The following is a 57,671-nucleotide window of genomic DNA, read 5'->3' as shown; positions in this document are numbered from 1 at the left end:
GTATCTGAAATGGTTACATCGCTGTCTATCGCAATCGAAGTTCCATTTTCAGTAAAGGTATTACCACCATTTAAATTACTAAAGGTAGGCTCATCATTCGCAGCTTCAAAGGTGATCACTGTATCACTGCCAGAGTCAGCGACCGTAAACGCAAGATCGTTCCCTGCGGCATTCGTGAGCGAAATACTTATTTCTGGGTTAACAAAAGTAGTAGCGTTGGTGTCCACCTCCAGCGTACTAGTACCATTAAAGCGAATATTGCTGGTTGATAATCCTGTTATACCTGTAATTGTTATCTTATCTCCGATGCTAAGATCGGCTATTGTGTCACCATTTAAGTCACTTTGCGCTCCGATAAAATTATCGTTACCATCGTTACCTGTCATGGTATCTGTACCGCCGCCAGGACGTATAGTGTCTGCACCACTACCACCTGTGATCGTATCAGAACCATCCAAATCTGTTGCCGTTATTTCTAGCACATCACTAGAAAAGGCAGAAGCGTCTATGACTAAGTCTGACGTGATTGCACTGCCGCTGGCATTTGCAACCGATACAGTTTGACCGTCGGCATTAAAGTTATCAGTAAGGGTGATCGTTGCTGCGCTATTGGTGCCAATTGAAATGCCTTCAACAGCAGAAACCGAGGTGGTCGAGAAGTCAAATTCTCCACCATCCATAAGTTTTAATGTCTCACTGCCCGCCGCCCCTGAAATCGCTGTTGCAAAATCACTCAGATTGGCCGTATCAATCGCAACAGTTGCACCACTTGATAGACTAAGGTTTCCTATATTGAAGAATCCACCTCCAGTTACATCCGCACCATCTGACGCTAAAACAAGATCTGCTACGTTCGTGTCACCAGTTAAATCGCCAGTGTAGGTGCTACCACCGATATTAAACGTTACAGCATCATCGCTCGACGTTGCAGAAACATCAGTGGTACCGTTACTGATGGTAATAGTCCTAGTATTGCTAGAATCGTCACCAACACTATAAACTTCAACCGAAGAGAAGGTTGTGATATCCCCATCACCAGAAATATTGATAGTTTCTGATCCAGCTGCTGAAATATTACCAGTAAAACTTTCATGTTGAGCTACTGTCATGGAAACAGACGCGCCGGAGGCTATCGTTAAATTACTGACCGCGTTTATACTTGCTGCCGTAATATCAGCACCAGAACTTAAAGACAAAGTATCGGCAGTGGTATTTTCGCCAGTAATTGTTCCAGTATAGGTAAGCGAACCTAAATCGAAGGTAATTGCATCTGAAGTTGAAGTACCAGTAACAGAATGACCCGCACTGCTCACGGTCACCGTTCTTGAATTGGTTGAATCATCGGATAAAGTATAATTTTCAAGCGCTGAGACCGTTGTAATATCACCATTGCCAGAGACAGTTAGAGAATTAGTGCCGTCGCCAGAAACCGAACCAGTAAACGATGACAACTGAGATACTGAAACTGTTGCAGAGCCACCAGTTGCTACAGAAAGGTTTTCAAAACCGCTTACTGACGCGCCTGCGATATTTCCGCCATCACTAATTGAAAGCGTATCTGTACCACTGCCTCCTGCTAGAGTACCAGTAGCTGTGAATGTACCAACATTTACGGTGTCGTCACCACTGCTGCCTGTCACACTTTGCCCAGCAGCGCCAAGCGTAAAGGTATTAGCCGCTGAAAGTATGTAAGTTTCAATTGCACTGTTACCTGTTAAGCCATCACTCACATCACTGATTGTAATCGTCTCGGTTGCCGCTGCTGTGATTGTTGAGAAGCTGTCATGCTGAGCTTCCGTCATAGTGACTGACGCATTATCACTTAAGGTCAGTGATTCGAAACCGCTGAGCGTAGCACCACTGATGTTTGCACCATTATCTGCTTGTAGAGTATCTGTGCCTGCGCCAGCTGCGAGCATACCTGATGGCGTAAACCCGGTTACATTAACCGTGTCATCCCCGCTGCTACCCGTCACATTTTGTGCTGCTGCTCCCATGGTAAAGTTCATTGCAGCGCCTAACACATAGGTTTCAATATCGCTATCACCGGTTAGGGTTTGATCTCCATCAGCGCTAGATATTGTAAATTGGTTTGTACCTGAACCATTGATGGTAGTAAACGCATCATGCTGCGCTTCGGTCAGCGTTAAAGAACCGTCATTGTCTGGGGTTAATGTTTCAAAATTAGCTAGCGACGTAAAGTTAGCTAGATTAGAGCCAGTTACTACAAATAGTGTATCGGTACCTCCGTCCCCATCCGCAGTTGAGCCAGCAATATGGCTAGTATCAGCAATCGTCAGTGTTTCATCGTCGCCAGTAAAGGTGATTGCTGGAGATAAGTTTGCGCCGTTTGTTGTATTAAAACCGGCTGCGACACTGCTCGCAGCAGTAACATTACTTACGGAAATAGTAGCTGTACGAGAAGTGCTATTATCTGTGCCATCATTTATAACAACAGTTACGGTTCTTGCGGTTTCGTTGGGAGTACCGGAGGTATTGTTGTAAGTGATCGCCTGTAGGAACGTTTGCACTTCTGACGCTGAAGCAGTTGCACCAGTTATAGAAATTGTATCTTGTAGCGAAATATCAGAAGAACCCGAAATTCCCGTCAATGCATCTTGAGCGGATGCACTGACATTCAGGCCTTCAGATGCACCGTCTTGATCGTTGGTAAGACTTACTGTTATGGTGGTAATTGTGTCGCCATCAGCTTCCGTCACAGCAGCATTCGCGGCGATATTTACCGCACCACCACCTTCAGAAAATGAAGCACTACTATTATCGCTACCACTCGTTGAATCTAAATCAACTGCAGGAGCGGTGTTAACCGTCGAGAAATTAAAGGTAGTATCGTCACTGATCCCCGCAAAACTGTTTCCCGCAGAGTCATCAACAGCAGTTGCATCAATACGAATGGCGTAGTTGCGATTACCGGTTAGGTCATTAGTAGGGTTTATATAAATTTTATCATTTGTAATGCCAATACGACCTGCACTTGGGCTAGTCGTCGTACCGTCGCTTTCTGTCGCGACATCAAACACTTCAAAATCACTACTACCACTGACGTCACGAATAGTAATGTTACCAGTTCCAAGGGCTATATTTTCGTTGAAGTCAATAGTAATATTACTACTTCCTGAGACCCCTGTCGCATTGTCATTCGGTGTTGAGTTTCCACCATCGAACGTAGGTGCAACCTCATCGATATCTGTAACCGTAATGGTAATATTTTGTGCAGCCGTGTTGTTGCTACTTCCACCGTCATTGGCAGTAACCGTAATATTGTAAATATTGTCGCCGCCATTGTCTCCCGGCGATTCATAGTCCGGTGCAGTCTTAAACGTGATGACACCAGAGCTTGAGTTAATATTGAACTGCGAAGCGTCTGTACCGGATAAGGAGTAAGTGATCCCTGAGTCATTGCTACCGCCATCACCATTGTCAGCATTAACATCAAGCACTGTGCCCGTGTCATTTTCTGCAAAGTTAGTCGATGCGCTGCTGTTAAAGGATGGAGGATTATTACTAGGTGTTCCAGGATCCCAACTACAAAGCGGAGCGTTGGCATTACAACTGGCCTCGTCTGGAAAGCTGGAACACCCTCCGACACCCGTACATTGTAAAAACTCAAGCCGTCCCCAATTTGGATCGCGCGTGACCGTAATGGCTTTGCTAGTTAATCTTGACTGTACATAATCGAACGCTTGCTGATTGACCGTTGTATCAGCCACTACGCCTTGTAGCGCCTCTGCATTTGCTAGCGTTGATGAAGCCACTGCCACAGGCAACTGAATAGCAGCACTGCATAGCAATGCGGCCTTAATATGGGTTTGTAGTTTATTGTGCGTAAATACCATTGCGCTGTTATATTCTGTATCCATAGTTTTATCCACATTTTATACCCAGAAGCTCACTTCCAAGGTAGGAACGACCTTTATCCAACTTGTTGTGTTATCAGTAGCTAACACAGCCGTTTAATTACTTTGCTTACTCTGGTTGTCCAACGCTAAACCAGACACTTGAGCCAGCTTTTGTTTGACTTTACTTGCCGTTAGTCTGGGTTCAGCGGCCAACAGCAGTGCAATCATGCCCGTGCAATATGCCGCTGCGTAAGAAGTACCACCAAAACCACTGTATGCATTATTTCTTGCAATACCCCTAGCACTATAACCTGGCATCCAAGCACTAACCGATTTACCAAAGTTGCTAAAACTTGCCGGCATACCGCTGCTATTCATTGCGCCCACCACCACCGCAGATGCAATACTCGCCTCTGTGCTGTTTGCTTTAATCATCTTCCCGCTGTTTCCAGCGGCTATAACTACCAGCGCACCTTTACCGCCTCGGCCGGTTTGTGCTAGGCCATCAATGGCATCTTTTATTGGTTCCAGTAGTAACTGTGTTCGCCAACTCATGTTAACAACATCGGCTTGCGCCAGTTGCGCAATATGTAACGACTCCAATGTATGGCTTGTCCAGCTTTTTGTTTGCCTTATTGCAATAAGCCCTGCGTCGATTGCAAGGCCCGCCATTTCAGCTGGCAAAGCGTCATTTGCTCTGGCAAAGATCACTCCGACTACCTTAGTACCATGTTTATCAAAGCGGTTTTGCGGCTGTACGTCCTTGACTCTTCTTTCAATATCGTAGGTGAGTAATACCTTAGTTTTACTTAAGGCCTCATGTTTTAAATCAAAGCCATCATCGATAACAACTATTTTTACTCCCTCACCTTGAGTCAATTGTTGTAGTTGTTTTTGCCATTTCTCTAACTGAAATAAACGAAAGGGTAAGCTTTTCATAGAACCTGATTGCGACAAGGTTTTTGTTAACCATTGCGCAGCGTTATGATTTTCAACTTCGAGCTTACTTTTTATTTGTAAAATATCTGGTTGGGCATATATTACCCCCTCTAAACCACTGGCAATCGCTAGTGCAGCAGTTAAGCGCTTTGCGGACGCGTCTTTTAGCGATACCACCATAAACTCGTGCTCTGCAAATGGCCCAAAGGTGGCTAACTGACCCACCTCTATTTTTTGTTTTAAGGCGTTTGTAACGCCACCGCCCATCCCAGCCTTTATTTTTATGATTATTCTGTTATTCAGCTCTAACAATTGTTCTGAATTAGCAAACTTATACACACTCTTAGGTTCAGCGCTGCTCTGTTCAAGCTTTATCTTGTTGCCAAAATTAACAAGCTCAATTCCCTGTGCATTCGTCGTACCAATAGATAAAACAACAAATATAAAGCACAGCACCAGCTTAAATCTTGTTAGATAAAAAAGCTGACAAACCTCTTTTTTACACATTGGTTACCACTCTTACAAACACCACAGTAAGTTACTAATTTAAAAGCTATAATAACACCCAATTACCGCCGTAAAATATAAGTATTAGTAAGGATCAGCACCAAACCAATCTCTTACCAATACTTTGCGCCTTACTAAGCTAGTTCCTTGGTGGAAATGTACCATCTAGTGCCAATGCAAACTGAATCGCCAAAAATGGCTGACGGTTTTCATGTCCAGCATTTGCCATACCATTGGCACCAAGCGCAGTATAGTCCATCTCTACCTGCTCTTGCGCATTAGGAGCGTTATCATAAATAGCACCAACTGTAGACTGAGCGAGTAGATTTCCCTGCCCCGTATCAACGGTTCCAGCTAGCGAAGTCGTACCATTAAAAGTGTGGGTATGAGCAGGTAAGTTCGACTCATATAGCACGACTTCATTTTCGCCTTGCTTTTCAGTTAACATATTTGGTGTCAGGCCTGGGCCTGTCCCCGTCCCCATCGGTACTCTACATTGTAAATTTGGCACCCCCATGGTGGTGCGACAATCACCACCAAAGTTACAGCCTATTACCGCAAAAAGTGCTGAATTTTGCGATATAGGTAGTAGCTGTCCTCCACAACTGGTCCACCACTCTGGTGTAAAATTGCAAACAAACATTCGAACTTCACCTAAAAAACAATCAGCCATTATTCTTCTCCTTAATTTCTAGGTGGATATATGCCATTTAGGCATATGATAAAATTAACCCCAAGGCTAGGCATTTTGTTTTCATGAGCCTGATTGCTTCCCGTGGAGGCAATGATGCCATCATACATAGCTGAAGGGCCATCATTGTGCTGGGCCGTTGCTGGTTCACAGTAAATATCAGCTTTACCCAACACTTGCCCACCAGGGTTTGTACCCGTCGCGGTATTGTTACTTACCTGAAAATTATGGCTATGCGATGGTATTTGACTGATATCTAAGGAGACCGTTTCTACCCCTTTCATTGTTCCTATCTGTGTTGGCGTTAACCCGGGACCATTGCCAAATCCCATAGGTAATCGACCTCGCATATCAGGAAACCCAAAACTACTTCTTCCATCACCACCATAAATATTCCCAAGCAAAGAGAATAATGCTTCATTCCCTGTAATTGCAGTGATCTGCCCATAACAAAACGCCCATTTAAACGGCGAGTAATTGCCGGCAAACATCGTTATCTGTCCAATAAACCCTTCCATTTACGGCCTCCTTAGTTTCGGCTTGGATAAATGCCAGTTAGTGCGATGGCAAAATTAAGAGATAAGCTGGGTTGCATATTATTGTGGCTCTGACCGCCGCCAATGCTTGATACCGTAGAGCCAGAGGCATTTACCAAATTCGATGCTGCAGCATATATAGGCTCTGCCGTCTGCGTCGCCATTTGGTTTGGTGTGGGAAAATTTGCGAATGGAAAGTTAGCCGTTTTCGTACTTGCTTGCACGCTGTGGGTGTGTGCAATATTTGCTAAGGTTAAGGTTACGTTTTCAGCGCCACCAGCATTGCCTCTATCGTAACTAGCGTTTCCTAAGTCACCAAGCCCCACCGGTACTCTGCCACGAAAGTCTGGTAGACCAAAGGTTGTTCTACCATCACCACCATACGCGGTGCCGGTAAGAGAATAAAGCGCTGGATTTTGGCTAATTTGAATTAGCTGACCATTACATAAAGACCAATTTTTAGGTGCCCAATTGTAGCCATAGAGGGTAACCTGTCCAATATAGGGTTCTGACATTATTAAACTCCTTTATGCTTCTTTTTTTATACTGATAATTATTTGATACTTGTCTTTTTCGTATGCAGATAAAAACAGTGGCATTTCACCCAACTTTTGATGCTTTAATGTATACGTATCATCCGTAAGCGGAAAATTTGATTTGGCGGTTAACGTTACAGAAAATCCTTCAAATTCATTACTGTTTAGCTTGCACTCATCAATAGCATCAACTTGCAACTCGTTTAGCTTATGCTTGCCATCGGCCGTAAAAACTTCAACATCCTGACCGATTAAGTCTTCAAATAAACTACTAGTTAGTTTCACAACACTTGCTCCTTTGCTCATTAAGTTAGACTCGCTCTTGTTAACTAAAAAACAGTTATTAATACCAATGATCAAGCGAGGCGCTTTATTACCTTTCGTTCATTACCCCTCTTTTTAAATTAACCTAAAACTATATTCCTCAACGCTGGCGGATACCAAATTAGTAACTCATAAGGAGCCTTAATTGATTCAATTTTAAAGCCTAGCTTCTGATATAAACGCTTTGCATCGTAATTATTTTGCAATACCGACAGAGTCATCGGCACGCCGGATTGAGCAGCAGCTTGCTGGAAAGATTGAACAACTGCTGCACCGAGCCCTAATCCACGAGCTTGAGGTATTAAAGCAATTTCTATTAATCTCACTTCATTATTACCAAAGTCAATTGTCGCCTTGCCTATTCGCTCATGGTGTTTTTCAATAATGAAATACATAGCGTTTGGAAATTGATCTCCATAGCCATTACTTTGCGCTTTAAACTGCATTTCAATAATTGACTCTATAAAATCCTTATCTCCATCAATCAACTGCAAATCTTGCCGAGTGCTATGGTGTAAGCTTTCCAGAAAGCCTTTATCTTCTGGTTTTGACGGTCTAACATATAAACCATCTGGAGGCGTAAACTTCATCACTCTTACCTTTATATTTTAACTATAAAAACCAACTACTTTTCGATTAATAGCACCAACTAATTTATCATCAAGTCGATTACCAATTTTATCAAGCAGCCAAAACTCAAATTCCTCAAACAACCTAAACCGATACAAGGCTTCTAAAACCAATTCTAAACTTAACTCAAGTTCACCCCATATTTGTGTATCCAAAGACCACTCACATTCATGGTTGTTAATATCAAGCTTATTTACTTTATTTAATTGGCATTTAACGAAGATACGTTTAATTTGGAAAATTCCAGACTCACCCACCTCATGATAAGCGGGAAGATTTGGTAAACTTTCATCAGGGAAGCTAAAGATGAACTCAGGTATTGGATCGTTAATATACTCAAAAGTAATCCGATCACCGGCCTTTAGATTTTTATCTTGGTACTTAATTGGTAAATTCAAGCTGCATTGGTTTTCGGTGAGTCTATGCTCCCTATAGACTTTGATTTCCGTTTTCAATTCCAGTGTATGATAAACTTTCCCGCAATCCGGTACCTCAAACGAACCAGATAAAACATCTAGGTTATTCTCATTGAGTGCGCTTGCTGTGTTTTTATCGAGACGGAAAAACGAACCAAGCTCAGCTGGGTTGACTCTTTGCTCACTTTTCGTCAGAGAACTTGGATTGCATAGCCAAGCAGTAAGCTCAATTTCTTGAGGTATGAGCTCTCCATCTGGCTTTAAAAACTGTTGAAGGTGACTAAAAATCCATACTTGAGGCTCTCTGCGTAATAAGGTATTCATGGTCTCGGAAATAATGAGATCAAACTCTATTGGTTCTTCAGGTAGCCAAGTCGTTGCATCTGCGTGCACTATACGTTTCACCATATGAGCGATATCAAGTTTAGTTACCAGCTCATGTATTGCTTGCGTATTTTCTGGATGAATATCTAAAAGTGTTACTGAGACTGGACTCGTTTTGTGGAGCGCGAGAAAAGGTAATAGTAATACACCATATGGCCCGGTCCCTGCGTAGAGGATATTTATATTATCTTGCTGATTGATTTTGTCTCGTATCGCGCTCGCAACGCCCTGCATAAGTATCTGACTACGTAGCGTTTCTAGTAAACATTTAGCTGCCTGAACAGGTGAAATCGCGACCCCTTTGTCAGTGTTTATATCAGACCAATCATTCATATCGAAGTCAGTGGATACGCCTGTTAGCTCAGCTAGAGCCTCAGACATAGATAGTGCGTGAGGTCTATTTAGCCCAGCATCAATATCATTTAGGAGCAAAGCTTGAGAGTGCTCTAGCAATTTTTTTACTTGGTACACGCTGCCAGACGTCATTACAGATCCTTCAACCTATTATTTTTAAATCGCTTGCTAACGAAACACACTGCATTTTTTAGCTTGTATACTCTTCACAAGGAACGCCCATTGACCCTGACTGGCAATCTAATAACCAATCATTTACTTTGCAATCAATAACGATATTGACTCTATCAAGGTTTCCTCGGTTAGCGACACTGTGTATTTTGTCCGCATTTATGTACCACACCTCTCCTTCTTTCATTGGTACTTGCATACCATCAACGACAAACTCAAGAGCAGTGTCGATGACCAAAGGTATATGAAGTCTTGCTTCACCATTTTCGATACAAAGGCCGCCATCTCTGTGAGGTTTTATAAAAGCACCTGCTTTCAATCGCATGATTCTTACAGAGAGAACTTCACAGGGGAAATTATCAACGAATGATTTAAGTAGCGGCTTTTCTTCTAATATAGGTAAGTTTTGCCAGTGAGTGCCTGACTCAATCGCAAAGTTTTGTAAGATCGGGTGAGCAGATAAATGCTCTGACAAACAACGCAACGCAACTACGTCCCACCCGCCGTCGTAATTTGCTTTATTTACATGGTCAGTCCAGGCCAGCTCATTCAGCGTCCCAAGCTCGTCGAGTACTTGTTGATGTTCAAGAAAAATTGGAAGCTTAAAATAAGCTAACCGTTCCTTACTATATGGCATAACCATCCTTAAGTTCACAGATAACTAACCTAACGTAACTCAAGCTCCAAACTGCTTAAGTGGCAAAAAAGTAAAATCCGATCAAGCCCTTCCTCAGCTTAGTCCACCTCGATAAAATTGCGAATATTTTGATCTAATTTCCATTGGCGATCTGAAAACTTCCCACCATTGATAATAATCTGATTAGCGCCATCGATACTTGTAACTGTGCGTTTTTGCTTTTGACTCAATGTATAGTTTTTTAAAAATACTCCATTGCTTTCAAAAACTTTGATACTAGAACTGCCAGAATTCAAAACAAATAACTGATTAGACTTACCAATGGTGATGCTCTTTGGACCATTAAGTTGATAGTCTTGCTCAATTCCGAACTCACCAAAAGTGCCCAATATTTCACCGCTAAAGTCGGCTAACACTATGTGGTGCTTTCCAGGTTGCAATAAATAAAGCTGTTGTTGTGTCGGATCTACAGCAAAATCTTTAAGATCGCTAATGTATTTAGGTAAAGGCAATTCATTGGAAGCAGGGTTACCCTGGGTATCAAAAACCCTGATCACCCTCTCATGTTCGAAGTAAACGTAGAGAGAATCTCCGTAACGCCTAATTATATTGGCTCTTTTTTTAAAAGAAACTCGTTCCCCTGAAGGGCTTAGAACATCCCTGATAGGTACTTGAATACCGAGTTCATTCAATAGATTTTCAGGAAGCCTTTCCGTTGTATCTTTTGATACTCCAGAAGCAGTGAAGCTTTGTCTAGCAAAACTAACAGGAGGCAAGACTGATGCAACCGTGAGTGCTGCACCAGCAAACATAAACGTTCGGCGTTTCATTCATTTTTCCTTTTTATTCTTATAGGTAAAGTATGCCAACTTTTTCGAGCAGAAGGAATTACACTCCATTACAAGCAATATTCCAAAAAAACCACCCAAATAAAAATAGAATATTTTCAAATACTTACGAAATCCCACAGTCAACCCAGACTGTTAATTATCCAATTTTAAAAAACAATTAAAATTCTCATGCTAGACAAGTATTTACATTCCAATTACCCTATACCATTAACAAAAAATAAGAATTAGTAATCATATGTCTCTGACACAGTTTTCGGATAGCCATATTGTCGATGTATTCCAGTCTGACAAATACCAACTACTTGAAAAAATTGGAGAAGGTGGATTCGGTAAAGTTTTTAAGGCGCGCCAAATAAACACAGGGCAAATCGTTGCACTAAAATTTTTGGCGTTAGAACCACAACTAGAAGCGACGAAAAAACAAAGATATGCAGAACGTTTCAATCGTGAAACCTTACTTTGTAGTCAATTAAACCACCCAAATATCGTACGATTATTAGATAAAGGACAATTAAATGAAAATTTAATGTTTGGAGTCTTCGAGTATGTGGAAGGACAAACATTAAGGGACTATCTAAGTCAAAATGGCGCGATTGATTCTGTGTATGCAACCGACATCATGTTGCAGGTGCTAGATGCACTTATTCATGCCCATCAACAAGGCATTATTCACAGAGACATAAAACCAACCAATATTATGCTAAGCCAATCTGGTGCTAAGACTTACGCCAAAATACTTGATTTTGGTATCGGTACACTTGCGCAAGAAAGCCGCCAACATGACTTTGAAACAATCACGCTTACGCAAGAAACATTGGGCACGCCTTCTTACAGCGCACCAGAACAATTACGTGGCGAGCCAGCTTCTGCCAAATCAGATCTTTATGTATGGGGTCTAGTATTCTTAGAATGTTTAACAGGCGTGCCTGCGGTGACGGGCACTAGCGTCGCATCGATTTATCACAAACAATTAAGCGATGTACACATTCCAATTCCCAGCGCCCTACTTGGCCACCCCCTTGCGGGACTGCTTAGGCGTGTACTCAATAAAAGTGCGTTGGAACGTGTGATCACCGCAACCGAGGCATTTTCTGAACTTGCTCGGATGAACGTATCGAACCTTGTTGGTGTGCTAAATGATGTTAAAGCCCAGCATGGTTACGACGAAACCACAGTAATGATCCGTGATGACGATCCTAATCATCGCGCCATTCAAGAATATACTGCGCTTACTGAGCGCAAGCAGCTAACCGTTCTTGCTGTAAGGTTAAGTGTCAAAGCACTCGACAACAATGAAAAAGACTTCGATGTCATAGACACGGTTTATAAATCTCAACGCAATCACTTTATTGATATCGCGACTCGTTACGGCGCTTATCATGTGGGTAATCTCGCCGATACCAGTTTGTTTTATTTTGGCTACCCCGTTAGCAGCGATAATGATGCGCGATTATCTGCCCGTACCGCACTTGAAATGATAAGCGAGCTTGCGAAGCGTAACGCGCTAATGCAAGAAGCTCACAGAGTCGCGCTTAACGCCCATATAGGAATTCACACTGGGATATTTATTACCTATGCTAATGCCGTACCTGAAGGACATCACGCGAATATTGCAGCAGCACTCTCCCGTGAAGCTGGCGAGCGCCAAGTCTTATGTAGTGCAGAGTCACGCTCACTCCTTGATGCTTTTTCTGAATTCAATCTGTACGGCCAAGTACAAATAGGCCCGTTATTTGAACTAACGCCGGTTTATAACTTGCAAGGAGAACGTCGCATCGAAGCATTTGGCTTTATGCGTGGTACAAAGAACCATCACGAACTTGTTGGTCGTCACCTTGAGCTTGAACAGACACTTTCACTCATTAATAACGAGGTCGAAGGTGCAACCCGCATCGCTCACATTCATGGTGAGGCTGGCATAGGTAAATCTCGGCTGCTGCAAGAAATTCGTGCTAATGCACCGCAATATCAACATTTAGTCGCCCAGTGTTTACCAGAGCATCAAAATAATGCTTTGTATCCAATTTTAACGCTGGTCAAGTATCTATTTAACACCGAGCAGCTAGATGCTCATTCAGCCAATACCGTTTTTAGTTATGTATTATCCAACATGGATAGTAAGCTCGATTTAGCACAAGCTATCCCTGTGTTGCTAGTTTGGCTCAATATCTCACTTGATGATGAAATCACGCCTTCTACACTTTCTCCCGATGAGCAAAAGCAAGTGTTGTTTAAAGGGCTTTGTGCATTGTTATTGTCAAATCGCCATGGACTCAGCAAGTTTAAGCTTTACATTATCGAGGACATTCACTGGGCAGATAGCACCACCTTAGAGTTTTTACATCACTTTGTCGGTGCGCTCGCTTCAGGTGATGTTTTACTAAGCACTTCAAGACAAGCGGTACCAACTCAGTTAAAAGACCTCACCTTAGTGGATGTTTGTCTGAAAAAACTAACCGAAAAAGCCACAGAAGATTTTATCATTAATTTGTTTGATGGCCGCCGAGTGTCAGAGCAAGTTCTCAAATTACTTACCAGCCGCACCGACGGGATCCCGCTATTTATTGAAGAACTCGTCAACATGCTTAAACAAAAGGCATTAGTTGGAGATAAAGGCGGAGAGATTGACTTCCTCGCACCAGATAAACTTGACCATGTACCTACGAGTTTAAGAGAGTCATTACAACAAAAACTAGATAGCCTCAGTCACGCCAAAGAAACAGCCCAACTAGCAGCCACAATTGGCCGAGAGTTTGAATATGATTTACTCGTTGCGGCATCTTCTTTAAGCGAAAACCAGATCCAAAACGATTTAAATGAGTTGATAGCAAACGACCTTATTGTGCAGCAACGTCGTGTTGATAACGATAGCTATATTTTTAAACACGCTTTGGTACGTGATGCTGCCTATGAAAGTATGGGTAAGCATGAATCGCATGCACACCACATGAGTATAATTGAGGTACTCAACAATACAGGAATGAGCCAAAAGCAACCACTGCTTACAACCCACCATTTAGCAAAAGTGGGAGAGCATGATGCGGCTGTTGAATTATTACTAACATCAGCAAAAAGCGCCGCTGCGATTTATTCTGTCGCAGAGGCCAGTATTTACTATGCAGAGGCATTGAATTTCTTCCAAAATGGTTTAATCGATAACCAGCCTTTACTCCATAAGATTAAAAATGCACTTGCCTCATCTAGGATTGCATACAATGGTTGGCTAGATACGTTGGCAAAAAAGCACGTGCTTCAAAATATCAGTGAACTCGCCACAATTTTAGACCCTAAAGAGCGCTTCATTACGATGAGAGGCGAATGGCTGCACGCCTACGCTACCGGTGATATTTTAAAAGCTCATAATATAGGATTACAGCTGCACGAAAACAAAAGCGAATATCCACCTCACCAACACCCAGTGATCTTCGAGCTTTTATCGCAATCCTACTTTTCACTGGGGGAGTTTGACAAAGTAATAGCGCTTGTCGATACGTTACCAAAAGAAGGCTTTTTCGATAATAGCTCTCAAGCCATAACTGATAATTACGGCTTTTGCTCTGAACTCACTTGTATTGCTTTTAAAGCTCTATCACAGTTGCTCACTGGTAAGGTTGATTTGGCACACAGCGCTATGAATAATTTAGCTGAACTTTCCAAAGATATAAATATAAATGATATTAGCTCAGCAACAAATGGAATATGGGCGTGGTTTAAGCTAATACATGCTTCAATACAAAACGATTCCATTAATTTTAAAAAATATAAAGATGAAGCAAAATATTACTCATCAACAGGGGTAAGCCTTGCAAAAAACTCTAATAACGCTGGCTGGTTGGGTTATAATAATATGCTCAACTACTTGGCAAATTTAGATGATATAGGTAGTTTACAAGAATTCGAAGAAAAAATATCAAGCTTTGCTGGGTATCGTTCACATCGAACTTTTTATTATTACTTTTTATATAAAGTATTACTATTTAATAAAAACACAATGAAAGATGATGCTTATAATGAATACTTAAATGATAAGGCTAGCACTAAAACCTTATACCTCCAAAACTATGAAAATTAGGAAATGAAAAATGAGTGATAATACAAAACTACCAACCGGTTTAATCTCTTATATCTATAATGTAACTAACGATGAAGCTTTGAAACAACGAGCGACCGATAACTTGGCTGAAGTGATGGCTGAGTTTGATTTAACAGCAGATCAAAAACGCATTATTACTGAAATTTCTTTAGAGACTGGATTGACAGATGATCTGTGGGATCAACTATCTGCAGAACTAAGACCTGAAGTTCAACACACTATCAAAACAATTTGGTAATACATAGGAGCAGCGGGTGATTTTTAGCTTAATCAAGCGTGTATTTTTTTGTAGTGAAACTCTGTCAACGGTACAGGAACGATTTAGTTGTTTTACTTTGTAAAATTCTAATGTTATTAACATCAGAAACAGAACAAAAAATAGACCAAAAATTAAGTTAAATTGGTATTTCACCCGCATTCATCATGAAATATAGTAAAAGTGAGCTTTATAGCATTGCACTTGATAGTGAGGTTCAACATCTCAATCGCACAATAACGGAAAAGCTTCAGCCAATTGTAAATGGCATTCCTGAAAATATACATGCAATATGTTTTGAAAAGAGAATTGAACAGTTTGAAGAAGCAGTTGATTTCCTAGTATGCTATTACTGCTCTCCTCATAATTTAGATAGCGTTTTATCTTATATAAACCAAAAACTTCCAAATGAATACGCCCACAGAATAAACAAGTTTATAAAGAGGAGGAAGCTTTCTTCTACTTACAAACCTGTAAACTTAATATGGTTTAGCTTTGACTGGGAAGATGGTCGTTATAGCACAGTCCCAACATTTTGTATAAGTACACAACATTGTCAGTTTGCTGACTTCAGCCTATTAAGCGCATTTATAATTAACGCATCTGAGTTTTTAGCTCCTGAATTTTTAAATAAAACAAAAGAGTTACTTCCTAGTTTAGAGAATACTAGGATAAACCACTTCAGCTTTACATTTGGACGAAAGGAATTTAGAGCTAAATTCGTTTTTAAATTAGAAACATTGAAACTTCCCGGTTTACTCAAAGATCTAGACTGGAAAGGAAACTTATATCTACTGGAACAGTTATTAAATGCTATTGTTCATGTATCAGATGAAATACAAGTTGGGCTTTCCTATTCAACGGAGTTGTCAGAAAAAATTGAAATTGAACTGCCTTGGATCACAAACCTTGACGAAAATTACCTACATGACAGCTTTTTGAGCGCACTAAGAAAAATAACAGACAAAAAATTAAGCACTAACTTAACTCCTTGGCTCAACCTGAAAGTACAAACTGGTTACTATATAAAAATAACCCTCACATCAACATCTGAATTTAATATCAAATCATATTTATATTCTTCACCTTATAAGAAAAGGAAATAACCATGAAAAGTGTAATAGCGAAGCTCTCTTTACTATTAGTAAGTACTGGTACTTTTGCTACTGAATACAGCATTTTTCCAGATTGGCTAGTCAAAGACGAATGCACATTAACTGAGCCCTTTCCTTTTCCTAGCGACTTGACTCAGCTAAAACCTTACCCTCTTGACGCATACAATAAGTTAGTGAAGTCATGTGAAAAGTTAAAACCCGTAAAACCCTCTGAATCGAAGAAGCTTGACTATTTGGATCATCGTTACGCACTATTTTCATGGTTGAGCTTTATTGCACTAAACAGGCAATTGGACGAAAATTATAAGCTCACACAAAATAATCTAAAAGTGTGTACTGCCGACTCAGGCGCCAACTGCCCGCTTCCACTTTGGATAAACTGGCGTGAAACCGAGACCATTTTCACAGTAGATGCAACGCCTCCGGTAAACTGGGATATATCCAAAAACTTTGCCATGATGCAGCCTTTATCTGCTGTGGAACAAGTTGCGCCTAAAAATGAACCGAAAAAACATGCTATTTTAACCGATCAAAAAAACAATCCTGTTTATTATCAAAAGTTCGTCAGTCCATATGTTTTCAATTTTATTACTAAAAACAAACTATATAGCATAGATGGCCAAATTGAATTCGCGAATAACCCGACTTATAGTTGGGCGTGCAAAAGTCAGCAGGCAAGTAATATGTGTATCAACATGAATACTATTGGCTTTTTAGCTTGTTCCGACAAATCTTCACTACCAACTTGTAACTTGCCACAAAACTTGACAAGTTTTGACCCTAAGCCGCCAGGCCTTGCTATAGAGATAAAGGTAGCTTGGAAATTGCTAGATGAGTCAGATGACCCTAGTAAATATATTCGAGCCAAACTACCCGTAAAGCGCTACAACCAGATACAAAATGGCGAAGCTGGTTCATTTAAAATCGAAGAAAAAGAAGTTGGCGTTGTTGGATTTCATATAATGCAGAAAACTGGCACGTCTAGTAACTGGATTTACGCAACCTTTTCACATCAGAATAATGTTTGGGGCAACTCACCAACATTTTTCAACAAGCAATGCCCAACATGCGCAATCAATCATCCAGTAGGAGGCACTAAGCCTACTCAGGTGGTGCGATTAGAGCAAATATCACCTGTTGTTGAGCAAGTGAACCAGCATATTTCTAAGTTGTTTAAACAAGAAAACGCTGTCCTTCAATATTACAAACTGATTGGTACCCAATACTCAACTAATAACCGAAGTAAGCCAATGACTGATATTAACGGCCAAGCAAGTGATACGATTGAAACCAAACTCATTAATTATTCGGGAGGAATGCCTCACCCAGTTTATTTGACCAATGAAGTGATTGAGACATTTTTACAACTAGGAAACCAACCTCAAGGTAAAGAAGAAGCGCTTTATTATAAAAGCTCCTCTTGTATGAATTGTCATGCGGCAGGCGGGATCGCAACTGAATGCGATAAGAGTACTGGCAAACCAATATTTACACCACGTACAGCAGATTTCTCTTTTATATATCACGATGCAAAGACACAGTTTAAAAACCAAAACTGTATCAAAGAGGAAAAATCAAATTAAGGTTTTTAACCTGAGGTTCGGGGCTTAGCTACTACAGTTAATGTGTAACCACTAAATACACACCAGTCTATCAAACAGTAAAAGCAAGATAAGCAGTCATGCTATCTTGCTTTTACTTAGAAACATAAAGCTTAGCGCTGCGCTAATTTCCCTCTTGCTGCATGAAGCTTCTTATAACTTTCAATAAGACGCAGGTGCTTATCTAAACCTTCCAACTTCATGTTAGTTGGCGTTAAGCCATAGAATTTCACATCGCCATTAATTGAACCAATAACCGCATCCATCACGTCTTTAGAGAACATGCGAGTGAAGTTATGAATGTAATCTTCTATTTCTAGCTCTTCATCCAACGCAATTTCAAGCGTGGCATGCATTGCTTGGTAGAATAAGCCACGCTCAACCGTGTTGTCATTAAACTGCAAGAAGGTTTCAACTAATTCAATGGCCGCTTCGATATCGCCAAGCGCTAGATAGATTAAAATCTTAAGCTCAAGAATTGTAAGCTGACCCCACACCGTATTTTCGTCAAACTCAACGCCAATTAGGGTGATAATATCAATATAGTTATCAAGCTGGCTGTCTTCTAAGCGCTCAACCAAGTTAGCTAATGCTTCGTCATCTAGAGAATGGATGTTGAGAATATCTTCGCGATATTGCAGTGCTTTATTGGTGTTGTCCCAAATCAGATCTTCGGCAGGGTAGACTTCAGAAAAGCCCGGAACCAAAATACGACAAGCGATCCCTAAGTCTGTAAATTCCGCAATATAGGCTTCTTTACCTAACCCTTCCAAAATGCCAAATAACTTATCGCATTCTTCTTCATTAGTGCCTGTAAAATCCCACTCAACAAAATCGTAGTCATGCTTCGCACTAAAGAAGCGCCAAGAGATCACCCCCGTTGAATCGATAAAGTGTTCAACAAAGTTCTCCGGCTCAGATACCGCCATACTGTTAAACGTAGGTTTTGGTACATCGTTTAAGCCTTCAAAGCTACGCCCTTGTAACAACTCGGTTAAACTGCGCTCAAGTGCCACTTCGAAGCTAGGATGCGCCCCAAAAGAAGCAAACACACCGCCTGTTTTAGGATTCATCAGGGTTACGCACATTACGGGGAATTGACCGCCAAGAGATGCATCTTTCACCACCACAGGGAACCCCTGCTCTTCAAGCCCTTTGATCCCTTCAACAATACCTGGATATTTAGCAAGTACAGACTCTGGCACGTCAGGGAGCACGATTTCCTGCTCGATGATTTGCTTTTTCACCGCGCGTTCAAAGATCTCAGATAAACACTGCACCTTCGCTTCAAACAGGTTATTACCGGCACTCATACCGTTACTTAGGAATAAGTTTTCTATTAGATTTGACGGAAAATACACAGTTTCACCATCAGAATGGCGAGTATACGGAATAGAACAAATACCGCGCGCTACATTACCTGAATTTGTGTCGATTAGATGTGAACCGCGTAGTTCACCTTCAGGGTCGTAAATTTCACGAGTGTAGTCGTCTAAAATCTCAGTAGGAAGCGCATCATCAGCTTCAGGCTTAAACCACTTTTCGTTCGGGTAGTGAACAAATTCAGCATTTGCGATTTCTTCACCAAAAAACTGATCATTATAAAAGAAGTTGCAATTTAAACGCTCAATAAACTCACCAAGTGCTGAGCATAGCGCGCTTTCTTTGGTTGCCCCTTTACCATTGGTGAAACACATTGGTGAAGCAGCATCACGAATATGCAAAGACCAGACGTGTGGCACGATATTACGCCATGATGCAACCTCAATCTTCATGCCTAAATCCGACAGGATCTTGGTCATATTTGCGATAGTCTGTTCCAGCGGAAGATCTTTACCTAGGATAAAAGTGCTGTCGCTTTCGCTGGTATCAACCATCAGCATAGCCTGCGAGTCATCTTCAAGGCTTTCAACCGCTTCCACTTGGAATTCAGGTCCTGTTTGGATCACTTTTTTAACAGTACAGCGATCAATTGAGCGCAGGATACCTTGGCGGTCTTTTTCAGAAATGCTTTCCGGAAGCTCCACCTGAATTTTAAAAATTTGGTTATAACGATTTTCAGGATCAACGATGTTGTTTTGCGCCACACGAATTCCATCCGTTGGAATGTCACGCGCATTACAATACACCTTCACAAAGTAAGCTGCACAAAGCGCTGAAGAAGCTAAAAAGTAGTCAAATGGACTTGGTGCTGAGCCATCGCCTTTATAGCGAATTGGCTGATCTGCAATGACAGAAAAGTCGTCAAATTTGGCATCAATTCTGAGATTGTCGAGGTAATTTACTTTGATTTCCATTGGAAGGTTCCGGTGTGTTGCAATCGAAAACGCCAATTGTACTTGAGGATGCAAAGTGGTGCCAATGGAAGTTTCTGTTTATTCGAGTTGAGTTAATATAAACAAAATCCACAATGTAACCCACCGTAATTGCGCTAACTGGCATTTTACGACACTATAGTCAGTGCTGTAGCTGAGACAGACTCTATTGGCAGGCGAGTGAATATACTCGACAAACAACACTTAAGTCTCACAAGCAACAAAATAACTAGGAAGTACACGCATGACGATTGTGAGCAAAAGCAAACTCGATTTTTACGAAAACAACGGCTTCGTTTTATTTGAACAAACTTTACCCGACACACTGCTGGAACAACTGAAGCGACTATCTAATGCGCTCGAGAGTAAAGCAAAACAAGCACAGCAAGATGGAAAAGTCGCGACTCAATACCATTTATCAAATGAATCAGGTGAGCCAAAACTCTTTCGTTATAATGATTTGCTTTTTGAAGCGCCCGAGTTAATTATCGAACTACTCGCAACACCAGCAATGTTAGCGATCAGTGAACACCTTTGTGGTGTAGGCAGTGTTCCATTGCAATGTGACTTAGTCTGCAAATATCCACATCCCCACCCTCACATAGCTTGGCATCAAGATGCTCCTCATTCTCGTCATTTTGCATATTTAAATGTCGGTATCTATCTTGATGATGCGAATATAGATGACGGGTGCTTACGCTATTTGCCAAATTCCCAACACCAAATTTTGGATATTTATTCTCTCTCGAGCGAATATGGCTGGAACATTCCAGGGGTTGTACAGCAACCAGCTAAAGCCGGAGATATCTTAGTTCAAGACATGATGGTTTTACATGGCTCTGAGCCGAAACGCAGTGAAGGTCCGAGAAGGACAATATATGTAGAGCTTCGACCACTTGCAGGTGTCAATGAGAATCAAAGTAGTGAATGGGCTGAGCTTAGAAAGCAGTGGATGGCACACGTTATTCAGGCTGCAGACCCAGAAGACGTGCCTGAGAATTGGCTAGCCGTTTATGGTGAACCCAATTATGATTTGAATACGCTAGTAGAGCGTATCAAACAGAAACGAGAGGCCGTTATCCCAGCTGTTTGGGCACCGAAAATTGTTGAGCACCCAGACTATCCTACACCCGCCGACCTACGTTAGTCTGCATGAAGTAATTGTCACCGCTTATCGATGACAATTACCTCTGACCATACGGTGTTTGAAATTTCCTCTCACTTCACCTTAGCTAAAATCAAAAACACGATTTACTTCAATGCCATAGCACACTTCTTCAAACCTAAATCGTTTCATTGTTATCCCTTGGGCTTGGTCGAGGTTTACCGCCCCATGCTTTTCGTAAAAGCGTCTTGCTTGTTGGTTTTGTTCATAGATCCAGGTGTAAGCGCTTTGACAACCCAGCTCGTAAAGCTTTAACAAGCGTGCTTTCAACAGCGCCCTACCGAGCCCGCGGTTTTGGTGACTTGGTAAAATGTAACCACGATAAAGCTCGCCAGCATTCGTTCTCGATACTTTTTGGCTAACCGGGTTATACATTCGGCGATAAATCCCAGCTGCGCCGCAGCCTAATATTTTCCTGCCATCAGTCACAAGCAATGCTGTTTGGGTTGTCGAATTTTTGATAATCTCAGACCAAATAGTTGCAAAAAATTCGACGTTTCCCCTTTTTAGCACGTGCTCTGGTAAAAACCCGCTAAAGGCCGCTTGCCAACTCACCTTGGTGACTAAAGCCATTTCCTCTATATCTGCGGTGCTAGCAGTCTTTATGGTGATTTTTTCTGGCAGGTTAAATACGTCAACAAATGCCTTTTCATCTAACTCAGTGATATCCATATAAACACTCAGAAGCTCTTTTAAGTAACAATTAACACATTATTGTTACAACTTGTGATTTATACAAATATTTATTCCAATTTCCTTCTTGCTTGGATATTTACCGTTTTTCACAAGGCCGACCACTATCAAAATTTATACCCAAATTGATAAATATCATCTAGGAAAAGCTCCTCAGCCAATTTTAACGCTAAATCAGAGTAGTAATGACGGTAGTGCCTACTTGATGCTTGATTATAATAAGGTAAATAATAATCTTTGCTCCCCAACTTCCTTAAAATTCGCTTACTGTCTTTTTGATAGTTTTCAAAGCGGCAAATTTCATTAACGAGTGAATTTCCCAAATGGTCAGATAACTGGGACCATTGACTCCACGCTATTCCGCCGTGCTGCTCTGCAACCATCTCTTGTACAAATAGTTCAAACCTCTCTTTCTCTGCATAATGATGCTTCTCAGATACCGCTTCTGAGTGTAGACTTTTACCTTTCTCTAATAGTGAATACCAAGAAACGAGTCTTTCCCATGGGTTACGTACAAAAGCAAATTTAAACGTACTCTCAAACGCTTCCGGCAATGCCGCTCTAGCCTCTAGAAGCGATGCATGCTGGCTGCATATCATCCTTAGGTCTGGCGCCGTTTGCCTGAGGACACTACATAACGACGTACCGCCAGTGCGGCTAATATGGCAGAACAAAAAATTGTACTTTTTAGAATAAAACATAAGCCTCAATCATTTCAGACTACAAAATGCATTTTCTTCACTTTGTTAAAGCATCCTTGGTCAAGAATAACTACAAAGTCGAAATCAGGTCTCGCTGACTCACCTTACCAAGTTTAAGCTGTTCGTAAGAATGATAGATAGCCTTTTTGCTATCTTGCAGTCGCTGGGTAATGTCTTCACCTTCAAGTAGCGCCGCTTGCGCGGCTTCTAGCCTATCTTGCGTATCAGTAATAATTGCTGTTAATTTTGCTTTATCTGATCTAATTAGCGTACTGTCCTGCTCGACTTTTTGCTCAAGCATAGTTAACAACTCTGAGCGTACAGTTACCGTTTTATACTCTTTAAAGTCCAATCCCAGATGATTAAATAACAGTGCTTGGTTCATCTCTTCTGGTGCAATTTCTACTTCAATTGGCATCTCTACAATGTTCGTCATCATTTCACGATACATCTCGATGTTATATTCGCGGCTGCCTATTTTGTGATTCGAACTCACCAGAGCTTCATGGGCTAGCTTTTCAGCTTGCTCAAAATGCTTGGTAAGGTAGGTCGATTGGGTGTTGTTCGGGGCTTTTTCTTGAACGGCCTTTGCGGCTTCCATAAACGAAGGTGTTCCTGAATTTTTTGCCACTGAATTAGAAATGTCTTGATCGCTCACAGCATTATTGTTCTTTCGACTATAAAGATCGTTCGAACCATACATTTGTGAATAAGGTGAATTTTGAATGTACATACTCGCTCCTTGGTGCATTGGCTGTTCTAGTACAGCAATAAGTGCGCCAAGGAAGCGTTATTAACCTGATCTCGGGTTAGTTAGAGTCCTAGGAGTCTTTTATCCAATTTTTCGATGTAATCGGGTTTTACCAAACCAAAGTTTGCCGTTCAAGCGCTTAATATTACTGCGCTTGAGGCAAACTTTTTCCGCTATCGATTAACTAACCTGAGCTTCGGATAATTAATGCCTTTCTAGCAGCCAATTTTAGCGCTAACTGCGTTGAATTCACTTCCAATAGCCAGCTATTGGTGCGTAAATTCGTCTAGTTATCCCTAAAACTCTCTGGCTAGATAAGGGAATAATTTAATGTGTGTTTAAAAACAATTAGTTAGTTCATTCCTTATCCAAACCTCAGGTTAATCATTAACTTTCTCACGCCAACGGATCATCAACATATACACTACAGGTAACACCACTAAGGTAAGTAATAGTGCGCTTGCCATGCCGCCTACCATAGGCGCGGCGATGCGGCTCATTACCTCAGAACCTGTGCCCGAACCGTAAAGGATTGGCAATAACCCGATAATAATTGTTGCCACCGTCATCATGACTGGACGAATGCGTTTGCCCGCACCTTCTAAAATGGCATTATTAATGGCTTCAAGGGTTATGATCGGTTGTTTCTCCTTAAGCTCGCTGATGGCTTGGTTGAGATACACGAGCATGATAACGCCTATTTCAACGGCAACACCAGCAAGCGCTATAAAACCAACGCCAACTGCGACCGAAAAGTTAAACCCCTCAAGGTATAGTAACCACAGTCCACCAATCATCGCCATAGGTAACGTCGCCATGATAATTGCCACTTCGCTAAAGCTTCTAAAGTTCAAATAGAGTAAAACGATAATGATCCCAAGCGTGAGCGGTACCACATAAGTCAATTTAGCTTTAGCACGCTCCATATATTCGTATTGACCAGCCCAACTGATGGAATAACCTGCAGGTAACTCCACCTGCTCGCTCAGTACTTGTTTAGCGGCTGCCACATAGCTGCCAACATCGACACCATCTAAATCAATAAACGTCCAGCCATTAATGCGAGCGTTCTCGCTTTTAATGCCCGGTGGCCCGTTTTCAATATAGATAGTTGCCACATCACCTAGGGCAATATTTAATCCCTCGGCGGTGACTATAGGAAGCTTCCGCAGTGCTTCTGGAGAATCGCGTAAGTCTTGCGGGTAGCGCAAACTAACCGGATAGCGCTCTTGTCCTTCAATGGTTTGCGTGACGTCCATTCCACCAATTGCAGTTGCGACCACTTGCTGTACATCAGCAATATTGAGCCCAAATCGCGCGGCTTTATCACGTTGAATATCGACCTTAATATAACGACCCCCAGCTACCCGCTCTGAATAGACCGAAGCGGTGCCCTCTACCTGACTCAAAATACGTTCAAGATCTTGACCAATCTTTTGGATAGTATCTAGATCTGGACCCGCGACTTTAATTCCAACAGGCGTTTTAATCCCCGTCGCGAGCATATCAATACGCGTTTTGATGGGCATCACCCAAGCATTGGTTAAGCCCGGAAACTGCACTAGCTTATCGAGCTCTGCTTTGAGCTTTTCAGTGGTCATTCCCGCACGCCACTGATCTTTAGGTTTTAATTGAATAAAGGTCTCGATCATCGTCAACGGGGCAGGATCGGTTGCGGTTTCCGCGCGACCAATTTTACCAAAGACATTTTTTACCTCAGGCACCGTCGCTATCAACTTGTCGGTTTGCTGTAAAATTTCTCTGGCTTTACCAATCGAAATACTTGGATATGTAGTCGGCATGTACATTAAATCCCCTTCATCCAAAGGAGGGATAAACTCGCTGCCGATTTTATCCATTGGATAAAAACCAACGACAGTAATAGCAGCAGCAGCCAACAACGTCAGCTTAGGAAAGCGTAAAACTTGTTTCAACAAGGGCATATACGCGCCAACCAACATTCGATTGATTGGATTTTTATGCTCGGGCACAACTTTACCGCGAATAAAGTATCCCATCAGCACAGGAATAAGCGTAATGGCAAGCCCTGCCGATGCGGCCATCGCATACGTTTTAGTGTATGCCAGAGGGGCAAACATACGCCCTTCTTGCGCCTCAAGAATAAACACAGGTAAGAAGCTTACGGTAATAATCAGCAAACTAAAGAACAGCGCAGGACCAACCTCAGAAGCCGACTTTGCGACGATTTCCCAGCGATTTTCATCATTGAGTGGCGTTTTTTCCATGTGTTTGTGCATGTTTTCAATCATCACGATTGCACCGTCGGTCATCGCCCCGATAGCAATGGCTATACCACCAAGGGACATGATATTTGCGTTCACCCCTTGAAAATACATCACGATAAAAGCCACCAGAATGCCAAGTGGCAAAGTGATCACGGCAACCACGGAAGAGCGAATATGAAATAAGAACACCACACACACTAAGGCCACCACCACCAGCTCTTCGAGCAGTTTAGACCAAAGATTATCAATGGCTTTGGTGATAAGCTCGGAGCGATCGTAAACCGTCACCACTTCCACCCCTTCAGGTAAGCCTTGTTGTAGCTCAGCAAGTTTTTGCTTTACGCCGTCGATGGTTTTTTGCGCGTTTTCTCCAAAGCGCATGACTACAACACCGCCAACAACTTCTCCTTCGCCGTTAAGCTCAGCAATGCCACGACGCATTTGCGGTCCAATATTGACAGACGCAACATCTGCTATCGTTAATGGCGTGCCTTTGACAGCTTGCCCAAGTGGGATAGCTTCAATATCTTTAACGCTTTGAATGTATCCCGTACTGGTCACCATATATTCGGCTTCAGCCATCTCAATCACGGAAGCGCCCGATTCTTGGTTACCCCGCTGCAGCGCCTGCTGTACATGCGTAAGCGGAATACCGTAAGCGCGCAATTTGTTGGGATCAACCTGTACTTGATACTGTTTCACCATACCGCCAATCGGCGCTACTTCTGACACGCCAGCAACCGATTGCAACTCAAACTTTAAAAACCAATCTTGTAGGCTGCGTAGTTGGCTAATATCGTGTTTACCGGTTTTATCAACTAATGCATAAAGATATACCCAACCCACCCCAGTGGCATCTGGGCCCAACTGCGGCTTAGCCGCATCGGGTAATTGTGGTGCGACTTGACTTAGATACTCGAGCACCCGACTGCGCGCCCAGTAAAGATCCGTTTTATCGTCAAAAATAACGTAAACATAGGAATCCCCAAAGAAGGAATAACCACGTACGGTTTTTGCGCCCGGCACAGAGAGCATGGCAGTGGTCAGCGGAAATGTCACCTGATCTTGCACCACTTGTGGTGCCTGTCCTGGATAAGGTGTTTTGACAATAACTTGTACATCAGACAAATCCGGAATGGCGTCGACAGGTGTGTTTTTAAGGGTAAATAGCCCAGCCCCCACCAGCATCAGTGTCAGCAGTACCACAAAAAAACGGTTGTATACTGACCAGTGAATTATTGCTTGGATCATTGTAAATGCTCCTTAGTGGCCAGAGTGCATATTCATCGACATCTCGCCTGCAGGTTTGATATCAGTCACCACAAATTCGTCACCCACTTCAAAGGTGAAAGTCACCTTCATTCCTGTCATAAGCTGGCTTAAATCAATGTGCTCAGCTGCAACAAAGTCCATCGTTGTTGCGGGACGGTCCCATTTTTCAATGGCATCGCGAGAAATATTAAGCACTCGGGTGTCAGGGGTGATGGTGTTTATCACGCCACCCACGGTTGCTGTTGGTAAGGTATTTTTGGTCGTACTTCCTTCGGACATAATGTGAATGCCTGTCAGTAATACGCTACCGTCATCCTGTTTCGTGGCTTCAAAATGCAAAGTCTGTCCAGCGTTTAATTCGTCAACATCGACACTTTCAGCCACGGTAAAATCCATCACCATTTCAGGCCATTCCCACTCGGGTACGGGTTGATGATCGATATTCACTACTCGACTTTGGTAGTTCACGCTTTGAATTTCTCCTTCAATCCAAACTGACTTAGTCTCAGCAACTGGCGCCATACGCATAAAATCAGAAGTAATGCTCGATTGAGAATCAATCAGGAATTGGGCTGACGTAACAATCTTGTCTCCTTCGTTAAGGCCTTTGAGGATTTCAATGTTTTCATCACCAATTTGACCCAGTTCAACGGCAACCGATTTAAAGCTACCGGGTGCAACTTCAACGACAACACGATTTTGTTTGGCAGTGCGGATCACAGCTTCACTCGGCACTTGCAATACATCGTCACGAGAATCGGCATGAATGTTCACTTGCGCAAACATATTTGGCTTTAATAGCGCATCACTGTTGTCAAACCTGAGCCTTACTCTAAGTGTCCGTGTTTTTTCATTGAGTGAGGGGTAGACGTAATCGACTTGCCCTCGCCACGTTCTGCCGGGTAAAAAGTCTAACCTCATGGAAACCGCTTGCCCCTGAGCGACCAACATAGCATCACGTTCAAATACATCAGCTTCGACCCAAATTTCGTCAAGTTTGGCGATACTCATGAGCGTTGTGCCTGGTTTTACGTAAAACCCTTCTCGGATCTGGAGTCCATCCAACACCCCAGATTGACGCGCATAAAAGGTAATGCTTTGATGCACTTCACCCGTTTTTTTAAGCGTATTGATAAAGTCATCACTCAGGTGCAATGCCTTGAGCCTTTCATGCGCTGCGTTTATCAGCGCCTGATTATTACGCTTTCTAGCAATAAGGTATTCTTCTTGCGCATTAACCAGTTGCGGCGAGTACAAGGTATACAGTGGTTCACCTTGCTTCACCGGATCTCCTGCTGCTTTCACGTAGAGCTTTTCAACCCAGCCCTCAACTCGAGGATGAATGTGAACTAAGCTATCTTCGTTGTACTGAACATACCCAACCGTACGGATTTGGTGAGACATCGCTTGACGCATGGCCACCGCAGTACGAACGCCCAAGTTGTTTTCAACGTGAGGCGCTATCTCCACAACCCCCTCACCAAATTTTGCATTCGCAGACTCTTCTTCGTACACAGGTACGAGATCCATTCCCATCGGAGACTTACCTGGCTTATCACGACGATAGTTCGGATCCATAGGTGCAACCCAATAAAGTGGCGCTTTCTCAGCGTTTTGCGCTACCGCAGACTCGTTACTTGAAGAGAGATTTATCCCAACTAGCACGCCTGCCGTTAATGTCGTGACGGCAACCAGCGTCATTTTTAAGTTGTTATTCATGGCTTGCACCCTCTTCAATTTGAGCCAAATAGTAGTTACTGCGTACCACCGCTTTTAACAGTGCAATATCAATGGAAAGTGCTGATAACTGCGCATTCAGTTTCGCGATACGCGCCCTCACTACCTCGGAAAAGTCGCCATCATCATTGGTATAAGCAGTCAACGCAGCTTCGGCCTGTTCAGCGCTTTGTGCCACAATTGATTTTGCGTATAGCGATTGCCTCTCTTGCAATCGTTGGATAGTTTGAATTTCTCCATTTAAGTTTGAAAACAGCTGCTTTAGCACCAGCAACCGGTCGGTTTTACTCGCCTCAACTTGTGCAGTCGCTGCCGCTTTTTGCTGATCTTGTTTTCCATCTGTGAATAACGGAACGTCGAATGACACACCAACGCTAAAAAAGTCGGTGCGAGACATCTGATCTGGTGCATCATCCCGATACGCGTAACTCCCATTGACTGAAAACTGTGGTTTATATGCCTGCTCAGCTAACTTTACCCCTTGAATAGCACGGAATGTATCAACGTCGGCTGCAACCACCAACGGGTGATGAGTCAAATGTTGTACTACAGCTTGGCTATCAACTGGGCGTTGCTGCATCAATTTTGGCGCAATTGAGCGGATCAACGGCAGTGTCACTTCGTTTTGGTCAAGGACACTCAGCGCATTTGAATTAGTGAATGCATCATTTAACAGCCATTGCGAAAGGTTTGCCTTAGCAGTGTTAAGCTGCTGATAAGCCGCGGAACGCTTGTCATCTAATTGCATCACCTCAAGCTGAGCACGGATCACATCTTGCTGGCGTGTTGCACCAAGCGCATTGGAGTAGCTAGCATTGGCAATTTCTACCATTTGGTCAAACAACACACTATCGCGTTCAATCAATTCTAACGTCTTTTTGGCTTGTACAATATCAAGCCACACCTGAGAAACATCGCGGCGCACTTGCGCTTTTCTATCCGCTTGTAAAATCGGTTGCTTTTTAGCGTCAAGTGCCAATTGTTGGCTCTTAATTTCGAGGCTATCTCCTCGCGGCAACATCTGCATCACACCAACTTTAAGCTGGGTCATCCCCTCTTGATTAAACTCCCAACTATCAACAGGCAGGTTCATCATGCCTATGGACACCTGAGGATCAGGATAGCTTAGTGCTTCTCGGCTCATCGACTGCATCGCAGATCGCTTGTATTGGCTAGATTGAAGCCAAGGATCGTTGCTGATGGCTGCATCTATCGCTTGCTCTAACGTTGCAATATTGGCCTGTGCTATCTGTGGCAGTATCAGAGTTGCAATAAACAGGGAAACTTTGATTGTCATTAGAATTGCTCCTCATAGCTGTCGATTTTAGCAAAAATCTCATAGCTCCCATCTTTTTTGAGTAGCAATACTTGATAAGGCATAAAACGCTCGCCAACTTCCATACCGGGCGAGCCAAGTGGCATCGCAGGCACACTCAAGCCGATGTTTTGTGTGTCTTGAGTTAACGTTTCGTTTTGCAAAAACAGTTTAATAAACTTGGCAGGAACATGCCCTTCAAAAATAAAGCCACTTTTAGAAACCCCGGTGTGGCAAGATTGATAATTTTGCTTAATACCAAACTTACTCTTAAGTGAGCCAAGATAATTTAAATCGGTGGCTTTGTGCGCGATACCTTGTGCAGTTAAATGGTTTAACCACAGCTCACAACAGCCGCAGGTTGGGGACTTAAAGACTTCCAATTCTATATTAGATTTACCATATGCCATGGCGCTCATAAGCCATAGCGTCATCACTAAATAAAGCTTTTTCATGCTAACCTCGCATGTAATACCTATTGCGTTACTGCAACTGGTATCAATCAATTCGTTGAAAATTACGCCAAAAAAGACGATTAATCGTACAAAACTTTGAAATTAAGGCAGATCTGCCCTGAGGTTAGGCAAGTATTGGGGGTTTATAAAGAGAGCGAGGGTAGTCGCTAAGCTGACCAGTTGTGAAACTTAATTTATCGTTTTTCAGTACAATAGGCGCTATCCACTCTCTTGGCGAAAACGCTGCAAGATTTGTAGAGCACATATGTGTAGGGCAAGTGCAATCGCTGCATTGTGCTGTGTTCTGAGGGTCACAGCAATCCATTTCAATCATCATTTCATGGTGATGAGGATCAGCCAATTGCACGTCACTTTGAAGCATTTGATGAGATGTTTTATGACTTGCAGTACCATGCATTTCACATGCTGCCATGGAGGCAGCCGCGTTTTGACCACTGAGTGTAGCCAACACGAGCAATGTGATAAGTAAACGTAAGAATACTCGCAAGGTACTTTTCCAAATCAAAAATCAGGTTAATAATAAAAACCTAACCAAAGAAATGCAAGTAAATCACCCAACCTCGTTATTATTTTCTTTCATCATTGATATACTAGCGCCCAAATCTAAAAAACTCCTCCAACTCAAGGAAATGAACTATATGAAATTAGTTACAGTAACAACTATTTTAGCTTTGGCAGCATCTTGCAACGTCAGTGCTACAGATTTCGGAGACTTTGGTATCTCTATATATGGTGGCAAAACTTATAGCAGTGATATCGAAACTTCTCGCCACCAAACATACGAATTAGAAGACGATTCGCATTTTGGAGTGAGCGTAGACAAATATGTGCCTGAAGGCCGTTATGGTTTCTACTACAGTAAAACCGAGACTCAGCTTACCGCATACCCTCTAAATAAAGTGGAAATGGAATACCTACTATTTCAAACTGCAGTACTACGCCCTATCAATGATGATTTAGATGTTTATCTAGGTTTACAAATTGGTGCTACCTTCATGGATCCAAACTTTATCGACTCTGACACTTTTTTTGCATCAGGGTTATACACGGGTTTTGAATACAACCTTGGTGCAGGTTTTCATCTCGGTGCTGAAGCACGATGGATTGCAACTATCCTTAACAACAACTCTAAAGTCAGTTGTGATGTCGACCCAGACACCAAAAATACTTGTAGCTGGCACTTCGACAGTGAGGTAATGAGCCAATATCAAGCGAGTGCAACATTAAGTTATCGCTTTTCACTGTAATTATTACGAGCGGGTTTTAATATACAGTAAAACTCAACAACCCCTGGTGAGTCTCTGTACAATAAAGTCAGCAAAAACACTTACTTTTGCAGGAATATGGCGAGTAGCTGGGTATAGCATCCACAGCTCGCCAGAATAATTCGTTTCAAATTGCCATTCAGGTAATACCTGTATCAACCCCCCTGACGCTAACGCATCTTTAGCTACAAACATAGGTAAGCTTGTGATCCCAAGCCCTTTCAACGCAGCATCTAACCTTACTCTAGTGTGATTTGCCTTATAGCGCCCGTTAACTGGGGTTGTGTGTTTTTGTGTGCCTTTTCTGAATCGCCACTTAGCATCGGCATCCGTTTCCCCCAAAGCAATGCAGCTGTGTTGTATTAGTTCTTTAGGGTGAGTAGGAATTGAGTGTGTTGCAAGATATTTTGGTGATGCCGCTACTATATGTTCTATCGTCATTACGCTTCTGCCTATTAAACCCTGCGGTGGTTCGTTAGTAATTTTAAATAGAATGTCTATTTCATCTCGGATCAGGTCCAGTGCGTTGTCATCCAACACCAAATGAACATCAATGTTTGGAAATTCGCCTAGAAACGCCATTACACTTGGATGAATTAGTGTGTGTGCGACCGCTTTTGGCGCTGCAATTTTAACTGTTCCTTGTGCCGTTTGATGATGGCTTTCACAAAGCGAGATGACGTCTTTGGCGGCTTGTTCCAACTGAGTACAGCGCTCATACACAGCTCGTCCTGTTTCGCTCAATCTTAAGCTGCGGGTGGTACGCTGAAGTAAACACACCCCCAATTGCTGCTCAAGTTGTTTTATGGCACGACTCACTGATGACGGCGAGACACCTAATTGCCGAGCGCTTTTGGAGAAGCTTCCAGTATTCACTACCGAAACAAAAATCGACATTTCTTGCAGTAGTTCAATATGTTTACTGGTCGTCATAACCTTCCCATTTGTGCGTTATACGCAAAAGTTATTTCTATTCTTAGATTATTATCTTCCTAGGAGAATGAAAATACAATGTTCTCAATTGTTCAATATTATATTGGGAGCTTATTATGGTGCAGTATTGGCCAGAGTTTTTGTCATTAGCCATCATTCATTTTGTTGCAGTGATCTTGCCGGGCCCCGACTTTGTTATTACAGTCAGACAGAGCTTAAAATACGGCAGACTACATGGCGCAATGACAGCCTTGGGAATTGGCGCTGGACTTAGTGTTCATATCTTATATACCTTACTTGGTGTCGGCGCACTGATGCAGGCCTCACCTTGGGTTTTACAAGTAGCTAAATTAATCGGCGCTACGTATCTTATCTACATCGCTATTCATCTGCTCAAAAGTGCAGGAACGATTCAACTGGATACAGAAAATGCCCAAGCTGATGTAAGCTCACAGTCGCTCAAAAAAGCCTTTAGTCTTGGTTTTTTAACTAATGCAACCAACCCAAAAGCAACCCTGTTTTTCTTAGCCGTGGTAACCAATGTCGTCAGCCAAGGAACTCCGTTACATATTCAACTTTTTTACGGCGCTTGGATGTGCAGTGTTAACGCTTTATGGTTTATCTGTGTCAGCTTATTATTCTCAGCTCCATCTTCTCGCGCTTGGTTCTTGAACAAGATGAACTTGGTTGAAAAGGCACTTGCTGTGTTGCTTATGGCCTTCTCATTAAGGCTGTTGATTGCTTAACACAAGAATGCTGAATAAGGGTTTCAGCCTCATGCGTTAGCCCTTATTCAATTACTAAAATACGGATATTAGGGCATCAACGCTTCCCACCAGCTGCTACTTGATAGCGTTTCTGAAAGCGTCAATACTTCACCCACAACAGGTGTTACCAGTGCAACTTGATTTTGCTCAGCTGCGATTTTCACTCTTGCGAGCGGATCAAACCAAGAGTGAAAGGCCAAGTCAAAGGTACCATTATGAATGGGGATCATATGCGTTCCTCGCAAATCTATATGAGCCTGTACGCTTTGCTCTGGCGTCATGTGAATATCAGACCAATCTTTATCATAGGCACCAGTCTCTACTAAGGTTAGATCAAACGGACCAAGCCGTTCACCTATTTCCTTAAATCCAGCAAAATAACCAGAGTCTCCACTAAAAAAGATATTTTTGTCTGCTGTGCGAATAGCCCACGCTCCCCAAAGGGTTTTATTTGCATCTCCAAGTCCACGTCCAGAAAAATGTTGAGTAGGTGTAAAGGTGAGTGTTAACTCAGCGGTTTCTTCAAACTGCCACCAGTCAAACTGCTTTATTTTTTCAGCGGGAACTCCCCACTTTTGCAAATCCCCCTCTACACCCAAAGGTACATAAAATGCCCCCACTCTGTCTGCTAATCGCTTTACGCTTTCCTTGTCTAGGTGGTCGTAATGGTTATGTGAAATCAGCACCTTATCAATTTGAGGCAATGATTCAATTGTAATCGGTGGTTGATGAAAACGCTTTGGACCAATAAACGAAAATGGCGATGCTCGTTCAGCAAAAACGGGATCAATCAGAAGATACTGCCCTTGCGCTTTAATGAGTACTGATGAGTGTCCCAGTTTAATAACGTGAGTTTGCGTATCTGAAAGTGCCTTTAAATTCGCCTCTGTGAGCTCTTTTATTGGCATATCAACCTTCGGCACCGTATTGACTTTTTGTTCGGTAAAAAAGCGCCAAAAAATTTCCAGCGTCTTACCTAGGCTCGTTTTATTCGTTTCATGAGTATTATGAAATTTACCATCACTATATTGGGTTGATGAATACCCACCTTGATTTACCGCAGCATTTAAATTAGAAGCCATAATTCCTCCTACTCCTATCAGCAAGACCACAATCAATCCAAACCATGTTCGCTTTTTCATATAACCACCAAAAGTAAACTACACAGTGTAGTTTACATATGAAAAATAGAAAGTAAACTAAGCAGTGTAATTTATTTTAGTTTTGCTAAAATACGGAGTATCCACTTGTAGATATTCCCTTGCCTGTAATAGAGAAAATGAAACAATCAGAAAGAAAGCGACTGCAAATTCTAGAAGCTGCGCAGCAATTATTTGCTCAGCACGGTGCTCAAAATACCAGTATGGATCTCATCGCAAAGCACGCTGAAGTGTCTAAACGAACGATCTATAATCACTTTGAGACCAAAGAGCTACTACTGTATAACGTACTTGAACACATGATGCTTCAAGTTGACCAAGGTGATATTTATCAATATCGACCCGATGTCTCGATTGCAAAACAACTTCAAGAAATCGCTTTACGAGAAGTCAATCTGCTCACTTCTGAATCATTTATCAAAGTGGCTCGCGTGGCATTTATCGAGTTGTTGCAAAATCCTACATTGGCTGCGCATTTCAATAACAGTAAAGTAGGTTGTATGCGTTATTTAGAAACGTTTTTAGCAGATGCAGTTGCGAATAGTGCACTGTATATCGAACATCAGGCATTCGCAGCACAACAGTTCTTATATCAACTCAAGTCTTTTATCTTTTACCCACGGCTTTATGGATTTGATCTCACAAATATGGAGGAAATGGACTTTATTGTAGAGCAAAGCGTTGCGCTTTTTATGGCGAGATATGGGACTGAACAACGCGCCCAAGATTAATGATAAGGTATGCTAATACGAGGATTTAAATAAATTTCATACCAACTTGCATAAGGCTATATTTCAAACAAAAAGCTTCCCTGATATAGTTATCCACGCTAGCAAGAGTAAGGAAATCAGATGAGCGAATTAATTGCAATTGGTAAAAACATTTGGATCCACAACGGCCCCGCGGTACCATTCTTTGGCATGCCGTACACTACCCGAAGCACTATAGTAAAGCTTTCCTCTGGCGCATTATGGGTGCACTCTCCTGGAAAATTAACGGCAGGATTACTCCGTGAATTGACGCAACTTGGGCAAGTCAAATATCTAATTTCTCCAAATAAACTACACCACCTATTTATGGGAGATTGGCAGGAGAAGTTCCCATATGCAATTATGTTTGCTTCTCCAGGTGTCGACAAAAAACGTCCTGATCTTACTTTTCAGCGCCAACTGGGCAACATTGCAGAACCCGAGTGGCAAGAAGATATTGATCAACTCATTTTTAAAGGCAGCGCGGTTATGGAAGAAGTCGTATTCTTCCACAAAGAGAGTGACACATTAATTTTGACGGATCTTATCGAAAACTTTCACCCTAATCACTTCTCCGGTTTTAAAAAAGTATTAGCGAAAATCACCGGGATTATTAGCCCTAACGGTAAAACCCCCATAGACTGGCGAACTTCGTTTATGTTTGGGAAGCAGCAAGCCCGAGCCTGTTTTTCAAAAATGGCCGCATGGCAACCCCAATATATTGTTATTTCCCATGGTGAATGCATTACAACAGGCGCTGGGGCATTTTTACATCGCTCATTTTCTTGGCTGGGTATCAATAATACCAATTGTATTAAGTAAATGAGCTATTTTGAAGCGGGGAAATAGCTTTAGTAGCAAGGCAAAAATTTTGCTATTTAGTTGTTCTAAATGAGAAATTTTTAACGAAGCTAATATGATATTTCACTCTTCAAATTGATTGGAGAATTAATTCAATTGGTATAAGGCCGCGTAAGGCGCAGAACAAATAGCAGTATATAAAAAGCGCTGTCACTTTACTGAACAGCGCTTTTTTTACTTAACCTAAAATTACATACCAGCAGGGTATGTATAACTTGCTTGTAGACCTAGCGGAATACCAAGCATCCAATAGATCAATAAGAAGATGCTCCAACCAATCAAAAAGGCAATTGAGTAAGGCAACATCATCGCTATCAAAGTGCCTATCCCGGTCGACTTAACGTATTTCTGGCAGTAAACCACAACCAACGGGAAGTAAGGCATAAGCGGCGTGATTATATTTGAGCCGGAATCACCAACACGATAAGCCGCTTGTGTTAAATCTGGTGAAATCCCCAATTGCATTAACATCGGAACAAAAATCGGCCCCAACAACGCCCACTTCGCAGAGCTTGACCCTACAAATAGGTTTACAAATGCGGTGAGGAAGATAATACCAACCACGGTAACATAGCTTGGAAGCGCCAATGCCTTTAATATTTGTGCCCCTTCAATAGCAAGCAGTGCGCCCAAATTTGAATGGCTGAAGGCACTGATAAAAAGTGCACAGAAAAACGCCATAACAATATAGTAAGACATGCTATTCATGGCTTTAGTCATGGCATCAATCATGTCTTTTGAAGTTTTGAACGTACCAACAACGAAACCGTATACCGCACCTGGGATCCAAAACAGTAGGAAAATAAGTGGCACAATTGATTGCATTAACGGTGCACTAAAATCAGTTAAAGCACCCGACGGACTGCGTAGTGCTGAATCTTCACCGCTTGATGCATAAACCAATAACGCGATACCTGCTAACATCACCATAGACGCCACCACAAAGCCCTTCTTTTCTTTGCTTGTGATCTCATCAAACGAAGGCAAACTATCGGTATCGCCGTCAATTTCAGTCGCTTTTAGTCTTGGCTCTATGATTTTATCGGTGATATACCAACCTAATAAAATAATGAATAAACTCGATGCTGAAGTGAAAAACCAGTTATTTAGCGGGTTAATCGCGATTTCTGGATCGATGATCTGCGCTGCACTTTGGGTAAAGCTTTGTAGCAACGGATCGATACCAGAAGGAATAAAGTTCGCGCTAAATCCGCCGCTTACACCAGCAAATGCCGCAGCAATACCCGCAAGAGGATGTCTTCCCATCGCATAGAAAATAACACCAGCAAGCGGAATAACTAACACGTATCCAGCGTCTGTCGCCGTGTGGCTTACAATTGCGATAAGAATAATAGAAGGAGTTAGTAGTGCTTGAGGCGTGCGTTTAAGCATGATTTTAAGGCCAGTATTAATATAGCCAGAATGTTCAGCAACACCCACACCTAGCATAGCAACTAGCACAACGCCTAATGGCGCAAATCCCGTGAAGGTTTTTACCATCGTTGCCATAAATCCGGCAAGCGCATTTGGGTCTAATAAATTGTGAACGACAATCGCCTGATTGGTTCTTGGATCAATAGCGCTAAATTCTACGCCTGAAAATAACCAAGATAGCAGCCAAATCAGCAACATTGCTGATAAGAAAATGATTGCAGGATCAGGGAGTTTATTCCCCACCCGCTCAATCCCGTTTAAAAAACGGGTGATCGCAGAGTTTTGCGAGTTCGCTTGTTGTGTTTCGTGCATACCATTGCCCTAAGAAAAAAATTGCTTAACCATAACTTAATATTTACATGTTAAGCAAGAAAACGTGCCTATTGACGAGACACTTTGCCGAATTAGTAGCCGACTTGGTATTTTTTTGTCTCAAGTCAGTGTTCAATAAAGAATTTACGCTATGCTTTTTATATGTCTGAAATTAAGGATTTTTAGATGATAGATCTAGACGACAAAGTGTTAGCTGACGTCAAACATGGTTTCAATTTACCACCTAAACCTGCGCTGATAAGCGAATTGCAAGCAGCACTTGCTACAGCAGATCCAGATCTGAACGACATCGCTTCTATTATCGCTCATGATGTCAGCACCTCAGCCGCGGTGCTAAAAATCATCAACTCGCCCCTATACGGCTTGGCAAGAACGGTCACTGATGTAAAACAGGCTGTCGTCTTTCTAGGTCTAGACTCTATTAGTAAGCTGGTGACCGGCTTTTTGCTCAAACAAACCTTTGACCAACGTAAATGTTGTATCAGTTTGGAGCGGTTTTGGGATAACGCTTCAGACATCGCGGATAGTATCATGGTGATTGGTAATAAACTTAAATCGCGTGTTCCTATCGAAAACTTGCACTTACTAGGCTTATTTCACGACGCAGGGATTGCCGCTATGGCAGTAAATTACCCCGATTATATGGAAACGCTCATTGCCGCTAACAAAGATTATGACAAGCTGTTAGTCGAACACGAAGAAGAAAAGTACGAGACCAATCACGCTATTATCGGCTACTTTCTCGCGGCTTCCTGGAACTTGCCACAAAGTATTTGTCAGATGATTTTATGCCATCATGACCCCGAGTTTTTGGGGAACTGTAAAGATGAAGAACAGAAATTAGCTTTCTCTGCTCTAAAAATGGCGGAAAATTTTGTACATATCAATAAACGTTTTGTTGCAGCGCCTGATTGGCACTTAATGAAAGCGGATGTATTGAAGGTTTTAAATTTAGATGAAGATGATTATCAGGACATCAAAGAAGACCTAGATGAATACTTCTTAGAGCAGGATGGGGTAAGCAACTAGTTATCTCACACTCAACATCGCCTGTGAAATGCGACTCAACGACACTGTTGCGGCAATTCTTAAAACTTCGTAGACTGGCAGCAAAATTAAAATAAAAAAACTTAAGGAATTTACATTGCCAGCGCTGCTATCTCTTAAAGGCAAATTTGCCATCTTTGGGCCTGGAATATTAATGGCAACTGCTGCTATCGGTGGTTCACATCTCGTTTCATCAACTCAGGCTGGAGCACTATTTGGTAGTCAATTGATCTGGTTAATAGTTGTTGTTAATTTGCTCAAATATCCCTTTTTTAAATATGCAGTCGAGTACACAAGCCACTCTAAGCATAGTGTCGTCGAAGGTTATCACGCACATTACCGCTTCGGATTTAAGGTTTTTGTGCTACTCAATATTTTCGCAGCCATTGTAAATACCGCGGGTGTGCTATTACTTACCGCAAGTCTCTTGAGCTACTCGCTGCCATTTCCAATAAATATTGAATTGTTAAGCTTTATACTTTTGACTAGTTGCTTGGCAATCTTACTGGTTGGACACTACAAAATACTCGATGTAACAAGCAAATGGGTGATGATAATTTTGACAATTTCCACTATCATAGCACTTGCCATTGCGGCTAATAATGGACCGGCCCATCCAGCTCCCATTGATCCGATATCCCCGTACGACATCGCGTTACTGGGCTTTTTAGTTGCCTTAATGGGTTGGATGCCCGCACCAATCGAGATTTCAGCCATTAATTCCTCTTGGCTAAAGACGAAGATGGCTAAACAATCACTAACAAGTGGCCAGATCCTACTGGATTTCAAGGTGGGATATTTTGTTACGCTGGGTCTTGCTGTCGTGTTTTGTTTACTGGGTATGCTAATGCAATACGGTCAAGATAAGCCTGTGGAACTCGCTGGTGTTGCGTTCTCACAGCAGCTCATTGATATGTATGCCAATACAATCGGCGAATGGGCCAGATGGCTAATTGCTGGCGTCGCATTTTTGTGTATGTTTGGAACAACGATCACAGTGTTAGATGGCTACTCCCGAGTGCTTAGTGAATCACTTCAGCTGTTACGACCGAACACAACGAAAAAGAGTTACACGCTCATTGTATTGCTACAAGCAACGCTTGGTATGGCCGTAGTGCTGTTTTTTAAAGCCGACTTAAAGAGCATGCTAATGTTTGCCATGAGCTCAGCGTTTGTCACTACTCCTATCTTTGCTTGGATGAATTTAGGATTAGTGAAAGGTGAGATCTATCGCAGTCAACCAATGTACACCAAGATTTTGACGGGACTGGGGCTGATTTATTTAGTGGGCTTTGCACTGTTATTCATCTATTGGCGATTTTTGATGTAAAGCCAAGCGAGGCGGAGTAGCAGATGCAAATTAGACTTCTAGGGCCTGTTTATCTTTCAAGTTTGTTTTTGCAGCAGTTTGATTGGTATTTATACAAGGCAGAGCCTGCGTAGCATAGTTATTCTATGTGAGTCAGGCGATAAAGACTTTGTGCTCCTGCAAAGTCACCTTACCCCACATCCTTGTGGGGCAACACAGTAGAAATGCTAATCAAGCGCTGCCCTTTGGGTTCACCTGAGTGCGCTTTGTTCATTGTTGCTTAACTCTTGCCTAGATTACTAGGCGGCAAGTCGAGCGTCGCGATCAAAGCACACTCAGGTGAACAAAAATCAAACAGCAAAGGTCAACAGGCCCTAGCATCTGCTACTCTCAGGTGAGGTGCGGTTATTTTAGATTTTGCACCTGCTCCCAAATAGAAACCACGTGCGCTTTATCATCGTCATTTAGCTCTCCATTTCGGTATGCTTTTACCAAGCTGCTTTCAACTTTGGCATTTAGCTCATCAATCGAAAGATCTGCTTCCTCTACTTGTGCATAGCCTACCGCTAAATCAAAGTGACCGCGTAAATAGCCACCAGCAAATAATTCATCATCGCTCGCTCTATCAACAAGCTCATCAAAAAACTGCTGCGCTTTCTCTACATATTCTACTAAAGACATAGTTATTCCTAAATTATTCTTGATGGCCTATGGCGTACATTACATGGTCATTGAACCCAGTGATCACTTTAATAAATCCAGCTAAGGACTCATCAAGTTGTTCGTCACCGGTATCAGCAATTAAAGGACGACCATTTAAGGCCTTTAATTTCGATTTTGTGGCGATAAGGATAATATTATCTTTGCCGATTTTTTTGATGAGGTTAGGACTTAGCTGCTGATTACCGCGGCCAAAAATATGTCCTTGCCCACCAATTAATGTGATCACTAGCTTTGTTTTGTTATCAGCAAGCGACAACAATTGCTGCGCAGTTTGATCTTGGGCGATCAGCGCTTGGTCCCTTACAACATCAACACCTAGAAGTGTATTATCAAGTCCCATCTCTTCCATCACTGCTGCAACGGTAGAACCAGACCCCATAATGTAGGTTTCATCTTCTTCCATTTCGGCAACCACGTAGGCAGCGATATCGGCTAACACTAATTCATCGCTTTCTTTACCACCGTTTTTCACCGCTTGTACATATCTCAGCTCGGTCGGCACTTGCATTTCACCAAATCGCTTAGCGCGCACAGTCCCTTCACGAAATGCTGCTTCATCAATGTCCATCACATCGGCTTCGCCAATGGAGACGAGCTCTCCGGTAACCAAAAGTTCAACGACTCTACCTGCTGCTTTTGGCGTTATCGCGTATACGCCGCTATGAATTTTGCACCCAGCAGGGATCCCAAGTACAGGACATGAATCACCCACCGCGTGGCAAATGTTGCGGGCAGTACCATCGCCACCAGCAAACAAAATCAAATCGACACCATGCTGTTGCATCATTTGCGCTGCGGTCTCGGTATCTTCAGGACGAGTTGCCGTACTTTGAGTTTGATAAATCACTTGGGTGTTAAAACCCAGCTCTTTTGCCGTACGCTCCCCCATCTCACCATTAACAGTGTATATTTCGATATTTTCTTGATGTGAAAGCAGTTGTGTTAAAGCCGTTTTTGCTCGCTGATTAGCGCGAGGCTCTGCACCTAACGCCAAAGCTTGTTGAGCTGTTTCTGCGCCATCGCTACCTTTTAGTGCAACGCTCCCACCAAGTCCAGCTAAAGGATTGATGATAAGTCCAAGCTTAAATTGCATCGTCAAACTCCATGCTTAGCTCTGTCGGGATATCCCAGTTAAATTGCTGCTGGCGTAAAGGCCAAGGTGTATTATAAAAATTGCGTAATGCGTTGAGTAGTTGAGTTGTTCTGGTATTAAATCCGCTTTCTAATAAAGCTAGCACTTGCTGATGCACCCGTTGTTGAAAGCTGAAACGGCAAGTTTGTTCACCGTTGAGGTTATCAACGGAAACATTAAATGAAAAACCAGCTGCGACGCTTAACGCCCACTCAATCGCTTGTGGTTTCACTTCCACTTTTTCAAATTCGAGCTGCTGCGCTTTATCTCGTCCATCGGGACAATACCAGTAGCCGTAATCTTCGAGTTGACGACGCGCTTCACCCGCAACAAGCCAGTGCGCAACTTCATGCAAAGCACTAGCATAAAAGCCATGAGCAAAAATAATGCGGTGATGAGGGTATGATTCATTTGCAGGTAGATAGATGGGCTCGTCGTCGCCCACTACCAGCTCCGTGTTGAGCGTGTGCAGGAATAACCCATTAAAAACAGCAATGAGGTCTTCTATTTTATGCATCAACATCCGCCACAAGTCTAAACTGGGCGCAAATTGTAAAGTTTTTAGCGGCTAAAGTAAAAGATCTCGTTTTAGACTATGCCTTTTTGTCCAACGAGCTGCGTGGCGCGATATAAAGCGAAGCACGATCTCGACCTGACTTTTTCGACTCATAGAGGGCTAAATCAGCTTCTTCAAAACATCGTTTGTGATTAAAGCTTTCGCCAATAAGCTCGTACCCCGCGACGCCAATGCTAAATGTCAGTCCAAAACTGGTGAAACGGGTAAATTCATGCACCAGTCGTTGTGCAAAATTAAGCGCGGCATCCGGCCGAGTTTCAGGGCAGATAATCACAAATTCATCACCGCCCCATCGTCCAATATGGTCGCTTGGGCGTGCTTGCTCTCTTAGAAACTGCCCAACTTCCTTCAATGCATTATCACCATCTTGGTGTCCTGCGGTATCATTTAATTGTTTAAAATGATCAACGTCGATTACCAGTAGCGATAGCGCTCGATGATAACGTATGGCCCGCTGCACTTCTTCTTTCAGCAGCGCTTCAATCTTTCTGCGATTCATAACCTGAGTTAAGAAATCCAGTTCAGCTCGGTTCTTCAATTCTTGTTCTTGACGTAAATCTCGGATCACCGCAATGAAAACATCATTTTTAGAGACGGACACCGTGGATAACGCGATATCCACCGGGATCTCCACACCTGATTGATGTCGCCCTACAATTTTAAGGCCATCATGCGTCACTCTGCGCATCGTAGAGGTACCTTGGAACTTTTCTCTGTCCGCGACGTGTTTACCGGTATACCGTTCTGGGATGAGGTCTTCAACCTTCATACCTAGTAGTTCTTGAGGTTGATAACCAAACAAGTCAGTACACGCCTTATTGACTTCTTTAAGCCTACCGTCTTTGTCACAATATAAAATGGCATCAGGAGTAGAATTGAATAACTTTCGTTTCTCGTTGATAAGTTTAACCACAAAAATGAGCGTGAAGATGTTTAAGCAAGCAAACAACAAGACTATTGGTAGTAACAACAATACACCGGTGTTACTCAACTCTTGGGTTTGAGCAAGCTTTACAGATTGATTTTGCTTTGCAAGCTCAAATTTTTCTCCAATCAACTTACGCAAATAGTTAAATGCAACTTCTGCGTCAGTGTCATCTACTCTCACTAAGCGGTCCACCACTTCAGAGCTCAACCTACCTGATGTAAATTTTGACTTAGCAAGCGCAAGCATTTGTGTATATTCATCAAAGGTGTGTTGAATAACGGCTAATGCCTTTGTCTCTTGACTGCTTAGCGCCGTACTTTGCAATTTTAAGATGGTCGCTTTGGTGGCTTCAACATCAGCTAAAGCCTGTTCGTAATAAATCTCATCTTGACGTAGTACATAATTTTTGAAGTGATGAATAAAGCCGTTATAACCAAAACTACGCTCTAGCTCAGCTAGCAGCTCGGCACGTTTAATTGCAACTTCAGTTTCTGATTGCCATGACTGATGAAATGAGGAAATGGAGTGGTTTAACAAAGTGGACCAATAAAATAGACCACCACTCACCAAAATAGTAAATATAACTAAGCCACTGATCTGCAAAAAAATACGTTTATTCATATACTCTGCTGTCCAAATTCAGCAAATCCTAGAGTGCAGTAAGCAAAAGAAGAAATTAGAGGCCGTCTAGGTGCTGTAGAATCCATGTCGATGGTACAAAAGTTACATACCATTACAGCTACTAAGTCTAGACCAGAGAACGAAAAAAGCCGCATTACAGCGGCTTACAGATAGGATATTTTCAATTAAGATAAATTGGTATCGTTACTCGTAATAAGCTTTGCCTTCTTCGGCCATTGCGAGTAGCGGCTCCGCAGGTGTAAATACAGGGTTGTCAGCAGCGTATGTTGATAGCTCTGAACACACCTTATTGGCGCCTTTTTTGTCCATATAACTAAATGGGCCGCCCAAGAATGGTGGGAAACCAATGCCAAAAATAGCACCGATATCACCATCTCTTGCATTACGAATAATACCTTCATCAAGACAGCGAGCAGCCTCATTGAGCATCTGTGCAACGCAGCGGTTCGCAATTTCTTGTTTATTCAATTTAGGAGAAGGCGTGACACCGAGTAACTCATAAACTGACTCGTCCACTTGCTTGCCTTTTTTACCTTCATAGGTATAGAAACCACGACCAGATTTGCGACCAAGACGTTTGCTATCTATCATACGTGCAAAAGCATCCGGCGCCTTAAAGCGAGCACCTAATTCTTTTTCTAGGATTGGCGCAATCTTAGAGCCAATGTCTACACCTACTTCATCAAGAAGCGCAAGAGGACCAACAGGGAAACCAAACTCAACCAAGGCTTGATCGATTTTCTCTATCGGCTCACCGGCAAGCAAAAGATTTGCCGCTTCGTTGACATAAGGAGCCAGAATACGGTTTACGTAAAAACCAGCTTTGTCTTTTACTACGATTGGGGTTTTCCCCTGCTTGCGAGCAAACGCCACAGTGCGCGCAATAACCTCATCACTGGTGGTATCGTGCGGAATGATCTCCACCAGCGGCATTTTTTCTACTGGCGAGAAATAATGCAAACCAATTACGTTTTCAGGACGCGTTGCTTTTGCCGCGATTTGGCCGATTGGTAATGATGACGTATTACTTGCAAATATCGTACTCTCACTGCATTCGCGTTCAATATCCGCTACCATCGACTGTTTAAGGTCTAAGTCTTCAAATACGGCTTCAATCACCATGTCTGTGTGTTTAAAACCAGAGTAATCTGTTGTCCCCGTGATCATATTCAAAGTTGACTGCATCTCTGCCTTTGAAATAATACGTCGCTTTTGGCGTTGAGTTAGGATCTTATAGCTGTAATTTAATGCGTTGCTAATGCCTTGATGCGCAACATCTTTAATACGTACTGGTGTGCCTGCTTTAACCGCACTAACATGGGTAATACCCGCCCCCATTAAACCACCGCCTAGCACTGCAACACGCTGCACAGGAGCAAGATCTTCACCTTGGAAATCCTTTTTCATTTCCGTTGTCGCAAAGAAAATCCCACGTAGCGAGCGGGATACTTCAGACATCACTAAATCAGCAAAACCCTCGGCTTCGGTTTTATAACCTTTAAGCTTGTCCAGCTCTACAGATGCACGTACCGCTTTGATGATAGCGAACGGCGCTGGATAGTGACCACCCGTTTTCTTCTCAACATTTTCTTGTGCTTTTTTGAAAATGATATTGCGTCCGAACGGGTTAGACTCTAGCAATTGGCTAATTTTGTCTAAATTCGGTTTGCGAGGCTTAGGCTTACCTTTTCTCGCAAGCTTCACCGCTACGTCGAGTAAAATACTGTGCGGCACGGAATCGTCAACTAGGCCCGCTTTTTTCGCTTGCTTAGGTCGAACTTGTTTACCAGTTAGCATCCATTCAAGTGCTTTTTGAATACCAACTAATTTTGGTAGACGCTGTGTACCGCCACCACCTGGCAATAGACCAAGCTGTACTTCAGGAAGACCCAGTTTAGTCTTGCTGTCTTCGGTACAAACACGGTAATCACAAGCCAGCGCAAACTCCAAGCCGCCCCCCAGTGCTACACCGTGGATCGCGGCAACGGTTGGGAATGGTAAATCAGCCAATTTAAAAAAGGTTTTATGACACATTTCCGAAATCGCGAGCGCATCATCACGGGTTTTAGCGCTGTCTAACATTTTAATGTCTGCACCCGCTATAAAGTTATCGTCTTTACCACTGATAAAAACCATACCCGTTACGTCGTCTTGCTTACTCTTTGCGATGATCTCTAATAATTCATCAGCAAATGTATCACGTAGGGTGTTCATTTTTTCGCCCGGCACGTCGATTGTAACGATGGCGACTTTATGGTCGTTTAATTCATAAGAAAATACTGACATTATGCGCTCTCCAATACGAATGCGGCTCCAAGACCACCTGCAGCACAGGCAGTTGTCAATGCAAGACCACCGCCGCGGCGTTTAAGCTCATGTAAGCTTTGCGTGATCAAGCGTGCACCGGTTGCTGCGAATGGGTGACCATATGCAAGTGAACCACCAAGCACGTTAAACTTATCCATGTCGATTTCGCCAATTGCTTTACTGCGACCAAGTTTTTCTTGCGCGAATTTGTCTGAGCCAAACATTTTCATATTGGACAGCGCTTGCGCTGCGAAAGCTTCATGCATTTCTATCAGGTCAAGATCAGCAAGGGTAATACCCGCTCGGTCAAGTGCTACAGGCGTTGAATGTGCAGGACCCATCAACATATCTTCGTGTACGCCGATTGCAGAGAAGGCGAAACTACGCACATAACCTAAGATATCGTAGCCAAGCGCTTTTGCTTTGCTTTCGCTCATCATTAATACTGCCGCTGCACCATCGGTCAGTGGCGTTGCATTTGCTGCAGTTACTGAGCCGTGCTGTCTGTCAAATACAGGCTTTAACTTGGCGTAGCTTTCCAATGAGGAGTTTTCACGGATGTTATTATCTTTATCAATAAAGCTTTTGTATGGCTCAACATGGGCAGCCATCACTTCATTGTTTAATAAGCCTTCTGACCATGCTTTTGCAGCTAAGGTATGTGAACGGTGCGCCATCGCATCTTGATCTGCACGGCTGATCCCGTGAGTCTTAGCCATTTGCTCAGCGGTTTGCCCCATTGATAAGCCAGTTGAATATTCCGCAACTGCCGGTGGCACTGGCAGTAAGTCTTTGAGTCTTAGCTTTGAGAAAATCTGTAAACGCTGTTTAAGCGTACGTGCTTTGTTCAAGTCAACAAGGCTACCGGCAAGCTTTTTGCTCACGCCAATCGGTAACACTGATGAAGAATCCGCACCACCAGCAACACCGACACTTACTTGGCCTGAAATAATGCTCTCTGCAACGTTAGCAATCGCTTGAAAACTGGTTGCGCATGCACGTGATACAGAGTAAGCATCAACAGAAACGGGCATGCCAGTGCCAAGCACGATTTCACGCGCAATGTTTGGTGCTTCCGGCATTTGTACAACTTGGCCGAATACCAGTTGGTCGATTTCTTTACGATCGAAGTTCAAACGCTCAAGCATTTCGTTGACGACGATTTTGCCTAAATCTAGGGCTGGAACGTGGTGAAAAGCGGTAGCTTGCTTTGCGAATGGCGTACGCAGGCCGCTCACGATAGCGATTCGGTCGCCTTTTGATGTTTTTAGTATGTTTTGTTCAGACATGAATTTTGCTCTCCCGCTGACAGGTCTGACCTGTTAATTTCCTCCGATTCTAAACAACCAAATCGAAGTTGCCAATAGCAAAGCACGAAATGGCTGCTTTTTAAACCGTGAAAACCAACTTTAGATGCTTTTTCAAGCAATCTCAAAGTATTTGAAATTGTTATTTAAAATTTATGAACTTTTCTAAAATTATGGGTCTAATCAACTTGATTATTCATTCAGCGTCCATATAACTATTTTTATTTTTGTCGGCTTAAAAGGCAGTCTCATGGCAGTAAACGAGTTTTCTCAACTAAAAGAATATTTAGACACCCAAATTTTAGGACAAAGTGCACTGACCGAATCCTTGCTTATCGCGCTTTTAGCAGATGGTCATTTATTGGTTGAAGGCCCCCCAGGTCTAGCTAAGACCCGCGCAGTAAATGCGCTAGCTAAAGGCATTGAAGGGAGCTTCCAACGCGTCCAATTTACCCCTGACTTATTGCCTTCTGATGTAACTGGTACAGATATCTATCGCCAACAAACCAATGAATTTGTATTTGAGAAAGGCCCGCTTTTTCATCATTTGATTTTGGCTGACGAAATCAACCGAGCGCCAGCCAAAGTGCAATCAGCGCTACTAGAAGCAATGGCCGAGCGCCAAATAACCGTTGGCAAAACAACGTATCCGTTACCTGAGCTGTTTATGGTAATGGCAACGCAAAACCCGCTTGAACAAGAAGGTACATACCCGCTACCTGAAGCACAGCTTGACCGCTTTTTACTCCATCTGAATATCGATTATCCGGATGCAGAAACCGAGGTCGATATTTTGCGCCTCACTCGTGGCGAGGCGTTGGAGGAGTACCAAGCGACCTTCACACCGATCAGTCAAGCAACCCTATTTGAGGCCCGTAAAACCGTACTAAGCATGCACCTTGCTGAGCCTCTGGAGCAATATCTTGTACAATTAATTATTGCGACCAGACAGCCACAACGCTTTGATGCAACACTTGCGAGTTGGATTGATTATGGCGCGAGTCCTCGAGCTACAATTGCACTTGATAAATGTTCTCGTGCTCATGCTTGGCTACAAGGCAGAGATTTTGTCACACCAGAAGATATTCAAGCTGTGGTGCATAACGTGCTACGCCACCGTATCGTGCTGAGTTATGAAGCACAGGCCGATGGGATCACCAAAGATCAGGTGATCAGTAAGATTTTAGAATTGGTTGCTGTTCCATAATACTATGAACGACATCAAGCAGTTTAACTCGGCCAGCTGGTTTAATGAAAGCCACAGTAATGGTGTCGAACTCAGCCTGAAAGAGCTACTTTTTTATAAGTCCAAAGCGCATTTACTTTCGCTTAAACCGAGAGGAAAAGTGAAAAGTGCTCAATCAGGTCAATACCTTGCACCGCATAAAGGTCGGGGTATGGAGTTCGCTGAAGTCAGACAATACCAATATGGTGATGATATTCGTGCGATTGACTGGCGAGTTACCGCGCGTACCGGTGAAGCACACACGAAACTCTTTCAAGAAGAGAAAGAGCGACCCGTTTTTGTATTTTGTGACTTTTCCTCAAGCATGCTATTTGGTTCAACGCTGTTACTTAAGTCAGTACTTGCTGCGCACTTAGGCATTTTAGTGTCTTGGGCTGCATGCCAACGCGGCGACCGTGTTGGTGGTGTGGTATTTAATGACAGCAATCACCACGAGCTAAAACCGATTGCTCGCGACCGTGGAGTGCTTGCGCTAGCTCATCAGTTCTGTGCCCTACACGAACAAGCATTAATTCAAAAAGAGACTCACCCCTCGGGGGATCGTTTCAATGAGAATTTAAAACGACTTGTGCATCTAGCCAAACCTGGCAGCCTGATTTATCTCATTTCGGACTTTACGGAGTTGAATGATGAAAGCTTTAAATTGCTAGAGCGAGCCACTCGCCATAACGAAGTCATTGGTTGTATGGTAAGCGATCCTTTTGAGCATCATCTGCCTGAATACAGTCAAGCAATTGAGGTCTCTGCTGGTGAACAAAACTGGACATTGCCCTTGATGGACAAGCAATTTAGAGACAAATTCTCGCAAAATGCGTCTGACTTTTTCAATCGAAGATTAGCGCTACTTAAGCGCTCTGGCATGTCGTTACAAAAGTACGATGCGTCATTACCAATCGAATTACAAATCATGAGGGGTTAAATGCAAGTCAATCCACTCGACCAGCTTAATGATGTGGTCATCCCTCAAAGCGTGAGCTGGTGGCCACTTTCTTATCCAATGTGGGGAGCCATTTGTGTTCTACTCACAATATTTGGGGCTACGTGTTGGCTATTATATCGTCGCCAGCAATTTTTAAAGGCAAAAAAGGAAGCCGTAAAACTGAGTCATTCGCAGGATAATGCCCAAGCATTACACACCATACTCAAACGTTTAGTAAAACATTATTACGGTGATACCGCTGCGAGTAGATCGGGCCAAGAATGGTTAACGCTGCAAGCAAGGCTCACACGCGTTGAACTCACTCAGCAAGAGCTCGACTCGTTATATGCTCCGACTCAAGACCCCGCACTCAGCGATAAACTATGTCGTGCGATTAATACCTTCAAAGTGAAGGAGCGTCTCGATGTTTGAGTTTAGTTGGCCCCTTGCCTTTTTATTGTTACCTCTGCCTTGGCTAATTGCGAAGTTTAAACCGAGTATGGCGCAGACCAACATCAATATTCGTATGCCAAGTGCCGCAAAGTTACAACTCGCGAGCACAAATCAACTCAATAAACGCGCAAAAGTAAGCCTAGTAGAAACACTCATCTGGCTACTACTGGTAACCGCAGCGGCAAACCCGACTTGGCTTGACGACCCAATCGTTGTGCCAAACGAGGGGCGCGATATTATGCTAGCCGTTGATTTGTCGGCTTCAATGACAGAGCAAGATATGGAATACCAAGGTCGTTTAGTTGACAGGTTGTCTGTCGTCAAAGCCGTTGTTAGCGACTTTATCGAAGCGCGCCAAGGAGATCGTCTAGGTCTTATTCTTTTTGGTGACACCGCGTTTTTGCAAACGCCACTCACCCGAGATTTAGCGACGGTTAGCCAAATGCTTAGTGAGGCACAAATTGGTTTAGTTGGACGCGCCACAGCGATTGGCGATGCTATTGGTTTGTCGGTAAAGCGTTTTGGTGAACGTGAACAAAGTAACAAAATCTTGATTTTGCTGACCGATGGTCAAAACACCGCGGGCAACCTTCAACCAGAAGAAGCACTGATCTTAGCCCGAGAAGAAGGCATAAAAATTTATACCGTTGGTGTTGGCTCTGATGGTAGACGCGGTTTTGGTTTATTTGGCTTTAATTCAATGGCCGGTAGTAGTATCGACGAGAAAACGTTGCAACATATCGCCAAAGAAACTGGTGGGCAATATTTTCGCGCAAAAGACGTGGAAGGCCTACAACAGATCTACGCTATGCTCGATGAGCTAGAGCCAATAAGTGATGAAACACAGACTTTCCGTCCTAAGATTTCACTGTTTTATATTCCTCTCCTCGCGATACTCGGCTTGCTTTTTGTGGCTCAGCTAAGTCTCGTATTAAGAACAAAATTAAGAGGGTAAATATATGGAATTTGAATTTATTCGCCCACATCTGCTTTGGTTACTTATTCCTTGGGTGATATACAGTGCACTGCAATGGTCTAAAAAGTCCAATCAAAAATCAGCGCAACTTATCGCACCGCACCTGATGAAGGTGGTGATGGGATCCAGTGGTCAAAAACACCAAAAACAAAGTAACTCTTGGCTTAGTATTGTGTTCTTTTTGTTGGCCATTATTGCGGTTGCGGGACCAAGTATTGAAAAACAAGAAGTACCAGTATTTAAAACTCAAGCACCTAGAGTGTTAGTGCTCGATATGTCTTATTCTATGTACTCAACCGATCTCGCGCCAAACCGCTTAACACAAGCGAGATTTAAAACTTTAGATATGCTCAAGCTTTTTAAAGAAGGCGAGACGGGTTTAGTTGCCTATGCAGGTGATGCATTTACCGTGTCGCCACTCACAACGGACGTCACCACACTTGAGAATTTGATCCCGAGCCTTCGTCCAGAGATCATGCCCTCAAAAGGCTCAAACGTGTATGCAGGCATCGAAGAAGCAGTTAGCTTGTTAACAGGTGCAAGTGCAACCTATGGTGACATTATTTTGGTAACCGATGGACTTGAGCAAGAAGACGCTGAAGATGTGCAAAGCCTCCTTTCTGACAGCCCATTTAAGCTAAGTATCTATGCCTTAGGCACGGCGCAAGGCGCCCCCATCAAATTACCTGAAGGCGGCTTTTTAAAAGACCAATATGGTCAAATAGTCGTGCCAAAACTATTCCCTACTCGACTCGAAAAACTCGCTAGAGTAAAGGGTGGAAAGTTTGCCAGCTACACAACTGACAGTAGCGATATAGATACATTCGAACCTAATTTGGATGCAAATACATCTGTGGTAAAACGGGACAGAGAAAATGCTAAGTGGCGAGTAGATGCTGGAATATATCTGCTGGTTGCACTTATCCCACTCGCACTACTACTGCTTAGAAATCATGCTGTTATGCTCAGTACTTTGATTGTTTTTGCCATGTTGCCAAAGCAAAAAGCGCTGGCGAATGAATGGACACAGTGGTTTAAAAATAGCGACCAAAACGCACTGCAGGCCTACCAAAATGAAGCGTTTGATGAGGCAGCCCTTGCCGATAATCCGGTACTAAAAGGCGCAGCCCTTTATAAAGCCGGAGATTACGAAGGAGCGGTAAAAACACTCGAACAAACAAGCTCAGCAGAAGGCCAATACAATTTAGGCAATGCACTAGCACGGCTTGGTAAGTTAGACGACGCGATTTCTGCCTACGAAAAAGCCTTATCCTTAGATCCTGAGTTTACGCAAGCGAAGGATAATAAAGCGCTAGTCGAAGCGTTAAAGGATCAACAAGGTCAGCAAAACCAACAAGGTCAGCAAGACCAACAAGGTCAGCAAGACCAACAAGGTCAGCAAGACCAACAAGGTCAGCAAGACCAACAAGGTCAGCAAAACCAACAAGGTCAGCAAGACCAACAAGGTCAGCAAGACCAACAAGGTCAGCAAGACCAACAAGGTCAGCAAGACCAACAAAGTCAGCAAGACCAACAAAGTCAGCAAGACCAACAGAATTCACAAGCAGGAAGTGAGTCAGAACAAAATAACAACGAGCCAGAGCTAGATGCTGCCCGCCAAGACCAGCAAGCAGCCGAGGAACAAACTCAAGAGCAAAAACAACAGCAAGCGCAAGCCGCACCTACGCCCGATCCCGAACAATCACCGCAGGATGAAGAAAAGGCACAGGCAGCAATGATGCAAGATAGTCGGCCACTTACCCCTGAAGAAATTGAGAAAGCGCAACAGCTTAATCAACTGCTTAGAAAAGTACCTGATGATCCAGCCATATTATTGAGAAATAAAATGCAATTAGAAGCACAACAACGTAAACAAAGACGTCTGCCAAGGGGAGCTGAAAAATCATGGTAAAACGCATTATACTTTTTCTGTCTTTGTTGATATTAAGCCAGACATCGTTGGCTTTGGATAATCTCACAGCAAGCGTAGACAAAAACCCGGTACTGACAGGCGAATATTTCACGTTGTCGATTATCGCTGAGGGTAAGGTCAAAGGCACCATTCCGGATGTTTCAGCGCTTAGTAATGATTTTGTCACCAGCCCTGTAAATACTAGCTCTAGAACCAGTATTATTAATGGCAGCGTTTCAAGTTCCACTACCTGGCAGATGCAGCTCGTTGCGCGCACTCCGGGTACTTACACCATTCCTGCGCTAGAGGTAGATGGTGAAACGACCCAGCCGATCGAAATCAAAGTTGTCGCTCGTGATGATGAACAGCAAAGCAACGATATATTCGTAAAAACCGAACTCAAGACAAAAAACCTATATGTTCAACAGGCTGCGCTCTATACCCTTAAACTATATGTAGGAAAGGAGTTACTAGATGGCCAACTAAGTGCTCCAGTTTCAGACGGTGCTAACTTCACACAATTGGGCAAAGGCCATGAAGAATATGAAGTTATAGATGGCCGACGTTTCATGGTGCTCACCCGAGAATACATGATCCAACCGCAAAAGAGTGGCAATTTCACTATTGAACCACCTATCTTCAACGGGCAGATCAGAGATGGCTATCGTAGAATGGCAACTTCTGCGGTTGGCAATACCATCGATTTTTCAGTGTCCCCTATCCCAGCCAACGCTGCTGACAACTGGTTACCAAGTGAGTATTTAAATTTTTCTGAAGAGTGGCAGCCCAAAGACGCTGAATTTACCGTTGGAACGCCTATTACGCGAACATTAACACTCACTGCAGTAGGTGTTACTAAAGAGCAGCTTCCTGACATTCAGCTTGAAGACGTTAATGGATTTAGAATTTATCCAGACGCGTCAGAGCGCAAGCAAATTACCCGAGATGGGAAAGTCATCTCACAGTTAACCATTTCATTTGCTTACCTACCGCAACTTGCAGGTGATTTTACTCTGCCCGAAGTAAAACTCCCCTGGTTTAATACAATCACTAAACGTGAAGAGTTTGCGACGTTACCAAGTAAGTCTATCAGCGTGATTCTCGATCCAAACCAGCCTACTTTACCACAGACAGCTCCAATCCAGCAGCCGCTTTCAAGCCCAAGCGTAAACCCATCACCTGCTACGCAAACCAACGTGGTCACAGAACAAATTATCCCGCTGTGGATGTGGGGACTCGCCGCTTTCGGATACGCATTATGGCTAATAACATTACTAATATGGCGTCTAAGAACAAAACCGACCGCAAGCCCCATAGTAAATACGGTCACTGATGAAAATTCAGCACCTTTTATTTCGTTTGAAAAAGCGGTTAAGCAAGATAACCCAGCGGGCTTTTATCAAGCGCTACTGCACTACATCAAACAACAAAATATCACCATGGCACAATGGCTAGCACTTCAACCCAGCTCATTGCGAGCACAAGTACAAACGCTGCAAAGCTCGTTGTATGGAGGCAATAGAGAAAAAGTAGACTTGTCTCAACTATATGGTGAAGTTAAAACCAGTGTTAAAAGCACTGTTCACACAAATAAAAGCCAAAGTTTAGGTAATCTATACCAATAAGCGCCTCAGGGCGCTTTTTTATTGCAAGACGAATTAGATTTGTTAGTAAATAATTAACAGATCAATTATGCTTGGTGTGAGATACACTCCCAGAATCAACTAAAATAAAATGAGTTTTTGTTGAAATAAACCTGCAAAAAGATAGGTCTCATAGATATGGCCAGTAAACAACATCACTACGAGTCACTGGTTCGGATGTACCACAAAGAGCTATATAAGTTCGCTTATTGGTTGTCTGGCGATCCGACAATAGCAGAAGACTTAGTACAAGAAACTTTTTTGCGGGCTTGGCGCGCACTCGATTCATTACAAGATGAGAATGCAGCAAAGCCTTGGTTATTAACTATTTTAAGACGAGAGAATGCACGTCGTTTTGAGCGTAAGCAATTTGACTATGCGGAGGTTGAACAAGATACGCTGGTCGACGATACCAGTTCGGCTTTGGATGATGCAATGGAGCAAACCGTTGTGCAACGACAAATAGCCAACTTAGCACCAGAATATCGTGAACCACTGCTTCTGCAAGTGGTGATGGGATGTTCTGGGGATGAAATCGCCGATATACTTGAGCTGAATAAAAACACGGTGATGACAAGATTATACCGTGCTCGAAACCAGCTGAAAGACGCTTTAACGACTGAATATGAACCAATAAAGGGGGCATCAAACTAATGGATGAACTCGAATTTCGACGCCGCCTCGTTGCTGATCCTCATGATGAAGAGGTCAAAAAACAGGCCGAACAGCAACCTGAGTTGCAAGTACTGGTCGAAGAAATGCAAGCTTTCGACGATTTCTTGGGTAAATCACTCGATATTGATGTGCCAGAGGGGTTGGCTGACAAGATAATTGCAAAACAAAAGGAGCTTGAAACGGAAGAACAAAAAGTGGTGAAAGCGTCTTGGTTTAGACGCGCTACCGCACCATTTGCGATTGCCGCCAGTGTATTTTTTGCCGCCGTGGTCTTTTACTTTGGCGGTTTTGGACACCCTGTCGATACCGGTGAACATGCGCTTGCTCATGTGTATTACGAAGAAAATGCACTGCAGAAGCAAGAAACAGTGTCACTGCAAACCGTGAATGAGAAACTCGCGATGTTTGGGGGTAAGTTCGACAACTTGCCGGGTAAAGTGGTTTACGCGACATTTTGTAATTTTAAAGGTCAAAAAAGCCTTCACTTGGTTATGCAATCCGAATTTGGTCCACTCACGGTTTTTGTCGTGCCAGCAGGTCAACAAAGTACGATTGACGGCAAAGATAGTTTTGGTGATAGCCGCTTTGAGGGCTTAATTGCCCATGATGGTAAAGCCAATACCATACTGGTGGCAAACCGAGGTGCGCCAATTGAAACCTTCCAATCAGAAGTGACAAGCTCACTTCGCTGGTTATAATGCTACCGCCCCACCCTTTGGGGCGGTGTCTCAATATCCTTACTAAACCTCTCAAAATACAAATTTAATTGAGGTACATACCTATTTAAATAGCCATGTTAGTTCTTTACAATGGCGACAGTTATTTTGGTATATAGGAACTTTATGAAACATTTCATTGTGTTACTTTCCCTTGTTTCTTTTTTATTTACAGCCAGTTTTAATGCTGAAGCGAGAAAGAAGTTTGGTAGTAAGAGCTCAGGCAAAACCCAGCAAACGCAAACGACTCAGCAAAAGCAACAAACTGATACACAAGCATTAAATGCAAAATCTACAGCAAAGCCTAAATCGAGTAAAAAAGGCATTATGGCCGGTGTACTTGGCGGATTACTAGCCGGTGGTCTAATTGCCGCGATGCTTGGCGATGATTTTGAAGGATTCCAATTCCTTGAGATGATTCTGCTTGCCGCTGCTGCCTTTTTAATTTTCAAATTGGTTAAGGGCATGCTTGCAAGAAAACAGCAGCCAACTTATGCCGGCGCGCCACCTATGGGTGGCTACAACAATACTCCACCACAGCAATTTCAAAGCCAAGGACCAATTGGCGGTGGTTTTGGCGCAAGTAGCGTGCCTATGAATTTGCCGAGAGATTTTGACATCAATGGCTTTTTACAAGGCGCAAGACAGCATTATCAAACCATCCAAACCGCTTGGAATAACAACGACTTTTCGACGGTTTCTGAATACTTGAGCCCAGAGTTGGTTGAAGAGTTCAAGCGTGAACGAGAGCAACAAGGTGACGTTAACACTGAGGTGATGTTTGTTGACGCTGAGTTAGTTCGTGCTGATACACGTCCTGACGTTTGGGAAGTAAGCATTAAGTTTACTGGAAAATATCGTGATCTCGGCGACATGCAAGAGGAACCTATCCACGAAATATGGCACTTAGAGCGTAAAACGACGGGAGATGCACCTTGGCTAATCGTTGGTGTTGAAGTGTAACTCCACCCAATTTAGTACAGCTATTTCATAGAATTTTATGCAGCCTCAAGATAGCCAATTGGTGTCATATCGCCAAGTGAATCATGAGGTCGCTCATAATTATAAATATCTAACCACTCATC

Annotated in this window: 48 protein-coding genes (1 of these 48 running past the window's edge); 20 read left to right on the top strand and 28 right to left on the bottom strand. The window is 42.9% G+C overall.

From position 1 onward, the window contains the following. From L3V43_RS06885 to L3V43_RS06840, 10 genes are all read right to left on the bottom strand, one after another. Positions 1-3,881, bottom strand: the 5' portion of a protein-coding gene (locus L3V43_RS06885; RefSeq protein ID WP_237116374.1) for an Ig-like domain-containing protein. It extends 8,095 nt beyond the left edge of the window; 3,881 of the gene's 11,976 nt are visible here — the first part of the coding sequence; its start codon is at positions 3,879-3,881; its stop codon lies beyond the left edge, outside the window. 93 nt (positions 3,882-3,974) lie between these two features. Further along, positions 3,975-5,306, bottom strand: a complete 1,332-nt coding sequence (locus L3V43_RS06880; RefSeq protein WP_237116375.1) for a S8 family serine peptidase — start codon at positions 5,304-5,306, stop codon at positions 3,975-3,977. A gap of 139 nt (positions 5,307-5,445) precedes the next feature. Further along, on the bottom strand, positions 5,446-5,979 hold the full coding sequence (locus L3V43_RS06875) for a tail fiber protein (RefSeq protein WP_237116376.1): 534 nt from the start codon (positions 5,977-5,979) through the stop codon (positions 5,446-5,448). A gap of 11 nt (positions 5,980-5,990) precedes the next feature. Next, positions 5,991-6,515, bottom strand: coding sequence for a tail fiber protein (locus L3V43_RS06870; protein WP_102057935.1), 525 nt, complete (start codon positions 6,513-6,515; stop codon positions 5,991-5,993). 11 nt (positions 6,516-6,526) lie between these two features. Then, positions 6,527-7,048 (bottom strand): tail fiber protein, encoded by a 522-nt coding sequence (locus tag L3V43_RS06865; protein ID WP_237116377.1) that lies wholly within the window; start codon positions 7,046-7,048, stop codon positions 6,527-6,529. 12 nt (positions 7,049-7,060) lie between these two features. Further along, entirely contained in the window at positions 7,061-7,354 is a 294-nt protein-coding gene (locus tag L3V43_RS06860; RefSeq protein WP_223192109.1) for a hypothetical protein, read from the bottom strand. Between the two features lie 119 nt (positions 7,355-7,473). Continuing rightward, the gene (locus tag L3V43_RS06855) at positions 7,474-7,983 is read right to left on the bottom strand and encodes a GNAT family N-acetyltransferase (RefSeq protein WP_039494928.1); all 510 of its coding nucleotides are present in this window, start codon (positions 7,981-7,983) and stop codon (positions 7,474-7,476) included. An 18-nt stretch (positions 7,984-8,001) separates the two neighbouring features. Next, entirely contained in the window at positions 8,002-9,309 is a 1,308-nt protein-coding gene (locus L3V43_RS06850; protein WP_237116378.1) for a class I SAM-dependent methyltransferase, read from the bottom strand. 58 nt (positions 9,310-9,367) lie between these two features. Next, a complete protein-coding gene (locus tag L3V43_RS06845; RefSeq protein ID WP_010377783.1) occupies positions 9,368-9,985 on the bottom strand; it encodes an aspartyl/asparaginyl beta-hydroxylase domain-containing protein in 618 nt (205 codons plus the stop codon). A gap of 98 nt (positions 9,986-10,083) precedes the next feature. Further along, a complete protein-coding gene (locus L3V43_RS06840) occupies positions 10,084-10,815 on the bottom strand; it encodes a hypothetical protein (protein ID WP_102057932.1) in 732 nt (243 codons plus the stop codon). A gap of 256 nt (positions 10,816-11,071) precedes the next feature. Between L3V43_RS06840 and L3V43_RS06835 the strand changes: the two genes are divergently transcribed. From L3V43_RS06835 to L3V43_RS06820, 4 genes are all read left to right on the top strand, one after another. Continuing rightward, a complete protein-coding gene (locus L3V43_RS06835) occupies positions 11,072-14,908 on the top strand; it encodes a TOMM system kinase/cyclase fusion protein (RefSeq protein ID WP_237116379.1) in 3,837 nt (1,278 codons plus the stop codon). A 10-nt stretch (positions 14,909-14,918) separates the two neighbouring features. After that, positions 14,919-15,167, top strand: coding sequence for a hypothetical protein (locus tag L3V43_RS06830; RefSeq protein ID WP_010605248.1), 249 nt, complete (start codon positions 14,919-14,921; stop codon positions 15,165-15,167). 185 nt (positions 15,168-15,352) lie between these two features. Further along, positions 15,353-16,291: a hypothetical protein gene (locus L3V43_RS06825; protein ID WP_102057930.1), complete on the top strand. Its 939-nt coding sequence runs from the start codon at positions 15,353-15,355 to the stop codon at positions 16,289-16,291. A gap of 2 nt (positions 16,292-16,293) precedes the next feature. Next, the gene (locus tag L3V43_RS06820) at positions 16,294-17,883 is read left to right on the top strand and encodes a hypothetical protein (RefSeq protein WP_102057929.1); all 1,590 of its coding nucleotides are present in this window, start codon (positions 16,294-16,296) and stop codon (positions 17,881-17,883) included. A gap of 131 nt (positions 17,884-18,014) precedes the next feature. On the opposite strand, the gene L3V43_RS06815 is transcribed toward L3V43_RS06820, so the two are convergent. Further along, a complete protein-coding gene (locus L3V43_RS06815; RefSeq protein ID WP_102057928.1) occupies positions 18,015-20,198 on the bottom strand; it encodes an OsmC domain/YcaO domain-containing protein in 2,184 nt (727 codons plus the stop codon). 262 nt (positions 20,199-20,460) lie between these two features. Here L3V43_RS06815 and L3V43_RS06810 point away from each other — a divergent pair, with 262 nt between their 5' ends. After that, entirely contained in the window at positions 20,461-21,363 is a 903-nt protein-coding gene (locus tag L3V43_RS06810) for a phytanoyl-CoA dioxygenase family protein (protein ID WP_102057927.1), read from the top strand. An 81-nt stretch (positions 21,364-21,444) separates the two neighbouring features. Here the strand turns inward: L3V43_RS06810 and L3V43_RS06805 are convergent, their stop codons facing one another. The 8 genes from L3V43_RS06805 to L3V43_RS06770 form a co-directional block, all read right to left on the bottom strand. Then, positions 21,445-22,053: a GNAT family N-acetyltransferase gene (locus L3V43_RS06805; protein WP_010605243.1), complete on the bottom strand. Its 609-nt coding sequence runs from the start codon at positions 22,051-22,053 to the stop codon at positions 21,445-21,447. 128 nt (positions 22,054-22,181) lie between these two features. Then, complete coding sequence (locus tag L3V43_RS06800) at positions 22,182-22,775, bottom strand: sulfotransferase family 2 domain-containing protein (RefSeq protein WP_102057926.1); 594 nt, start codon at positions 22,773-22,775, stop codon at positions 22,182-22,184. A 70-nt stretch (positions 22,776-22,845) separates the two neighbouring features. Then, positions 22,846-23,508: a hypothetical protein gene (locus L3V43_RS06795; RefSeq protein WP_102057925.1), complete on the bottom strand. Its 663-nt coding sequence runs from the start codon at positions 23,506-23,508 to the stop codon at positions 22,846-22,848. 398 nt (positions 23,509-23,906) lie between these two features. Continuing rightward, a complete protein-coding gene (locus L3V43_RS06790; protein ID WP_237116380.1) occupies positions 23,907-27,023 on the bottom strand; it encodes a CusA/CzcA family heavy metal efflux RND transporter in 3,117 nt (1,038 codons plus the stop codon). Between the two features lie 12 nt (positions 27,024-27,035). After that, positions 27,036-28,763: an efflux RND transporter periplasmic adaptor subunit gene (locus L3V43_RS06785; RefSeq protein WP_237116381.1), complete on the bottom strand. Its 1,728-nt coding sequence runs from the start codon at positions 28,761-28,763 to the stop codon at positions 27,036-27,038. Then, positions 28,756-30,078 carry a TolC family protein gene (locus L3V43_RS06780; protein WP_237116382.1) on the bottom strand — a complete coding sequence of 441 codons (1,323 nt, stop codon included), beginning with the start codon at positions 30,076-30,078 and terminating at the stop codon, positions 28,756-28,758. The genes L3V43_RS06785 and L3V43_RS06780 overlap by 8 nt, the downstream gene beginning before the upstream one ends. Next, on the bottom strand, positions 30,078-30,551 hold the full coding sequence (locus L3V43_RS06775; protein ID WP_237116383.1) for a DUF411 domain-containing protein: 474 nt from the start codon (positions 30,549-30,551) through the stop codon (positions 30,078-30,080). Before L3V43_RS06775 ends, L3V43_RS06780 begins: the two co-directional genes overlap by 1 nt. A 124-nt stretch (positions 30,552-30,675) precedes the next feature. Continuing rightward, on the bottom strand, positions 30,676-31,059 hold the full coding sequence (locus tag L3V43_RS06770) for a hypothetical protein (protein ID WP_237116384.1): 384 nt from the start codon (positions 31,057-31,059) through the stop codon (positions 30,676-30,678). 151 nt (positions 31,060-31,210) lie between these two features. Between L3V43_RS06770 and L3V43_RS06765 the strand changes: the two genes are divergently transcribed. Beyond that, positions 31,211-31,819 (top strand): outer membrane beta-barrel protein, encoded by a 609-nt coding sequence (locus L3V43_RS06765; RefSeq protein ID WP_102057919.1) that lies wholly within the window; start codon positions 31,211-31,213, stop codon positions 31,817-31,819. Between the two features lie 33 nt (positions 31,820-31,852). Here L3V43_RS06765 and L3V43_RS06760 read toward each other — a convergent pair whose 3' ends face one another. Continuing rightward, a complete protein-coding gene (locus L3V43_RS06760) occupies positions 31,853-32,770 on the bottom strand; it encodes a LysR family transcriptional regulator (protein WP_237116385.1) in 918 nt (305 codons plus the stop codon). Between the two features lie 116 nt (positions 32,771-32,886). Here L3V43_RS06760 and L3V43_RS06755 point away from each other — a divergent pair, with 116 nt between their 5' ends. Beyond that, on the top strand, positions 32,887-33,516 hold the full coding sequence (locus L3V43_RS06755; protein ID WP_010605233.1) for a LysE family translocator: 630 nt from the start codon (positions 32,887-32,889) through the stop codon (positions 33,514-33,516). A 68-nt stretch (positions 33,517-33,584) separates the two neighbouring features. On the opposite strand, the gene L3V43_RS06750 is transcribed toward L3V43_RS06755, so the two are convergent. Further along, positions 33,585-34,619 (bottom strand): MBL fold metallo-hydrolase, encoded by a 1,035-nt coding sequence (locus L3V43_RS06750; RefSeq protein ID WP_235368671.1) that lies wholly within the window; start codon positions 34,617-34,619, stop codon positions 33,585-33,587. Positions 34,620-34,816: 197 nt separating this feature from the next. On the opposite strand from L3V43_RS06750, the gene L3V43_RS06745 reads away from it, so the two are divergent. Both L3V43_RS06745 and L3V43_RS06740 read left to right on the top strand, forming a co-directional pair. After that, positions 34,817-35,428: a TetR/AcrR family transcriptional regulator gene (locus L3V43_RS06745; protein ID WP_237116386.1), complete on the top strand. Its 612-nt coding sequence runs from the start codon at positions 34,817-34,819 to the stop codon at positions 35,426-35,428. Between the two features lie 120 nt (positions 35,429-35,548). Then, on the top strand, positions 35,549-36,268 hold the full coding sequence (locus L3V43_RS06740; protein ID WP_237116387.1) for a DUF4336 domain-containing protein: 720 nt from the start codon (positions 35,549-35,551) through the stop codon (positions 36,266-36,268). A 228-nt stretch (positions 36,269-36,496) separates the two neighbouring features. Here the strand turns inward: L3V43_RS06740 and L3V43_RS06735 are convergent, their stop codons facing one another. Then, on the bottom strand, positions 36,497-38,053 hold the full coding sequence (locus tag L3V43_RS06735; protein WP_010605229.1) for an AbgT family transporter: 1,557 nt from the start codon (positions 38,051-38,053) through the stop codon (positions 36,497-36,499). 186 nt (positions 38,054-38,239) lie between these two features. On the opposite strand from L3V43_RS06735, the gene L3V43_RS06730 reads away from it, so the two are divergent. Both L3V43_RS06730 and L3V43_RS06725 read left to right on the top strand, forming a co-directional pair. Continuing rightward, positions 38,240-39,103, top strand: coding sequence for an HDOD domain-containing protein (locus L3V43_RS06730; protein WP_010605228.1), 864 nt, complete (start codon positions 38,240-38,242; stop codon positions 39,101-39,103). Positions 39,104-39,218: 115 nt separating this feature from the next. Further along, positions 39,219-40,451 (top strand): divalent metal cation transporter, encoded by a 1,233-nt coding sequence (locus tag L3V43_RS06725; protein WP_237116388.1) that lies wholly within the window; start codon positions 39,219-39,221, stop codon positions 40,449-40,451. A gap of 384 nt (positions 40,452-40,835) precedes the next feature. Here the strand turns inward: L3V43_RS06725 and L3V43_RS06720 are convergent, their stop codons facing one another. The 6 genes from L3V43_RS06720 to fadI all read right to left on the bottom strand — a co-directional run bounded on the left by L3V43_RS06720 (position 40,836) and on the right by fadI (position 48,028). Beyond that, positions 40,836-41,111 (bottom strand): YfcL family protein, encoded by a 276-nt coding sequence (locus tag L3V43_RS06720; RefSeq protein ID WP_010377735.1) that lies wholly within the window; start codon positions 41,109-41,111, stop codon positions 40,836-40,838. A 13-nt stretch (positions 41,112-41,124) separates the two neighbouring features. Further along, positions 41,125-42,246 carry an ATP-NAD kinase family protein gene (locus L3V43_RS06715; RefSeq protein ID WP_102057913.1) on the bottom strand — a complete coding sequence of 374 codons (1,122 nt, stop codon included), beginning with the start codon at positions 42,244-42,246 and terminating at the stop codon, positions 41,125-41,127. Next, positions 42,236-42,802 carry an elongation factor P hydroxylase gene (locus L3V43_RS06710; RefSeq protein WP_102057912.1) on the bottom strand — a complete coding sequence of 189 codons (567 nt, stop codon included), beginning with the start codon at positions 42,800-42,802 and terminating at the stop codon, positions 42,236-42,238. Before L3V43_RS06710 ends, L3V43_RS06715 begins: the two co-directional genes overlap by 11 nt. 76 nt (positions 42,803-42,878) lie before the next feature. Continuing rightward, positions 42,879-44,411, bottom strand: coding sequence for a sensor domain-containing diguanylate cyclase (locus L3V43_RS06705; protein WP_235368676.1), 1,533 nt, complete (start codon positions 44,409-44,411; stop codon positions 42,879-42,881). Positions 44,412-44,615: 204 nt separating this feature from the next. Next, positions 44,616-46,718: a fatty acid oxidation complex subunit alpha FadJ gene (fadJ, locus tag L3V43_RS06700; protein WP_237116389.1), complete on the bottom strand. Its 2,103-nt coding sequence runs from the start codon at positions 46,716-46,718 to the stop codon at positions 44,616-44,618. Continuing rightward, positions 46,718-48,028, bottom strand: coding sequence for an acetyl-CoA C-acyltransferase FadI (gene fadI, locus L3V43_RS06695; RefSeq protein ID WP_010605222.1), 1,311 nt, complete (start codon positions 48,026-48,028; stop codon positions 46,718-46,720). The genes fadJ and fadI overlap by 1 nt, the downstream gene beginning before the upstream one ends. Before the next feature lie 268 nt (positions 48,029-48,296). Here fadI and L3V43_RS06690 point away from each other — a divergent pair, with 268 nt between their 5' ends. From L3V43_RS06690 to L3V43_RS06650, 9 genes are all read left to right on the top strand, one after another. Further along, positions 48,297-49,253 carry a MoxR family ATPase gene (locus L3V43_RS06690; protein ID WP_010377722.1) on the top strand — a complete coding sequence of 319 codons (957 nt, stop codon included), beginning with the start codon at positions 48,297-48,299 and terminating at the stop codon, positions 49,251-49,253. Positions 49,254-49,257: 4 nt separating this feature from the next. After that, positions 49,258-50,211 carry a DUF58 domain-containing protein gene (locus tag L3V43_RS06685; protein ID WP_237116390.1) on the top strand — a complete coding sequence of 318 codons (954 nt, stop codon included), beginning with the start codon at positions 49,258-49,260 and terminating at the stop codon, positions 50,209-50,211. Further along, entirely contained in the window at positions 50,212-50,643 is a 432-nt protein-coding gene (locus L3V43_RS06680; RefSeq protein WP_099028509.1) for a DUF4381 domain-containing protein, read from the top strand. Continuing rightward, the gene (locus L3V43_RS06675; RefSeq protein ID WP_237116391.1) at positions 50,636-51,619 is read left to right on the top strand and encodes a VWA domain-containing protein; all 984 of its coding nucleotides are present in this window, start codon (positions 50,636-50,638) and stop codon (positions 51,617-51,619) included. Before L3V43_RS06680 ends, L3V43_RS06675 begins: the two co-directional genes overlap by 8 nt. Before the next feature lie 4 nt (positions 51,620-51,623). Beyond that, on the top strand, positions 51,624-53,552 hold the full coding sequence (locus L3V43_RS06670; protein ID WP_237116392.1) for a VWA domain-containing protein: 1,929 nt from the start codon (positions 51,624-51,626) through the stop codon (positions 53,550-53,552). Next, positions 53,546-55,177, top strand: coding sequence for a BatD family protein (locus L3V43_RS06665; protein ID WP_237116393.1), 1,632 nt, complete (start codon positions 53,546-53,548; stop codon positions 55,175-55,177). Before L3V43_RS06670 ends, L3V43_RS06665 begins: the two co-directional genes overlap by 7 nt. 156 nt (positions 55,178-55,333) lie before the next feature. Beyond that, positions 55,334-55,849, top strand: coding sequence for a sigma-70 family RNA polymerase sigma factor (locus L3V43_RS06660; RefSeq protein ID WP_010605216.1), 516 nt, complete (start codon positions 55,334-55,336; stop codon positions 55,847-55,849). Further along, positions 55,849-56,568, top strand: a complete 720-nt coding sequence (locus tag L3V43_RS06655) for a DUF3379 family protein (RefSeq protein WP_010605215.1) — start codon at positions 55,849-55,851, stop codon at positions 56,566-56,568. The genes L3V43_RS06660 and L3V43_RS06655 overlap by 1 nt, the downstream gene beginning before the upstream one ends. Before the next feature lie 144 nt (positions 56,569-56,712). Beyond that, a complete protein-coding gene (locus L3V43_RS06650) occupies positions 56,713-57,549 on the top strand; it encodes a Tim44-like domain-containing protein (RefSeq protein WP_237116394.1) in 837 nt (278 codons plus the stop codon). The last annotated feature ends 122 nt before the right edge of the window (positions 57,550-57,671 follow it).

This window comes from Pseudoalteromonas sp. L23, assembly GCF_021728455.1.
Taxonomy (GTDB): Bacteria; Pseudomonadota; Gammaproteobacteria; order Enterobacterales; family Alteromonadaceae; genus Pseudoalteromonas.
This window is presented reverse-complemented; position numbering and strand designations above follow the sequence as displayed.

What these genes read in the sequence shown, in the direction of transcription:
- L3V43_RS06815 (WP_102057928.1), bottom strand. Translation starts at nt 20,198, where the DNA reads ATGGAAATCAAAGTAAATTACCTCGACAATCTCAGAATTGATGCCAAA.
- L3V43_RS06780 (WP_237116382.1), bottom strand. Translation starts at nt 30,078, where the DNA reads ATGACAATCAAAGTTTCCCTGTTTATTGCAACTCTGATACTGCCACAG.
- L3V43_RS06835 (WP_237116379.1), top strand. Translation starts at nt 11,072, where the DNA reads ATGTCTCTGACACAGTTTTCGGATAGCCATATTGTCGATGTATTCCAG.
- fadI (WP_010605222.1), bottom strand. Translation starts at nt 48,028, where the DNA reads ATGTCTGAACAAAACATACTAAAAACATCAAAAGGCGACCGAATCGCT.
- L3V43_RS06760 (WP_237116385.1), bottom strand. Translation starts at nt 32,770, where the DNA reads ATGACGACCAGTAAACATATTGAACTACTGCAAGAAATGTCGATTTTT.
- L3V43_RS06655 (WP_010605215.1), top strand. Translation starts at nt 55,849, where the DNA reads ATGGATGAACTCGAATTTCGACGCCGCCTCGTTGCTGATCCTCATGAT.
- L3V43_RS06840 (WP_102057932.1), bottom strand. Translation starts at nt 10,815, where the DNA reads ATGAAACGCCGAACGTTTATGTTTGCTGGTGCAGCACTCACGGTTGCA.
- L3V43_RS06745 (WP_237116386.1), top strand. Translation starts at nt 34,817, where the DNA reads ATGAAACAATCAGAAAGAAAGCGACTGCAAATTCTAGAAGCTGCGCAG.
- L3V43_RS06805 (WP_010605243.1), bottom strand. Translation starts at nt 22,053, where the DNA reads ATGGATATCACTGAGTTAGATGAAAAGGCATTTGTTGACGTATTTAAC.
- L3V43_RS06850 (WP_237116378.1), bottom strand. Translation starts at nt 9,309, where the DNA reads ATGACGTCTGGCAGCGTGTACCAAGTAAAAAAATTGCTAGAGCACTCT.
- L3V43_RS06675 (WP_237116391.1), top strand. Translation starts at nt 50,636, where the DNA reads ATGTTTGAGTTTAGTTGGCCCCTTGCCTTTTTATTGTTACCTCTGCCT.
- L3V43_RS06855 (WP_039494928.1), bottom strand. Translation starts at nt 7,983, where the DNA reads ATGAAGTTTACGCCTCCAGATGGTTTATATGTTAGACCGTCAAAACCA.
- L3V43_RS06845 (WP_010377783.1), bottom strand. Translation starts at nt 9,985, where the DNA reads ATGCCATATAGTAAGGAACGGTTAGCTTATTTTAAGCTTCCAATTTTT.
- L3V43_RS06870 (WP_102057935.1), bottom strand. Translation starts at nt 6,515, where the DNA reads ATGGAAGGGTTTATTGGACAGATAACGATGTTTGCCGGCAATTACTCG.
- L3V43_RS06705 (WP_235368676.1), bottom strand. Translation starts at nt 44,411, where the DNA reads ATGAATAAACGTATTTTTTTGCAGATCAGTGGCTTAGTTATATTTACT.
- L3V43_RS06735 (WP_010605229.1), bottom strand. Translation starts at nt 38,053, where the DNA reads ATGCACGAAACACAACAAGCGAACTCGCAAAACTCTGCGATCACCCGT.
- L3V43_RS06690 (WP_010377722.1), top strand. Translation starts at nt 48,297, where the DNA reads ATGGCAGTAAACGAGTTTTCTCAACTAAAAGAATATTTAGACACCCAA.
- L3V43_RS06720 (WP_010377735.1), bottom strand. Translation starts at nt 41,111, where the DNA reads ATGTCTTTAGTAGAATATGTAGAGAAAGCGCAGCAGTTTTTTGATGAG.
- L3V43_RS06665 (WP_237116393.1), top strand. Translation starts at nt 53,546, where the DNA reads ATGGTAAAACGCATTATACTTTTTCTGTCTTTGTTGATATTAAGCCAG.
- L3V43_RS06875 (WP_237116376.1), bottom strand. Translation starts at nt 5,979, where the DNA reads ATGGCTGATTGTTTTTTAGGTGAAGTTCGAATGTTTGTTTGCAATTTT.
- fadJ (WP_237116389.1), bottom strand. Translation starts at nt 46,718, where the DNA reads ATGTCAGTATTTTCTTATGAATTAAACGACCATAAAGTCGCCATCGTT.
- L3V43_RS06715 (WP_102057913.1), bottom strand. Translation starts at nt 42,246, where the DNA reads ATGCAATTTAAGCTTGGACTTATCATCAATCCTTTAGCTGGACTTGGT.
- L3V43_RS06685 (WP_237116390.1), top strand. Translation starts at nt 49,258, where the DNA reads ATGAACGACATCAAGCAGTTTAACTCGGCCAGCTGGTTTAATGAAAGC.
- L3V43_RS06740 (WP_237116387.1), top strand. Translation starts at nt 35,549, where the DNA reads ATGAGCGAATTAATTGCAATTGGTAAAAACATTTGGATCCACAACGGC.
- L3V43_RS06765 (WP_102057919.1), top strand. Translation starts at nt 31,211, where the DNA reads ATGAAATTAGTTACAGTAACAACTATTTTAGCTTTGGCAGCATCTTGC.
- L3V43_RS06865 (WP_237116377.1), bottom strand. Translation starts at nt 7,048, where the DNA reads ATGTCAGAACCCTATATTGGACAGGTTACCCTCTATGGCTACAATTGG.
- L3V43_RS06825 (WP_102057930.1), top strand. Translation starts at nt 15,353, where the DNA reads ATGAAATATAGTAAAAGTGAGCTTTATAGCATTGCACTTGATAGTGAG.
- L3V43_RS06650 (WP_237116394.1), top strand. Translation starts at nt 56,713, where the DNA reads ATGAAACATTTCATTGTGTTACTTTCCCTTGTTTCTTTTTTATTTACA.
- L3V43_RS06680 (WP_099028509.1), top strand. Translation starts at nt 50,212, where the DNA reads ATGCAAGTCAATCCACTCGACCAGCTTAATGATGTGGTCATCCCTCAA.
- L3V43_RS06750 (WP_235368671.1), bottom strand. Translation starts at nt 34,619, where the DNA reads ATGGCTTCTAATTTAAATGCTGCGGTAAATCAAGGTGGGTATTCATCA.
- L3V43_RS06810 (WP_102057927.1), top strand. Translation starts at nt 20,461, where the DNA reads ATGACGATTGTGAGCAAAAGCAAACTCGATTTTTACGAAAACAACGGC.
- L3V43_RS06795 (WP_102057925.1), bottom strand. Translation starts at nt 23,508, where the DNA reads ATGTACATTCAAAATTCACCTTATTCACAAATGTATGGTTCGAACGAT.
- L3V43_RS06830 (WP_010605248.1), top strand. Translation starts at nt 14,919, where the DNA reads ATGAGTGATAATACAAAACTACCAACCGGTTTAATCTCTTATATCTAT.
- L3V43_RS06880 (WP_237116375.1), bottom strand. Translation starts at nt 5,306, where the DNA reads ATGTGTAAAAAAGAGGTTTGTCAGCTTTTTTATCTAACAAGATTTAAG.
- L3V43_RS06730 (WP_010605228.1), top strand. Translation starts at nt 38,240, where the DNA reads ATGATAGATCTAGACGACAAAGTGTTAGCTGACGTCAAACATGGTTTC.
- L3V43_RS06775 (WP_237116383.1), bottom strand. Translation starts at nt 30,551, where the DNA reads ATGAAAAAGCTTTATTTAGTGATGACGCTATGGCTTATGAGCGCCATG.
- L3V43_RS06755 (WP_010605233.1), top strand. Translation starts at nt 32,887, where the DNA reads ATGGTGCAGTATTGGCCAGAGTTTTTGTCATTAGCCATCATTCATTTT.
- L3V43_RS06785 (WP_237116381.1), bottom strand. Translation starts at nt 28,763, where the DNA reads ATGAATAACAACTTAAAAATGACGCTGGTTGCCGTCACGACATTAACG.
- L3V43_RS06670 (WP_237116392.1), top strand. Translation starts at nt 51,624, where the DNA reads ATGGAATTTGAATTTATTCGCCCACATCTGCTTTGGTTACTTATTCCT.
- L3V43_RS06790 (WP_237116380.1), bottom strand. Translation starts at nt 27,023, where the DNA reads ATGATCCAAGCAATAATTCACTGGTCAGTATACAACCGTTTTTTTGTG.
- L3V43_RS06710 (WP_102057912.1), bottom strand. Translation starts at nt 42,802, where the DNA reads ATGCATAAAATAGAAGACCTCATTGCTGTTTTTAATGGGTTATTCCTG.
- L3V43_RS06660 (WP_010605216.1), top strand. Translation starts at nt 55,334, where the DNA reads ATGGCCAGTAAACAACATCACTACGAGTCACTGGTTCGGATGTACCAC.
- L3V43_RS06820 (WP_102057929.1), top strand. Translation starts at nt 16,294, where the DNA reads ATGAAAAGTGTAATAGCGAAGCTCTCTTTACTATTAGTAAGTACTGGT.
- L3V43_RS06800 (WP_102057926.1), bottom strand. Translation starts at nt 22,775, where the DNA reads ATGTTTTATTCTAAAAAGTACAATTTTTTGTTCTGCCATATTAGCCGC.